55 protein-coding genes and 1 tRNA gene (1 of these 56 cut by a window edge) are annotated in these 56,530 nt (G+C 68.8%); 28 read left to right on the top strand and 28 right to left on the bottom strand.

What is annotated here, in order from left to right:
• From VMD50_RS07060 to VMD50_RS07035, 6 genes are all read left to right on the top strand, one after another.
• Positions 1-263, top strand: partial view of a 2-oxo acid dehydrogenase subunit E2 gene (locus tag VMD50_RS07060; RefSeq protein ID WP_325426210.1) — the end only. Its footprint begins 688 nt before the window's first position; only the last 263 of its 951 coding nucleotides appear in the window; its start codon lies beyond the left edge, outside the window; its stop codon occupies positions 261-263.
• 9 nt (positions 264-272) lie between these two features.
• The gene (locus VMD50_RS07055; protein ID WP_325426208.1) at positions 273-1,565 is read left to right on the top strand and encodes a lipase family protein; all 1,293 of its coding nucleotides are present in this window, start codon (positions 273-275) and stop codon (positions 1,563-1,565) included.
• Between the two features lie 60 nt (positions 1,566-1,625).
• On the top strand, positions 1,626-2,402 hold the full coding sequence (locus VMD50_RS07050; RefSeq protein ID WP_325426206.1) for a DUF3060 domain-containing protein: 777 nt from the start codon (positions 1,626-1,628) through the stop codon (positions 2,400-2,402).
• A gap of 164 nt (positions 2,403-2,566) precedes the next feature.
• Positions 2,567-3,133, top strand: a complete 567-nt coding sequence (locus VMD50_RS07045; RefSeq protein ID WP_325426204.1) for a TetR/AcrR family transcriptional regulator — start codon at positions 2,567-2,569, stop codon at positions 3,131-3,133.
• A gap of 105 nt (positions 3,134-3,238) precedes the next feature.
• Complete coding sequence (locus tag VMD50_RS07040) at positions 3,239-3,868, top strand: TetR/AcrR family transcriptional regulator (RefSeq protein ID WP_325426202.1); 630 nt, start codon at positions 3,239-3,241, stop codon at positions 3,866-3,868.
• Positions 3,869-4,525 (top strand): enoyl-CoA hydratase-related protein, encoded by a 657-nt coding sequence (locus tag VMD50_RS07035; protein WP_325426200.1) that lies wholly within the window; start codon positions 3,869-3,871, stop codon positions 4,523-4,525. It begins immediately after the preceding gene.
• A 2-nt stretch (positions 4,526-4,527) separates the two neighbouring features.
• On the opposite strand, the gene VMD50_RS29995 is transcribed toward VMD50_RS07035, so the two are convergent.
• Positions 4,528-4,896 (bottom strand): ClpX C4-type zinc finger protein, encoded by a 369-nt coding sequence (locus VMD50_RS29995; RefSeq protein WP_325426198.1) that lies wholly within the window; start codon positions 4,894-4,896, stop codon positions 4,528-4,530.
• 131 nt (positions 4,897-5,027) lie between these two features.
• Between VMD50_RS29995 and VMD50_RS07025 the strand changes: the two genes are divergently transcribed.
• Both VMD50_RS07025 and VMD50_RS07020 read left to right on the top strand, forming a co-directional pair.
• Complete coding sequence (locus tag VMD50_RS07025; protein WP_325426196.1) at positions 5,028-5,366, top strand: hypothetical protein; 339 nt, start codon at positions 5,028-5,030, stop codon at positions 5,364-5,366.
• The gene (locus VMD50_RS07020) at positions 5,363-6,139 is read left to right on the top strand and encodes an Rv3717 family N-acetylmuramoyl-L-alanine amidase (RefSeq protein ID WP_325426194.1); all 777 of its coding nucleotides are present in this window, start codon (positions 5,363-5,365) and stop codon (positions 6,137-6,139) included. Before VMD50_RS07025 ends, VMD50_RS07020 begins: the two co-directional genes overlap by 4 nt.
• Positions 6,140-6,154: 15 nt before the next feature.
• Here the strand turns inward: VMD50_RS07020 and VMD50_RS07015 are convergent, their stop codons facing one another.
• Genes VMD50_RS07015 through VMD50_RS07000 form a run of 4 tightly spaced genes read right to left on the bottom strand, consistent with a single transcriptional unit; the run spans position 6,155 to position 8,336 of the window.
• Positions 6,155-6,991 carry an alpha/beta fold hydrolase gene (locus VMD50_RS07015; RefSeq protein WP_325426192.1) on the bottom strand — a complete coding sequence of 279 codons (837 nt, stop codon included), beginning with the start codon at positions 6,989-6,991 and terminating at the stop codon, positions 6,155-6,157.
• A 50-nt stretch (positions 6,992-7,041) separates the two neighbouring features.
• On the bottom strand, positions 7,042-7,590 hold the full coding sequence (locus VMD50_RS07010) for a nitroreductase family deazaflavin-dependent oxidoreductase (RefSeq protein ID WP_325426190.1): 549 nt from the start codon (positions 7,588-7,590) through the stop codon (positions 7,042-7,044).
• A 57-nt stretch (positions 7,591-7,647) separates the two neighbouring features.
• Positions 7,648-7,971, bottom strand: a complete 324-nt coding sequence (locus tag VMD50_RS07005) for a DUF202 domain-containing protein (RefSeq protein ID WP_325426188.1) — start codon at positions 7,969-7,971, stop codon at positions 7,648-7,650.
• Positions 7,968-8,336: a YidH family protein gene (locus VMD50_RS07000; RefSeq protein WP_325426186.1), complete on the bottom strand. Its 369-nt coding sequence runs from the start codon at positions 8,334-8,336 to the stop codon at positions 7,968-7,970. Before VMD50_RS07000 ends, VMD50_RS07005 begins: the two co-directional genes overlap by 4 nt.
• Positions 8,337-8,402: 66 nt before the next feature.
• Between VMD50_RS07000 and VMD50_RS06995 the strand changes: the two genes are divergently transcribed.
• Positions 8,403-9,110, top strand: coding sequence for a haloacid dehalogenase type II (locus VMD50_RS06995; RefSeq protein ID WP_325426184.1), 708 nt, complete (start codon positions 8,403-8,405; stop codon positions 9,108-9,110).
• 61 nt (positions 9,111-9,171) lie between these two features.
• Here the strand turns inward: VMD50_RS06995 and VMD50_RS06990 are convergent, their stop codons facing one another.
• The 3 genes from VMD50_RS06990 to VMD50_RS06980 form a co-directional block, all read right to left on the bottom strand.
• Complete coding sequence (locus VMD50_RS06990) at positions 9,172-9,711, bottom strand: ester cyclase (protein ID WP_325426182.1); 540 nt, start codon at positions 9,709-9,711, stop codon at positions 9,172-9,174.
• Positions 9,712-9,853: 142 nt separating this feature from the next.
• On the bottom strand, positions 9,854-11,152 hold the full coding sequence (locus VMD50_RS06985) for a cytochrome P450 (RefSeq protein ID WP_325426180.1): 1,299 nt from the start codon (positions 11,150-11,152) through the stop codon (positions 9,854-9,856).
• Between the two features lie 9 nt (positions 11,153-11,161).
• Entirely contained in the window at positions 11,162-11,518 is a 357-nt protein-coding gene (locus VMD50_RS06980) for an MmpS family transport accessory protein (RefSeq protein WP_325426178.1), read from the bottom strand.
• Positions 11,519-11,597: 79 nt separating this feature from the next.
• On the opposite strand from VMD50_RS06980, the gene VMD50_RS06975 reads away from it, so the two are divergent.
• Both VMD50_RS06975 and VMD50_RS06970 read left to right on the top strand, forming a co-directional pair.
• Complete coding sequence (locus VMD50_RS06975) at positions 11,598-12,677, top strand: NAD(P)H-dependent amine dehydrogenase family protein (protein ID WP_325426176.1); 1,080 nt, start codon at positions 11,598-11,600, stop codon at positions 12,675-12,677.
• A gap of 126 nt (positions 12,678-12,803) precedes the next feature.
• Positions 12,804-14,594 (top strand): DUF7159 family protein, encoded by a 1,791-nt coding sequence (locus VMD50_RS06970; RefSeq protein WP_325426174.1) that lies wholly within the window; start codon positions 12,804-12,806, stop codon positions 14,592-14,594.
• Here the strand turns inward: VMD50_RS06970 and VMD50_RS06965 are convergent, their stop codons facing one another.
• The 3 genes from VMD50_RS06965 to VMD50_RS06955 all read right to left on the bottom strand — a co-directional run bounded on the left by VMD50_RS06965 (position 14,595) and on the right by VMD50_RS06955 (position 17,143).
• On the bottom strand, positions 14,595-14,990 hold the full coding sequence (locus tag VMD50_RS06965; RefSeq protein ID WP_325426172.1) for a hypothetical protein: 396 nt from the start codon (positions 14,988-14,990) through the stop codon (positions 14,595-14,597).
• Between the two features lie 75 nt (positions 14,991-15,065).
• The gene (locus VMD50_RS06960; protein WP_325426170.1) at positions 15,066-16,172 is read right to left on the bottom strand and encodes a class I SAM-dependent methyltransferase; all 1,107 of its coding nucleotides are present in this window, start codon (positions 16,170-16,172) and stop codon (positions 15,066-15,068) included.
• A 14-nt stretch (positions 16,173-16,186) separates the two neighbouring features.
• Positions 16,187-17,143 carry an SDR family oxidoreductase gene (locus VMD50_RS06955; RefSeq protein ID WP_325426168.1) on the bottom strand — a complete coding sequence of 319 codons (957 nt, stop codon included), beginning with the start codon at positions 17,141-17,143 and terminating at the stop codon, positions 16,187-16,189.
• Between the two features lie 86 nt (positions 17,144-17,229).
• Between VMD50_RS06955 and lnt the strand changes: the two genes are divergently transcribed.
• The 3 genes from lnt (at position 17,230) to VMD50_RS06940 (ending at position 20,821) form a co-directional block, all read left to right on the top strand.
• Positions 17,230-18,675 (top strand): apolipoprotein N-acyltransferase, encoded by a 1,446-nt coding sequence (lnt, locus tag VMD50_RS06950; RefSeq protein WP_325426253.1) that lies wholly within the window; start codon positions 17,230-17,232, stop codon positions 18,673-18,675.
• Positions 18,672-19,397, top strand: coding sequence for an SHOCT domain-containing protein (locus tag VMD50_RS06945; protein ID WP_325426166.1), 726 nt, complete (start codon positions 18,672-18,674; stop codon positions 19,395-19,397). The genes lnt and VMD50_RS06945 overlap by 4 nt, the downstream gene beginning before the upstream one ends.
• A gap of 239 nt (positions 19,398-19,636) precedes the next feature.
• The gene (locus tag VMD50_RS06940; protein WP_325426163.1) at positions 19,637-20,821 is read left to right on the top strand and encodes a PE family protein; all 1,185 of its coding nucleotides are present in this window, start codon (positions 19,637-19,639) and stop codon (positions 20,819-20,821) included.
• Positions 20,822-20,903: 82 nt separating this feature from the next.
• On the opposite strand, the gene VMD50_RS06935 is transcribed toward VMD50_RS06940, so the two are convergent.
• Entirely contained in the window at positions 20,904-21,527 is a 624-nt protein-coding gene (locus VMD50_RS06935; protein ID WP_325426161.1) for an MBL fold metallo-hydrolase, read from the bottom strand.
• Positions 21,527-22,612, bottom strand: a complete 1,086-nt coding sequence (locus VMD50_RS06930) for an S-(hydroxymethyl)mycothiol dehydrogenase (RefSeq protein WP_325426159.1) — start codon at positions 22,610-22,612, stop codon at positions 21,527-21,529. Before VMD50_RS06930 ends, VMD50_RS06935 begins: the two co-directional genes overlap by 1 nt.
• A 32-nt stretch (positions 22,613-22,644) precedes the next feature.
• Between VMD50_RS06930 and VMD50_RS06925 the strand changes: the two genes are divergently transcribed.
• The 3 genes from VMD50_RS06925 (at position 22,645) to VMD50_RS06915 (ending at position 25,216) form a co-directional block, all read left to right on the top strand.
• A complete protein-coding gene (locus VMD50_RS06925; protein ID WP_325426158.1) occupies positions 22,645-23,724 on the top strand; it encodes a class I SAM-dependent methyltransferase in 1,080 nt (359 codons plus the stop codon).
• Positions 23,724-24,545 carry a serine hydrolase domain-containing protein gene (locus VMD50_RS06920; protein ID WP_325426156.1) on the top strand — a complete coding sequence of 274 codons (822 nt, stop codon included), beginning with the start codon at positions 23,724-23,726 and terminating at the stop codon, positions 24,543-24,545. Before VMD50_RS06925 ends, VMD50_RS06920 begins: the two co-directional genes overlap by 1 nt.
• A 158-nt stretch (positions 24,546-24,703) precedes the next feature.
• On the top strand, positions 24,704-25,216 hold the full coding sequence (locus tag VMD50_RS06915) for a DUF3145 domain-containing protein (RefSeq protein ID WP_325426154.1): 513 nt from the start codon (positions 24,704-24,706) through the stop codon (positions 25,214-25,216).
• Between the two features lie 85 nt (positions 25,217-25,301).
• On the opposite strand, the gene VMD50_RS06910 is transcribed toward VMD50_RS06915, so the two are convergent.
• Entirely contained in the window at positions 25,302-26,225 is a 924-nt protein-coding gene (locus VMD50_RS06910) for a diacylglycerol kinase (protein WP_325426152.1), read from the bottom strand.
• A gap of 6 nt (positions 26,226-26,231) precedes the next feature.
• Complete coding sequence (locus VMD50_RS06905; protein ID WP_332844539.1) at positions 26,232-27,812, bottom strand: FAD-binding oxidoreductase; 1,581 nt, start codon at positions 27,810-27,812, stop codon at positions 26,232-26,234.
• A 47-nt stretch (positions 27,813-27,859) separates the two neighbouring features.
• Here VMD50_RS06905 and VMD50_RS06900 point away from each other — a divergent pair, with 47 nt between their 5' ends.
• Genes VMD50_RS06900 through VMD50_RS06890 form a run of 3 tightly spaced genes read left to right on the top strand, consistent with a single transcriptional unit; the run spans position 27,860 to position 31,516 of the window.
• The gene (locus tag VMD50_RS06900; protein ID WP_325426148.1) at positions 27,860-28,429 is read left to right on the top strand and encodes a TetR/AcrR family transcriptional regulator; all 570 of its coding nucleotides are present in this window, start codon (positions 27,860-27,862) and stop codon (positions 28,427-28,429) included.
• Positions 28,426-29,964 (top strand): glycerol-3-phosphate dehydrogenase/oxidase, encoded by a 1,539-nt coding sequence (locus tag VMD50_RS06895; RefSeq protein ID WP_325426146.1) that lies wholly within the window; start codon positions 28,426-28,428, stop codon positions 29,962-29,964. Before VMD50_RS06900 ends, VMD50_RS06895 begins: the two co-directional genes overlap by 4 nt.
• Before the next feature lie 25 nt (positions 29,965-29,989).
• A complete protein-coding gene (locus tag VMD50_RS06890; RefSeq protein WP_325426251.1) occupies positions 29,990-31,516 on the top strand; it encodes an FAD-dependent monooxygenase in 1,527 nt (508 codons plus the stop codon).
• 102 nt (positions 31,517-31,618) lie between these two features.
• Here VMD50_RS06890 and VMD50_RS06885 read toward each other — a convergent pair whose 3' ends face one another.
• The 7 genes from VMD50_RS06885 to aceE form a co-directional block, all read right to left on the bottom strand.
• Complete coding sequence (locus VMD50_RS06885; RefSeq protein WP_325426144.1) at positions 31,619-33,052, bottom strand: acyl-CoA carboxylase subunit beta; 1,434 nt, start codon at positions 33,050-33,052, stop codon at positions 31,619-31,621.
• Positions 33,053-33,092: 40 nt separating this feature from the next.
• On the bottom strand, positions 33,093-34,346 hold the full coding sequence (gene kasB / locus VMD50_RS06880) for a 3-oxoacyl-ACP synthase KasB (RefSeq protein ID WP_325426142.1): 1,254 nt from the start codon (positions 34,344-34,346) through the stop codon (positions 33,093-33,095).
• A 79-nt stretch (positions 34,347-34,425) separates the two neighbouring features.
• On the bottom strand, positions 34,426-35,676 hold the full coding sequence (gene kasA, locus VMD50_RS06875; protein ID WP_325426140.1) for a 3-oxoacyl-ACP synthase KasA: 1,251 nt from the start codon (positions 35,674-35,676) through the stop codon (positions 34,426-34,428).
• Complete coding sequence (gene acpM, locus VMD50_RS06870; RefSeq protein WP_325426138.1) at positions 35,673-36,020, bottom strand: meromycolate extension acyl carrier protein AcpM; 348 nt, start codon at positions 36,018-36,020, stop codon at positions 35,673-35,675. The genes kasA and acpM overlap by 4 nt, the downstream gene beginning before the upstream one ends.
• 82 nt (positions 36,021-36,102) lie before the next feature.
• The gene (locus VMD50_RS06865) at positions 36,103-37,032 is read right to left on the bottom strand and encodes an ACP S-malonyltransferase (RefSeq protein WP_325426136.1); all 930 of its coding nucleotides are present in this window, start codon (positions 37,030-37,032) and stop codon (positions 36,103-36,105) included.
• Positions 37,033-37,183: 151 nt separating this feature from the next.
• Entirely contained in the window at positions 37,184-38,500 is a 1,317-nt protein-coding gene (locus VMD50_RS06860; RefSeq protein ID WP_325426134.1) for a PucR family transcriptional regulator, read from the bottom strand.
• 118 nt (positions 38,501-38,618) lie between these two features.
• Positions 38,619-41,417: a pyruvate dehydrogenase (acetyl-transferring), homodimeric type gene (aceE, locus tag VMD50_RS06855; protein ID WP_325426132.1), complete on the bottom strand. Its 2,799-nt coding sequence runs from the start codon at positions 41,415-41,417 to the stop codon at positions 38,619-38,621.
• Positions 41,418-41,521: 104 nt separating this feature from the next.
• On the opposite strand from aceE, the gene VMD50_RS06850 reads away from it, so the two are divergent.
• The 4 genes from VMD50_RS06850 to VMD50_RS06835 all read left to right on the top strand — a co-directional run bounded on the left by VMD50_RS06850 (position 41,522) and on the right by VMD50_RS06835 (position 43,231).
• Positions 41,522-42,112, top strand: a complete 591-nt coding sequence (locus tag VMD50_RS06850) for a hypothetical protein (protein ID WP_325426130.1) — start codon at positions 41,522-41,524, stop codon at positions 42,110-42,112.
• A 105-nt stretch (positions 42,113-42,217) separates the two neighbouring features.
• On the top strand, positions 42,218-42,640 hold the full coding sequence (locus tag VMD50_RS06845; RefSeq protein WP_325426128.1) for a DUF3052 domain-containing protein: 423 nt from the start codon (positions 42,218-42,220) through the stop codon (positions 42,638-42,640).
• The gene (locus VMD50_RS06840) at positions 42,640-43,101 is read left to right on the top strand and encodes a peroxiredoxin (RefSeq protein WP_325426126.1); all 462 of its coding nucleotides are present in this window, start codon (positions 42,640-42,642) and stop codon (positions 43,099-43,101) included. Before VMD50_RS06845 ends, VMD50_RS06840 begins: the two co-directional genes overlap by 1 nt.
• Positions 43,102-43,156: 55 nt before the next feature.
• A tRNA-Val gene (locus tag VMD50_RS06835) sits at positions 43,157-43,231 on the top strand.
• Positions 43,232-43,478: 247 nt separating this feature from the next.
• Here the strand turns inward: VMD50_RS06835 and glgP are convergent.
• Both glgP and VMD50_RS06825 read right to left on the bottom strand, forming a co-directional pair.
• Complete coding sequence (gene glgP / locus VMD50_RS06830; protein ID WP_325426124.1) at positions 43,479-45,992, bottom strand: alpha-glucan family phosphorylase; 2,514 nt, start codon at positions 45,990-45,992, stop codon at positions 43,479-43,481.
• Between the two features lie 185 nt (positions 45,993-46,177).
• The gene (locus tag VMD50_RS06825) at positions 46,178-49,489 is read right to left on the bottom strand and encodes a LuxR C-terminal-related transcriptional regulator (RefSeq protein WP_414686017.1); all 3,312 of its coding nucleotides are present in this window, start codon (positions 49,487-49,489) and stop codon (positions 46,178-46,180) included.
• A gap of 127 nt (positions 49,490-49,616) precedes the next feature.
• On the opposite strand from VMD50_RS06825, the gene VMD50_RS06820 reads away from it, so the two are divergent.
• Positions 49,617-50,735 (top strand): epoxide hydrolase family protein, encoded by a 1,119-nt coding sequence (locus tag VMD50_RS06820; protein WP_325426249.1) that lies wholly within the window; start codon positions 49,617-49,619, stop codon positions 50,733-50,735.
• A gap of 100 nt (positions 50,736-50,835) precedes the next feature.
• On the opposite strand, the gene VMD50_RS06815 is transcribed toward VMD50_RS06820, so the two are convergent.
• Positions 50,836-51,648, bottom strand: coding sequence for an oxygenase MpaB family protein (locus VMD50_RS06815; protein ID WP_325426120.1), 813 nt, complete (start codon positions 51,646-51,648; stop codon positions 50,836-50,838).
• A 233-nt stretch (positions 51,649-51,881) separates the two neighbouring features.
• Here VMD50_RS06815 and VMD50_RS06810 point away from each other — a divergent pair, with 233 nt between their 5' ends.
• Positions 51,882-52,844, top strand: coding sequence for a cobalamin biosynthesis protein (locus VMD50_RS06810; RefSeq protein ID WP_325426118.1), 963 nt, complete (start codon positions 51,882-51,884; stop codon positions 52,842-52,844).
• A gap of 28 nt (positions 52,845-52,872) precedes the next feature.
• Here VMD50_RS06810 and VMD50_RS06805 read toward each other — a convergent pair whose 3' ends face one another.
• From VMD50_RS06805 to VMD50_RS06795, 3 genes are read right to left on the bottom strand one after another with little or no spacing between them, the layout of a single operon-like run.
• On the bottom strand, positions 52,873-53,682 hold the full coding sequence (locus VMD50_RS06805; protein WP_325426116.1) for an SURF1 family cytochrome oxidase biogenesis protein: 810 nt from the start codon (positions 53,680-53,682) through the stop codon (positions 52,873-52,875).
• Complete coding sequence (locus VMD50_RS06800; protein WP_325426114.1) at positions 53,682-54,173, bottom strand: low molecular weight protein-tyrosine-phosphatase; 492 nt, start codon at positions 54,171-54,173, stop codon at positions 53,682-53,684. The genes VMD50_RS06805 and VMD50_RS06800 overlap by 1 nt, the downstream gene beginning before the upstream one ends.
• Positions 54,166-54,834, bottom strand: coding sequence for an HAD-IA family hydrolase (locus tag VMD50_RS06795; protein WP_325426247.1), 669 nt, complete (start codon positions 54,832-54,834; stop codon positions 54,166-54,168). Before VMD50_RS06795 ends, VMD50_RS06800 begins: the two co-directional genes overlap by 8 nt.
• A 38-nt stretch (positions 54,835-54,872) precedes the next feature.
• Here VMD50_RS06795 and cobC point away from each other — a divergent pair, with 38 nt between their 5' ends.
• Positions 54,873-55,994, top strand: a complete 1,122-nt coding sequence (gene cobC, locus VMD50_RS06790) for an Rv2231c family histidinol phosphate aminotransferase CobC (protein ID WP_414686018.1) — start codon at positions 54,873-54,875, stop codon at positions 55,992-55,994.
• Positions 55,991-56,530, top strand: a 540-nt coding sequence (locus VMD50_RS06785; RefSeq protein ID WP_325426110.1) for a Nif3-like dinuclear metal center hexameric protein, incomplete at its 3' end; no start/stop codon positions are given. The genes cobC and VMD50_RS06785, both read left to right, overlap by 4 nt.

Genomic DNA, 56,530 nt, shown 5'->3' with positions numbered 1-56,530 from the left:
AGGTGTTGGCGCTGGGCGGTCAACCAGTCGTGTGTCCGGTGCTGCCGCTATCGATCGGCCTGGATCACCGGTTCATCGACGGCTACCAGGCGGCGACGATGGCCGGCATCTTCCGCGCGTACCTGGCCGATCCTGCCGCATTCGATCCGGTGCCCAGGACAAGCTCGCCCCGCACGGGGCAGCGTGCGTCCCTGGGGTTGAACGGCAAGAGGCCGGCGACCGTGCCGAGCCGGTCGAAGGCCAAGACGCAGCGCCACGCTTAGGGGGAGGCCATGACTGCATCACCACAACCAACGGGTTGGTTTCCCGATCCGAGTGACGCGGCAATGGCCCCGCCGCATCCGAAGGACGATCCGTTCTACTCATACACCGGCAAAAAGCCGCTGGCGGACATCTTGCCGGGAACGGTACTGAAGACTCGCAGCGTTCCCTACCACATATCGGGTTTGCCAACGTTGCTCGAGACCACGCAGCTGCTGTACCGGTCGACGAACCAGACGAAAAACCCGACCGTCAACGTCACCTCGGTCATCAAGCCGCGGGAACGGCGGGACAAGACGAAGGTGATCTCCTATCAATCCGCCTACGACTCGCTCAACCAGAACGACGAGCCGTCATACGCGATCTCGGGCGGCCAACCCACGCTTGCCGGAGTCGTCCCCAACGTCGAGCTGGGGGTCTTCGGTCCGTTCCTCGCCGACGGGTACACGGTCATCGTCCCCGACACTGAGGGCCAGCGCGCGGACTTCGCCGCGGGTCCCGGGTACGGAATGAACACGCTCTATTCGATCCAGGCCGCGTTCAACTCGTCGGCCATCGACAGCCACGCAAGGGTTGCGATGCTCGGATACTCCGGCGGTGCGCTCGCCACCGAGTGGGCCGCCGAATATGCCCGGACGTACGCGCCCGAGGTCAACAAGCGCCTGATCGGCGCGGCGATGGGCGGCGTGCTCGTCCACCCGGCGCACAACCTGCACTACGTCGAGGGCAGCACGATCTGGGCCGGTGTTATGGCGATGGCGCTCGTCGGCATCGCGCGTGCGTTCCAGATCGATTTCACGCCGTATCTCAGTGACCGCGGCATCAAGATCTGCAACGACATACAGAGCGCGTCGATCGTCGACGTCCTCGGCCGGAGGTACGCGGGCCTGAAGTGGAAGGATCTGGCGAAACCCGAGTACCCGACTCCCGAGAGCATCCCGCTCTACGTCGAGACGGTCAACAAGCTGATCATGGGCACCGGCGGTACGCCGACGATCCCGCTCTTCATCGGCCAGGGCGCCGGCGGTGCACGTGAGGGCACGCCGGGCAACAAGCCGGGCATCGGCGCCGGCGACGGCGTGATGATCGCCGGCGACGTGCGCACGCTCGCCCGCGATTACTGCGCGGCGGGCAAGACGATCCACTACGAGGAATACGGCGCGCTCAGCCACATCTTGAGCCTCGCGCTCTGGCTGCCCAACTCGATCGCCTGGATCAAGCAGCGCTTCGCCGAATCTCCTCCGCCGCAGAACTGTTCCTCGATCCGGCCGGGCAACCCGATCAAGCCCATTCCGGTTCCATAGGAGCCCCGGCGGCAAATTGAGGGCTGTCCGCCTCGCTGCGGATGTGGAACGATTCGGCAAATGAAGGACGACGATCCCGAAAAACGGATCCGCGAGCTGGAACAAGAGCTTGCCGACGTCACGCGCACCCCGCAAAGCGCGCCGCCGTATACGGGAGGCGAGACATCTACGGGTGGTTCGACCTACACCGGCGCTGCGACTTACCCGGGGGGTGCCCCATACGGCTTCGGCGCCCCGCCGCCGCGGCGCAAGAAGCCCTACCCGTGGTTCCTCGTCCTCATCCTGCTGGCGGTTGTCGTGCCGACCGTCATCAGCCTCGTGATGTTCTTCGTCAGGTCATCCACGGGCAGTTCGATCTCGCGAGGCAGCGGCGCCAGGACGACGTCCGCCGGTCCCAGCGCCGTGCCGCAAGGCGGCGAGCTCCGAGTCAGCGGCAACTCGGAGACCAGGACGATCGCCTGCAACGACGGCAATCTCGTCCTCGCCGGCTACAGCAGCAAATACACCATCACCGGCCACTGCGCGAGCCTCACGGCGGGCGGCTACGACAACAATGTCACCGTCGACAGCGCCGACACCGTCGAGTCCACCGGCTACGGCAACACGGTCATCGACAAAGCCTGCAACAACGGCAATCTGAAACTGTCGAGTTACGGCATCGATTTCACGGCCACCGGCCACTGCGCCAGCCTCGCGATCTCCAGCTACAACAACAAGGTCACCGTCGACAGCGTCGACGCCATCACCGTCTCCGGATACCGCAACAACGTCACCTACCACTCGGGCACGCCGAAGGTCACCGATTCGGGCGACGACAACAACATTCACCAAGGCTGAATCGGTGACGACGGCGACATCGTGAGCCTCGGCGGCGGTGAGTTGCCGGTTGATCAATGCGTCGGGGAGGCGGTGCCGGTGTCAGTCATGCTGGCAACGCTAACGCCCAGGCAGCGTTCCAGTAATAGCATTGCTAGATTTTCTAGCGGTGCTAAGCTCGGTGCATGCCCACCGAAGATCGCCGGACCAGGGAGCGCGCCGCGCGTCGTCGGCTGATCGTCGACACCGCCCGTCGGGTCGCCGAGGCCGAGGGCTGGGACGCCGTCACCACGCGGCGACTGTCCACCGAGATCGAGTACAGCCAACCCGTTCTCTACAAACACTTTTCGGGCATGGACGAGATCGCCGCGGCCGTCGCCATCGACGGCTTCGCCGAGCTGGGCCGCCTGCTTCACACGGCCGGCTCGGACGCTGAAACACCCAAAGATGCCCTGACCCGGATGGCGCGCGCTTATCTCGACTTCGCCCGCGACAACCCCGCCATCTACGACGCGATGTTCACCGGCCGCACCACGCTGCGCTTCGCCGAAGAAGACTCCCCGCCCGAGCTGGTGACCGCGTTCGGCGAGCTGCGCGAGGCGATCTCGGCGATCACCGACGACCCCGACACCGTGACCGAGGTGTTCTGGGCGGCGCTACATGGCCTGACGTCCCTGACCCGCGGTGGCCGGCTGCGCCCGGACTACGAGCGTGAACGCGTCGATGCGCTGATTGCCCGATTCTTGGGATGAGGTGAACCGCGAAAGCGGTAGCGAATGCGCTACCAACTTTGGGAACCACCGCACGTTCCGGAGAGCCCAACTATAACAGAGCGATCGCTCTGTTATAGTGTCGAAATGCCGCGCCCCCGCGTGTACGACCAGGATCTAATCCTGGACGCCGTGGAGCGGTTAGCCGTGCGGTCGGGGCCCAATGCCGTCACGATCCGCGCGATCAGCGACGCGACCGGCGTGTCCAACGGCGCTGTCTATCACACGTTCGGTTCCCGCGCCGGCCTGGTCGGCCGCGCGTGGCTGCGAGCCGGGCACCGATTCCTCAGCGCGCAAGGCGAATTGATCGACGCCGCACCCGAGGGCGATGGCGTTGCCGCGGTGGTGGCCGCGGCCGAGGCGCCCGCGGTGTTCGCCGAGGAGCATCCGCATTCCTCGCAGCTGCTGTGGACGGTACGCCGCGAGCAACTGCTCGGCGCCGAGACGCCGAGCGATATCGCCACCCAACTCAGCGACCTGGACCGGCTGCTGGTGGCGACCATGATCCGACTGGCGCGCGCCCTGTGGGACCGCAAGGACGCCGCGGCCGTCGACGTCATCACCACGTGCATCGTCGACCTGCCGACCGCCATCCTGTTGCAACGCAACCGGATCCACGATCACGACGCACGCGAACGCCTGAGAGCCGCCGTCCGCGCAGTCCTGGCCATCGGGGCGCCGCCGCCACGACGCAGAACCAGAGAAGGGAACACATAGATGACACCGACACTGACCTGGGACGACAAGATCGCCATCGTCGACCTCGGCGACGACGAAAACCGTTTCTCGCCAGGCTTTCTCGACGCGACCAACGCGCAACTCGACGACGTCGAAAAGGCCGGCGCGCAGGGCCTGGTCACCACCGCGGGCGGCAAGTTCTATACCAACGGACTGGACCTGGACTGGCTCGCCGCCCACGCCGAGCAGGCACAGTCCTACGTCGCCCGGGTGCAGGCGTTGTTGGCTCGCGTCCTGACGTTCCCGGCGCCGACCGCCGCCGCCGTCACCGGGCACGCCTTCGGCGCCGGGGCCATGCTGGCCATGGCCCACGACGTGCGGGTGATGCGCGCCGACCGCGGGTACTTCTGTTTCCCCGAGGTCGACATCCGCATTCCGTTCACCGACGGCATGGCCGCATTGATCCAGGCCAAACTCACCCCCCGCGCCGCGGTGGCCTCGATGACGACCGGGCGGCGATTCGGCGGCGTCGAGGCGGCCGAGTTCGGGATCGTCGATGCGACGGCGGGCGAGGGGGCGGTGACCGCCGCGGCCACCGACCTGTTGCGCCCGTTGGCCGGCAAGGACCCCGGCACGCTCGGCGCGATCAAGCAGACCATGTTCCGTGCCGCGACGCAGGCGTTGACCAACGCCTGAAATCATTCGCCGGAGAATCGCTCCCATGCGGACTGGCGCGTGATGCCCAGGGTCTGACCGATTTTCGCCCACGTGATCCCGCGGCGGCGCAGCTCGCGCACCCACGAACGCAGGTCGGTCTCGACCTGCTGGGCCACCACGGCCATGCGGGGGATGTGGTCGAGCATCTGCTCGTCGCTCCACGACTCCCAGATCGGCATCCGAAGCTCGCTCGCCTTGTCCCGGTAATCGTCGATGATGGCCTGCGACAGGTCGATGCATTCGTTGCAGATCTGCACCCCCGGGCCGGCGACCAGCTTGTCGACGTCGCCGTTGGACTTGCCGCAGAACGAACACCACACTTGCGCGGTCTGTTTGGTGGTTGGGCTCATCGCGACTTCCTCGGTGTCAGGGTTCGCCTGACAACGGTACGACGTCAGGTTCGCCCTGACAAGAGGTTTCGGCGAGCAGCGTGCAGGTTCGCCCACCGGTTTTGTCAGTGGTCCTGCGTACCTTCTCGGGCATGAGTAAGTCCAACGCGAGCTCGGCTGGGGGGCTCGGGGGGTTGTTGGGGCTGGCGCTGATCATCTGGATCATCGTCAAGCTCATCTGGTGGATTGCCGGAGCGGCGGCGCTCGTCGGCCTCTTCTTCCTGGTGCGGGCGATCGCGCGCGACAGCCGCCGACGCGCCGATCTTCGCGCGGCCCATCGGGCGGCCCTCCGCTTCCGCGCCGATCAACAGCACAACTGGGTACTGCGCGGCGACGACCGCGGCATCTACGGCGTCGAAGGCGCCGAACTGATGCACTACCTGTATCCGGAGAGGAGGCATGTGAAGCGATTGTTACCATCGCGCGAGTGAGTGAACCCGGTTGGCTGCGATCCCTTTCACGGCGCGACGTCTTGAGATGCGCCGCCGCCGCGCCGGCACTGCTGGGGATCAATGCGCTGATCGACGCCCCCCGCGCGGGCGCCGACATCGCCGGGATGGGCATCTTCCTTGATCCGGGCCACAACGCGGTCGCCGACGCCTCCATAACCCGGCAGGTGCCCAATGGCCGGGGCGGCACCAAGGAGTGTCAGACGTCGGGCACCGCCGCCGACGACGGCTACCCGGAGCACGCGTTCACCTGGGCGGTGGTCGGGCTGATCAGCGGTTCGCTCAACCAGATGGGCGTTCGCACCCAGCTGTCCCGCGCTGATGACGCCTCCGTCGGCCCCTGCGTCGATCAGCGCGCGGCGCTGGCCAACGCGATGCACCCCGACGCGATCGTGAGCATCCACGCCGACGGCGGACCGCCGTCCGGCTCGGGATTCCACGTCAACTACTCCGCCCCGCCTTTGAACGAGTCCCAGTCCGGGCCGTCCGTCCAGTTGGCACACGCGATGCGGGATGCGTTGGTGCAGGCGGGTTTTCACCCGGCCACCTACATCGGGTCGGACGGCCTGTACGGGCGCGACGACCTCGCCGGGCTGAACCTGGCCGAGTACCCGGCCGTCCTCGTCGAGTTGGGCAACATGAAGAACGCCGACGACGCCGCGCGGATGGAAAGCCCCGACGGCCGGGCGAAGTACGCTGCCGCCGTCACGCAGGGGATCGTCGCGTTCCTGAACGCCAAGGCCCCGACCGGCTAGCAGCTAGCCGAATCATCAAGCGGTGTCGAGGAATTGATTCACTGCGTGAACGAACTCGGCTGGGCACTCGCGCACGAGCCAGTGCCCACAGGGCTCCAGAACCAGCACGTCGCCGTCTGAGACGAGCTGCGAGGCTCGAATCGAATCCGCGACGGGCACCAGCGTGTCATCACGCCCGGCGAGGATCAGCGTCTTGGCGCTGATCCTCGGCAGCCTGGACACGAGCGACAAGCCCTCGGATCCAGCGCTGAACGCCCATCGTTGCGTGGCCGCGAACGCCTCGCCCGCATGCGGGCGCTTGCCACTGATGATGACCGCGTCGATCAGCTCGTCGGTCAACGCCGAGGCATTCTTCATGCCGAGGCCGGCGCGCAGTTGCATGCGAACGAGCCTGGGACCCATGCTCACCGAGAACCTATCGATTCGGTTCGCCAGCCGCGGATGGTAGGCGACCCACCTGGCGGTACGCATGAACGTGAACTTCTCGGTGATGCCGCCGGGATTGACCGCGACAATGCGGCGCACCACTTCGGGGTGGCTGATGGCCACTTCGAGCGTGATCCATCCCCCGAGTGAAAGCCCCGCGAGATCTACCCGGTCGAAGCCGTAGCCACGAATGAGATCATCGACCCAGCCGCAGTACCAGGGGATGGAGAAATCTGACTCCGGGAACTCGGTTTCACCGTAGCCGGGAAGGTCGGGAGCGATGACCCGCCGGTGTTGCCCGAGGGTGACCAGCGCCGAACCAAAAGACACCAGCGCCGAGTCGACTCCGCCGCCGTGCAGCAGTATCAGTGGGGTGGCGTTGTTGCGAGGGTCAACTTCGAACACCCGGGTGCGGATGCCTTGCACCGCGACGTCACGGCCCTCGACCCCGGCGGGGACACACAGTGTCGTTGCCTTCACTGTGTTGCGCGTTGCGCTGGCGGCGCGAGCCGCTCCGCGGCCTCTTCCGGGCTTCGATGCAGCCACACAAATTCGTGCATTCCCGCCAGCCGCAACAGCATCCGGGACATGAGCGGCCACGCCCGCATCGCCTCCGGCCCGGAAATCAGCTCCGGCCGGTCGAGCTGGTAGGTGTGCCCCTTCCACGTCAGCGTGCCCGTTCCCGAGGCCATCACGTTCCGGTACCAGTCGGTGTGCGGCCCATAACCCAACGGCAGCAGGAAACCGTCACCGTAATCAACGGTGCCGAGCGACGTCTGGTAGACGTGCCCGCTGCGGCGACCCACATGGGTCAGCAGACCCCACGACGAACGCTCGGTTCCGGAGATCTTGCGGGTCACGCCGTTGTAGGTCGTCAGGAACTTCTTGAACGCCCTCCGGTTGAACAGCACGTCCCGGTGACGCCTGCCGATCCTTGGCAGCAACACGAGCCAGCCCAAGGCCATGCCGCCGACAGCGAGCACAACGACGGCGGACCGTCGTCGAATTCGTTTATCAATAGCCATGAATACCAAGCTCACACCAGCGCGTGGCGGCACGCCAGGGACCAAAGTCGCCGACCGCTAAATCAGCTGGGCAACGGTGGTCACGACGATGAGCACCAGCACGGCCGTACCGATGACGTATACCGAGCGGCGGGGGTTTATGCGCGCCGGGAGGGGACGCTGCTGCAGCGTGCGCTGGCGGTGCACCGCGATGAGGTAGGTGCCCAACGCCACCGCGGCGGCCAGATAGGCCGGCAGCAACTGCAGCGGCCCGGCCGGGCCGTGCAGGTTCCTGATCATCAGCAGCGCGCCGTTGGCCAGGAACGCGAACGACGTTCGCGTCCAGGCCAGGATCGTCCTGTCCTCGGTCTGGCCGGGAGGCGGCTGATAGTCGCCGCTCAATGGATGACCGCCTTGGCGATCACCAACCCGAGCGCAACCAGCCCCACCACGGTGAGCCCCACCGCCAGGTAGGCCGGCGTGGGATGGCGGGGCAAGGGATCGCCGCGCCGCATGGCGCGATCCGCCTGTTGCCAGCGCACCAGCCCCATCACGCTGGTGAGGGTCGCCAGCACCGCCAGCGCGATGCCCAGCGCGCGGCGCGCGCCGGGGACGGCCAGCTCCGGAACCAGCTGCACCACCGCGACCGCCGCGGCCAGCAGCCCCAGCGCGGTGCGCTGCCAGGCCAGGAACGTGCGCTCGTTGGCGAGGGTGAAGCGATAGTCGGGCTCGCGCTCGTCATGCCCGGTATCGGTGTCGTCGGCCACGGCCTACCTCGCAGGGCGGATGGGGTCAAGCGTTTTGACGCCGCAGATTCTAATCGCACGGGGGGCATGATGAGGCGTGTGGTCAAGGCGCTGTTGTTCGACGTGCAGGGCACGGCGACGGACTTTCATTCGACCGTGTGCGACGAGGCGGCGCGGATCAGCGCGGGGCGGCACCCGGGCGCCGACTGGCCCGAGCTGGTGCGCCGTTGGCGCGCAAGCTACTTCGCGGCGTTGGAGGGTGCGCAGGGGAGCGGATGGGTTTCGGTGCACTCGGTGTATCGCCGAGCGCTCGACCCCGTCCTGGACGACTGCGGCATCGCGGGATTTACCGACGCCGACCGCGACGAGCTCACGCGGGCCTGGCAGCGGCTGAGGCCGTGGCCCGACACGGTGCCCGGGCTGACGCGGCTGAAGGGCAGGTACACGCTGGCCACGCTGTCGAACGCCGACGTTTCAACGGTGGTCAACATCTCCAAGCGCGCGGGCCTGCCCTGGGACGCGATCTTCGCCGCCGAGATGGCCGGGGTGTTCAAGCCCGATCCGGCGATCTACCGCGTGGCCGCGACCTACCTCGGCCTGGGCCCCGGCGAGATCATGATGGTGGCCAGCCACAAGTACGACATCCGCGCGGCGGGCGGGCTCGGCTTTGCGACCGCCTTCGTCGCGCGCCCGCTGGAATTCGGGGCCGGCGGCGACGCCGACGTGGCCTACTCTGACGAGTTCGACGTCAACGCGTCCGACTTCGTGGACCTTGCAGAGCAACTCGGCTGCTAGCGGCGCGCCGACCCGGTCAGCTGTTGACCGTTGGCGGACTGCAGTGCCCGCGTCGCCGCAATCACGCGGAAGTCAGTGCGGGGTCGGGTTTTTCCGACGACATCGACAGGAACCCGCGCACGCAGCGGGCGGCCAGCGGCCAGTTCGCCGGCTTCTTCATGTCCAGCCCGCCGAGCAGCTGCTTGATCATGGTCAGTGTGTCGAAGTAAATGCGTTCGCAGACAAGGGTTTCGGTTTCGTCGAAGACGAAGTAGGCGGTCATGCGGACCCGGAACCGGCTGCCCGTGGGCGGGACCTTGCCGAGATACCCGCGGTGGGTGCCCATCAGCCAGAACTCGACGATCACCGCGTCGGCGCTGTGCCGCAGCGCGATGATCTCGTGATCCTGGTCGGGGAACGCGGTCCGGGTGTAGACGTAGTAGCCGCGCACCGCCTCGTCGCCGTCGTGGACGACCATCTGCGGGATCAGCTCGTAGCGCGGATGCGGGAAGGTCGCCAGCACGTCGTCCCAGTCTTGGCGGACCTCGTCGTGGAAGTGGTCGAGCACGAGTTTCTCGCGGGCGGCGAGCACCTCGGGAGCGGGGAACGCGGGAATGGTCACCCGGTCACGATAAGCCCTTAGGCGCACTATCCCCTCCGGCAGCGGCTACTCGTCGACAGCGCCTTTGAAAGGACATGGCTCGCGCCGGATTTGGTGGCGCATGCGCTACCACATTTGAAAGGGCGATACCCACGGACCGAGGCTAACCCCGCGGGGGCGTCCAGGCGACGGGCAGCCTCTTGATGCCGTGGATGAACTGCGACAGCAGCATCGAGGGTTCCTCGACCGCGACGACGTCGGGGATCTCGCGCCGCAATTCGTCGAACACCACCCTGATCTCCCGGCGGGCCAGGTTGGCACCGAGGCAGAAATGGGCGCCCCCGCCGCCGAAGCCGAGATGCGGATTGGGATCGCGGGCCACGTCGAAGAGCCAGGGATTGGCGAACTTTGACTCGTCGCGGTTGGCGGAGTTGTACCACAGCGCGGCCTTGTCGCCGGCCGCCATCTTGACGCCGCTCAGCTCGACGTCCCGGGTCAGGGTGCGCCGCATGTAGACCACCGGGGAGGCCCACCGCACGATCTCCTCGACCGCGGTGGGGGCCAGCCCGTCGTAGTCAGACCACCACTTCTCCCGCTCGTCGGGGTAGCGCGACAGCGCCAGCACGCCGTGGCTGATGGCGTTGCGCGTGGTCTCGTTGCCGGCCACCACCAGCAGGATGAAGAACGACGCGATCTCCTGCGACGTCAGCCGCTCGCCATCGACCTCGGCCTCCACCAGGCTCGTCGTCAGGTCGTCGTGGTGGTTGACGCGGCGGTCCTCGGCCAGCGCGCTCGCGTAGGCGCCGATGTCCATCGATACCCGGATGAACTCCTCGAAATCTGTTGCCAGGTCGGGGTCGCCGAACCCGAGAATCACGTTGGTCCAATGGAATACCCGCTGATGGTCCTCCTCGGGAATCCCCATCATGTCGCAGATGATCTGCAACGGCAGCGGCCCGGCGAGCTCGCTGACCAGATCGGCCCCTCCGTCGGGATGATTGACGATCAGCGAGGCGACGAGCCGGTGGGCCCGCTCGCGCACGGACGCCTCGATGCGCGCCACCACCTTCGGGGTGAACGCCCGGCTGACGATCGAGCGCAGCCGTTGGTGGCGCGGGTCGTCGAGCACGATCATCGAACCGAAGTACTCGGCCAACTCCGGCATCTGGTCACCGATCGTGATGCCCCCGGCGGAGCTGAAGACGTCCGGATGGCGGCTGGCGTAGTGCACGTCGTCGAGCTTGGTCAGCGCCCAATACCCGCTGCCGGCATCGAAGCCCTCATACTCGATGGCGGGCCAGAACGAGAGCGGGGCCTCGCGGCGCAGGGTGGCGAACGCGCCGTCGCGGTAGTCGTCGCCGAGCCCCCAGAACTCCAGCGACTCGAGATGAATGTCGGCAAGCGGGACGTCGGGCGGTGGCGTCCCGTTGACTCGGGTTGCGACACCTGTCGTGAGTGGCACCGGGAACGCCTAGTGGGTGCAGACGGTTCGGGCGGGCGTTCCCACCGTGGCGGTCGCGTCGCTGACGACGTTGCCGTCCATCAGGATCTTGCAGTTGATGGGTCCCGGTCCTTGGGCGCTGAGGACGAACACCTCGCCGCCGAAGCCGGTGAACTGCGTCGACCACGGCAGCTTCGCGTTCACCGCGCGCTGCTGGCCGCTGTCGGTTTGATAGGAGATGTACTCCGCGACGCCGGGGCCGCTCACCTCGTAGCGGACTTGAGGGTTGTCGCTCGCGCCGGCGACGGCGACCGTCCCACCGCAGATGTTCGCGAACCCGATGCCGAGAGCGAACAGGATCGAGGGCCCGCGGAGATGACTCGTCATGGTTTCACATGGTGTCACCACGGACATCGCCCGGTCTATAGGGTGAAGCGGGGGCTGACGATCGGAAGGTGGGTCGGGAATGGGCAAGCCGGAACACGGATCAAAGCGCGTTGTGGTCTGGGGCACCGGCTTCGTCGGCAAGATGGTGATCGCCGAGATCGTCAAGCATCCGCTGTTCGAGTTGGTCGGCGTCGGCGTCAGCAACCCCGACAAGGTCGGCCGCGACGTCGCCGACATCTGCGGGCTGCCCGAACCGGTGGGCATCGTCGCGACCGACGACGTCGACGCCCTGATCGCGCTCAAGCCCGACGCCCTGGTGCACTACGGCCCGACGGCGATGCACGCCAAGGACAACATCGCGCTGATCACCCGCTTCCTGCGGGCCGGCATCGACGTGTGCTCGACGGCGATGTGGCCGACGATGCACCTCAACCCGCCGAACTGGATCCAGCCCATCACCGAGGCCTGCGAGCTGGGGGAGTCGTCCTGCTTCACCACCGGCATCGATCCCGGATTCGCGAACGACCTGTTTCCCATGACGCTGATGGGCCTGTGCTCGGAGGTGCGCCGGGTCCGGGCCTCGGAGCTGCTGGATTACACCAACTACGAGGGCGACTACGAAGTCGAGATGGGCATCGGGCGCGAGCCCGAATACAGCCCGTTGCTTGAAGACTCCAACATGTTGATCTTCGCGTGGGGCGCCACCGTCCCGATGATCGCCCACGCCGCCGGCATCATGCTCGACGAGATCACCACCACCTGGGACAAGTGGGTGACCCCGACGGAGCGCACCACGGCCAAGGGCGTCATCAAACCCGGGCACGTCGCCGCCGTCCGCTTCACCATCAACGGGATCTACCAGGGGGAGACGCGCATTCAGCTCGAACACGTCAACCGCATCGGGCTCGACGCCGCCCCCGACTGGCCGTCGGGCCACGACAACGACGTCTACCGGGTGGACATCGAGGGCACGCCGAGCATCTTTCAGGAAACCGCGTTCCGGTTCACTGACGGCTCGGGCCGCGACGCCGCCACCGCGGGGTGCCTGGCGACGGGGATGCGGGCCCTGAACGCCGTGCCGGCCGTCAACGACCTGCGGCCGGGCTGGGTCACCCCGCTTGACCTTCCGCTGATCGCCGGGGCGGGCGCCATTCGCTGAGCGGGCCGCACAGCCGCGGCCCCGGAGTCGCACAGCTCACGCATAGCGGACGCTTTGAACGGCTATAGGAATCAGCGGCACAATTACGCACAGGCGGATACGTGCCGCTGAAACGGGGATGGGTAGATGGCCGACAGGGCTCGACCGGCGCTGGGTTTGTCGATAGGTTCCACCAACCTGGCGGCCGTGACCGCAGATCTCGCGATCATCCGCAAGCCTGTCCTCACGCTGTATCGCCAACGGCCGCCCGAGGTCGGCGTGCCCTCCGAGAATCCCAGGCTCGACGAGACGGGCCTGGTCATCACCGACTTCGTGGACCGGGTCGGAGATCCGGTGGGCATCGTGGCCGCCGACGGCTCGGTGCACCGCAGCGGCGCCTTGGTCGCCGACGGGCTGCGCGCCCTGGCCTACGCCGCCACCGGCGGGCGCCCGTTGCCCGAAAGGGTTGCCGTGACCTATCCGGCCCACTGGTCCGCCAAGTCGGTCGACACCCTGACCGGCGCGCTGGGCGGGGTGGCCGAATGGTCGGATCGTGCCCGGCTGCCGGTGCTGATTCCCGACGCCGCGGCGACGCTGACGACGGTGCGGACCAACCCGGGCATCCCCGCGCGCGGGACCGTGGCCGTGTGCGATTTCGGCGGCAGCGGCACCAGCATCACGTTGATGGACGCCGCCGGCGACGAGCCGGTCGCCCCGACCGTGCGGCATCATGACTTCTGCGGCGACATGATCGACCAGGCATTGCTGACCGCCGTCATGGCCAACGCGCCGAGCACCGGCGGGTTCGACCCGTCGGGCACCTCGGCGATCGCCCCGCTGAGCCGGCTGCGCACCGGGTGCCGCAGGGCCAAGGAGCAGCTCTCGTCGAACACGGTCACCACCCTTTCCGACGAGGGGATGCGCGGCGACGTCCGGCTCACCCGCAACGAGCTCGACGACGCGATCCGCGACCCGCTGAACAACTTCGTCGCGACGCTGGAGGAGGCATTGCAGCGCAACGGTATTCGCGATCTCGTCGCGGTGGTCTCGGTGGGCGGTGGGGCGAACATCCCGGCGGTCACCACGAGGCTGTCCGGACACCTTCGGGTCCCGGTCGTCACGACGCCGCGCCCGCAACTGGCGGCGGCCATCGGCGCCGCCCTGCGCGCGGCGCGGGGTCCGGGCGACAACATTCCGACCGCGCAGGCCCCGGCCGCGCCGGTGACGGCCGCGGCCGCCCCGGTGGCACCGCCGGCGCGCGCGGCGCAGGCCGACCCGGCGTCGACCGCGACGAGCGAGGCGCCGGCGTCGAGCATGATGCCCGCGCTGGCGTGGTCGGTGGCCGGTGACGGGTCGCGCGCCGCCGGAACCGGCGCGTGGCCGAAGGCCACCAGCTCGTTTCGCACGTCCGCGCGTCCGGCCGTGAAGTTCGAGCAACCCGAACCCCCGCCTTCGGAACCCGAGAAGTCGGCGATTCCCTGGCGCCGGCTGCCGATGGGCATGATCGTCGGTGCCCTGCTCGCCGTCCTGCTGGTGGGCATCGCCCTGGCGATCGGGTTGGGCTCGGACACCAACGACAGGCCGGCCACGAATCCCGGCGGCAACACGACGCCGGCGTCCCCGCCGCCGCCCGCGTCGCCGCAGGCGCCCCCGCCGTCGAGCGCCGAGACCAACCCGCCGGCCACCAGCGACACGCCGACCCCGTCCGCGCCGCCGCCGGCGGCTCCCCAGGCGACCGACGCCCCGGCCGCGCCGGCGCCGGTCGCGCCGGCGGCCCCACCGGCCCCCGCCGCACCGGCCGCGCCCGCGATCCCGCCGATCCCGCGAATCCCCGCGATTCCGCCCATCCCGCGAATCCCCGGGATCAACGCGCCGATTCCCGGCCTCCCCGAGATACCGACCCTAGTCAGCCAGATCGCTCCGCGCAGTGGCCACTGATCAGCTTTTAGCTGATTGCTTTTCGCCTTTGTTCTCCGCGGCCGAGGCCGCCCTCAGTTCCTCGTTGAGGGCCTTGTCCTTCTCGATCTGCTCTTTCCGGGACTCGTCGTCCGCGGCTTCGTCGGCCTTGGCCTGCTCGTCCGAGCCGCCTTCCGAGCCCTCCCTCTCGGGTTCCTGGTGTATAGGGTTGCCGTCCTCGTCCAGCCAGTCGTTGACCGCCGTGCCGGAAACCATCCCGCCGGAACCCGGCAACACCACGGTGGGCAAGTCCTCGTAGGCCTTCATCATTTCGGCGGCCTTCTGCTTGTCCTCTTCGTCGGGCTCGGGCTTTTCGGTTACCTGCTGGTCCTCTTCCCGGCCAGCCTCTTTGTCGTCTTTGTCGTCCTGGACGCTCATGCACCTACCCCCTTGGAGTCGCAGTTCCGACCATCCCCGGGGGTTACCCGCTGCAGCGCTGTGTCGAAACTCTCGTCAGCCAGATCGCCGGTGTTTGACCAGCACCACCGAGGCGAGCGGTATCCGCATCGGCTCTGGCGTGCTTGACAAATGTGCGCCGACCGCGGTCTGCAACCGGTCGGCGAACTCGCCCGCCCGCGGGTCGCAGGCGCCGCCGTCCAGGCCGCAGGCCAGCGCCGGGAAGAGCGCGGCCCGCGCGAATGCCGCCCACTGCGCGCCGAAAGCGTTTGCGTCGTCGTCAATTTGGTATCGCGCCCAGAATCGGTCCTCAGCGTTGTACATCTCGAGGTGCTCGATCGTCAAGCCTTCGAAGCGCCCGCTCGGCGCGAACGGGGCGCGAAAGTCCTTCTCGCTGCGGCCAAATATGGGAATGACCATGCGCCGAAGCTCGTCCTTGCCGAGCAGCCCGTCGAGCGCCTGATCGGCCAGCGCCGCGACGATCGCGTCGAGCAACGTTTCGAAGCCTGGCCTGCCGTCCTCGTCGCCACCCAGCGTCAGCACCACCAGCCGCCCCTCGGGGGCCAACTCGCGCCCGCGGAACGCCACGAAGTCGTGCCAGTCCGCGGCGGCCTGGTGGGAATAGGCGGCGCGGGCCGCGTCGTCAGCGCTGTAGGCGGCGTGCACATGATCGTGGAGCTCGTAGGGGATCCGGCTCACCCACTGGGTCGCCCACGACGTCCAGCCGAGGTTCACCGTCTTGGACGGCACGATCTGGCCGTAGAACGACCGGCCGATCGCCGAGGCGAAACTCGTTGTGTCCGTGTGCAAATAGCTATCCGGGTCGTCGGCCAGGGTGTGGAACAGCGCCGTGAAATCGTTGTGCGGGACGTCGGTGTGGGCGACCAGGATCGCGTGGTCCTGACGGGTGCGCCGGCGCAGCACCGCGATGGCCGCCGACAACGGCTTCAGCGAGTTGTGCCCGTTGGCGGCGCCGTAGTCGGCGATGACGATCGGCTGTGGGGGCGCCGGGAGCGGCACCTGTTCCGCGGCCCGCTCGAACAACGCGATGGCTCGCGCCAGGCCGGCGGCCTGCAGCCGCGACGACTGCGTGTAGTTGGCGCTTTCGGTCGGCTCGGGCCGGACGACGATGCTCGACTCGGGCAGACGAGGTTCCGGCCGCATGCACCCAACGATAGTCAGTCAGCCGTCGGGTACCTCACGCCGGTGAGCTGCTCGGACAGCTCCCACAGCCGCCGGCAGTCGTCCTCGTTGCGCGCATTTGCGGGCACCTTGGCCGGTCGCACGCCGCCGCCGGCCAGCTCTTGGAACCCGCGGGGCCCGTAGAACGCGCCGCCCTCGGCGTGCGGCGCGGCGGCCGCGTACAGCGCCGGCAGGATGCCCTCGTCGATCTCCTGCCACAGGAACGGCGTGAAACGCCAGGACGCCTTGTACAACCGTTCCATCAGCGCGGGCTTTTCGCGGCCGTGCGAGGGCCCGGCGATCTGCAGGTTGGTCTTGGTCAGGCCGGGGTGCGCGGCGTTGGACACGATGCCCCAGCCGCCCGCGCGGCTGCGCCGGTCCAGCTCGAGGGCGAACATCAACACCGCCAGCTTCGACTGCCCGTAGGCCGACATCGCCGCGTAGGACTTCTCGAACTGCGGGTCGTCGAAGTGGATCTTGCCGCTTTGGCGCGCCGCGATGCTGCTCAGCGAGACGACGCGCGCCTTGTCGGCGGCGCGCAGCAGTGGCAGCACGTGCCCGGTGAGGGCGAAGTGCCCGAGATGGTTGCTGCCGAACTGCAACTCGAAACCGTCGGCGGTGGTGTCGCGTTCCGGTGGGGTCATGACGCCGGCGTTGTTGATCAGGATGTCGATCGGGCGCCCCTCGGCGTTGAGCTGTTCGCCCAGCGCGGCGACCGAGGCCAGCGACGACAGGTCGAGCGCCTTGATGGTCAGCTTCGCGTCGGGGACCGTGGCGCGGATCTCCTCGATCGCCTTTTCCCCTTTCGCCCGGTTGCGGATCGCCATCACGACGTCGGCTCCGGCGGCCGACAGGCGCCGGGCGAGCCCGAACCCCAGGCCGCTGTTGGCGCCGGTGACGATCGCCAGCTTCCCCGACAGGTCGGGCACCGTGGCGACGAGATCGTTGGCCATGCGTACAACTCCTTTCGTGTGCGCCCCGTCATAGTGTGCTCTTTGTGTCGGCTCGTCGACAGCGCCTCCGTGGCTGGGCCGCGGCGTTGGTCGTCGGCGCGCTGCCCGCCCTCGCCTTTCCCGCGCCGTCGTGGTGGTGGCTGGCCTGGTTCGGCCTGATCCCGCTGCTGCTGATGGTGCGGGCGGCGCCATCCGCATGGGAGGGGTCCGTGCGCGCCGGGTTGGGCGTCGCAGGGTTCGTGCTGGCCACCCAGTACTGGCTGGCGCCCTTCGTCGGCCCGTTGCTGGTGGTGTTGGCCGCCGGCTTCGGGTTGCTGTGGCTGCCGTGGGGCTGGCTGGCGCATCGGTTGTTGTCCCCGCCCGCCGGCCAGGGGCGAACGGCCGCCGCCGTGGTGGTGTTGCCCAGCGCGTGGGTCGCGGCCGAGGTCGTGCGGTCCTGGCCGCCGCTGGGTGGTCCGTGGGCGTCGCTGGGTGCGTCGCAATCGGGCCAGCCCGTCACGCTGGCGTCCGCGTCCCTGGGCGGGGTGTGGCTGACGAGTTTCCTTGTGGTGGCGGTCAATACGGCTCTGGCGGCTGTGATCGTGCACCGCGGCGCGTCGGGCCGGCTGGTCGCGCTGGCCTGCGCGACGGCCTGCGCGGCTTTAGGTCCGGCTTGGTACGGGCTGGGACCCGCGCCGGCCGGTGGCCCGGTGGTGCGGGTGGCGCTGGTGCAGCCCGGCGACATCGCCGACTCCGGCGCGCGCCGGGCCGCCGGCGAGGAGCTCACCGCTTCGGTCGCAGGTCAGCGTCCGGACCTGGTGGTCTGGGGGGAAAGCAGCGTGGGATCCGATCTGACCGGCCACCCGGAGGTTTTGGCGCGCCTCGCCGAGCTGTCCCGGCGGGTGGGCGCGGACCTGCTGGTCAACGTCGACGCGCCCGCGCCCGGCGGCGGGATCTACAAGTCGGCGGTGCTGGTCGGGCCCGGCGGATGGTTGGGCAGCTACCAGAAGACCCGGCTGGTGCCGTTCGGCGAATACGTCCCGCTGCGAACGCTTTTCGGCTGGATCACCCGCCACAGCCGGGCGGCCGCCGAGGACCGGCAGCGCGGGACGGGGCCCGTCGTGTTGCGCGCCGGCGCCCTGCCGGTCGGGCCGTTGGTGAGCTACGAGACCCTGTTCTCCGACCTCGCCCGGCGGGAGGCGCAGCTCGGTGCCGCGTTGTTGGTGTATCAGAGCTCCACCTCGTCCTTCCAGGGGAGTTGGGCGCAGCCGCAGCTGGCCGCCCAGCCCGCGGTGCGCGCCGTCGAGGTCGGCCGCCCGGCCGTGCACGCCGGATTGTCCGGCGACAGTTCGGCTTTCGATGCGCGGGGCCATCGGTTGGCCTGGTGCCCGTCGGGCTTCCGGGGCGTGACCGTGGTGAGCGTGCCGTTGGGATCGAGTGTCACGCCGTATCAGCGGCTGGGGGACTGGGTGCCGGTGCTGGCGTTCGTCGTCCTCGGATTCGCGCTGTTGCGCTGGCATCGCCCGGCCCGCGGTGACACACTGCCTGGATGAACGGCAGACGGCTCGCCAAGGTTTCGCTGGCCGCCGCCGTCGTGCTGATGGTCGTGTCGGTGGGCGGCTTCATCGTCGCGCAGGTGCTCAGCGCGTTCGTCCTGGACAAGTACAACGCCTACGGCGAGGTGCCGGTCCCGGGAACCGGCAGCGTGTACCTGCCCGCCGGCGAGGTCACCGTCAGCCTGCACACCGTCGTCGTCGGCAGTCCCAACGCCGGCCTGCCGGTGCCGCCGCTGGGCATCACGATCGCGCCGCCCGACGGCGTGGCGCAGCCCGCGCTGAACGAAAGCATCGGCAGCACAACGACCGTCAACAACGACGCGCACGTGCGGGTGTGGGTGGCCGAGATCCCCGCGGGCGGCAACTACAACGTCACCACCGACGGCCAGGTCAACGGATACATCAACCCGCGACTGGCCTTCGGCCACGAGAGTTCCCACGGCTTTTTGGTGTGGTGGTTCGTCGGCCCGTTCGTGGTCGGACTGGTCGGTTCGATCCTGTCCGGCTTGTGGCTGAGCCGCACCCGGCGCCGGGCGGTGGTGGCGGCCAACCCGTACTACCAGCCTGCGGTGCCCGTATCGCGGGCGGCCCCATTCGAACCCAGCGACGAGGGGGTCCGCCTCGAGCGGCTCAAAACCCTTGCGGCGCTGCGGGATTCCGGGGCGCTGACCCCCGGGGAGTTCGAGGCCGAGAAGCGCCGGATCCTGTCGGGGAACTAGGCGGGCTTTGTTCGGCGAGCGTGCGCCCCGCCGGCGACGCAACCCGTCGGCATTGAACTGGTGGATAAGAAGCAGGCAGCGGTGGTCTGTGACCATGAGTCGCAGGTGCAGATGAGTGTCCGGCAGCAGTCGACTCGCGCGGACCCTAGGATGTCGATCCCGACCGCGATACGATCTGCCCTGACAGCGTGGACCGATGACGGTCCGACCACCACCTGGTTGACAGCGGGAGCTGGCTCATGTCGCACGTGACCGCGACGCCGCACATGTTGGCGGCTGCGGCCGGGGATTTGGCCTCGGTCGGTTTGACGATTAACGAGGCCAATGCGAACGCAGCAGCCGGGACCGCGGGAATGCACGCTCCGGGCGCCGATGCGGTGTCGGCGTTCGTAGTGGCGCTGTTTGCCGCGCACGCCCAGGCCTATCAGGCCGCCGGCGCCCGCGCGGTTTTCTATCACAACCAGTTTGTGCAGGCATTGCGCGAGAGTGCGGGAACGTATGCCAATGCCGAGGCCGCCAACGCATCGCCCCTGCAGAAGGTGGCGGACATGGTCACTGCATCCAGCCGGGCTTCCGCCGGGCACCTGATCGGCAACGGAGCGAATGGGGCGATGGGTACCGCGCAACATGGCAGCGTTGGCGGGCCGTTGCCCACCAGCGGCGGCGCCAGCGGGCCCAGCAGCGGCAACCCGGTGGGCGGCGGGCTCGGCGCATCCGGCGGGGACGGCCGCCCGGCCGCGCCCGGTGGCCCACAAGGCGCCAATGCCGGCGGCGGCGCTAACGGTGTCCCTACCGGGGATGGCGGTGCACCGGGGGGCGCGACCAACGGGGGCGGGGTCGCTGACCCGGGTGGCGCTGGTGGCGGAGCCGTCAGCGCCAGCGGAGCCGGAGCCGCGGCCGCCAGCGTCCCGGCTGCCTGGGGGCCTGCGGTGCCGGCGGCGCCGACTGGCCCAGTGGTGCCGCACGTAGCGACAGCGCCGGGGGTGCCCGCCGTCATGGCGGGCGGCTACCCAGCTGCGGCGGGGTTGGCGGGGCCCGGCGCAGGCGGCCTCAGCGGCGATTCCGCCGCCATCGGCGGCTTGGGTGAACCGGCGGCACCGGCGGCCTCCGCCGTGGCGGCATCCCCGGCGGCGGCGCCTGCGATACCAACGGCACCCAAGGGGCAACCGCTGCACCAGAGCAACCCGGCGCACCCGGGCGATGCGGCGCACCCGGCTGATACCGATCGCGACAAACCGGCAGTGCCCCTTCCCCTGCTAAGGCTTCGCGTACCAAGCTTGCGGGCGTTTCGCCGAAATATGCGGTCGGGGCTTCGAGATAAAGACGAATGGCGGGAGGAACTTCGCGAGGCTGCCAGGAGCAAGCCGTGGGGACGCGAGGAACTTCTGGGCGCTCTGGGCCTTCGACCGCCCGGGAATGCATGACGGATCGCGTCGTCATCCTGCGCGGGGCCGCATAGCTGGTCGCCGGCAACACGCCCGATGCCGAGGCCAACGGCCAGTGGTTTCAGTGCCCCCGGGCCACCCATTCCTCGTAGTGCACGATCTCGTCGCCGACGGTGGTGCTGTCGCCGTGACCGGTGTGGACGACGGTGTCGCCGGGCAGCTTGCCCAGCCGCTCCGAGATGGACTGCAGGATGGTCGGGAAGTCGGAGTAGGAGCGTCCCGTCGCGCCCGGGCCGCCGGAGAACAGGGTGTCGCCACTGAACACGACGCCCAGGTCATGCACGTACCAGCACACCGATCCGGGTGAGTGGCCCGGGGTGTGCAGCGCCGTCAGCTCGGTGCCGGCGATGCTCAACGTCTCACCGTCGGACACGCTGCGAAAATCTTTGTCCGGGTGAGTCATTCGCCACAGCACCTCGTCGCCGGGGTGCAGCAGCACCGGTGCGTCGAGTGCCTTACCCAGTTCGGGAGCAACCGTGACGTGGTCGTTGTGGCCGTGCGTGCACACCACGGCAACCACGTGGCGGCCTCCGACAGCCTCGACAATCGGCGCTGCGTCATGAGCGGCGTCGAAGATCACGACATTCGAATTGTCGCCAATAAGCCAGACGTTGTTGTCGACTTCCCAACTGCCGCCGTCCAGTTCGAAGGTGCCGTGCGTGACTACCCGATCGATGGCCACCATTACAGGATCACCACCGAACGCAGCACCCTGCCGCCGTGCATCTTGTGGAAGGCCTCCTCGACGTCGTCGAGCCCGATGCGCTCGGAGACGAACTTGTCCAGCGGGAGCCGGCCCTGCAGGTACAGGTCGATCAGGGTGGGGAAGTCGCGTTCGGGCAGGCAGTCGCCGTACCACGACGACTTCAGCGACCCGCCGTGGCTGAAGAAGTCCAGCAGCGGCATGTCCAGGCGCATGTCGGGCGTCGGAACCCCAACCAGCACAACGGTTCCCGCGAGGTCGCGGGCGTAGAACGCCTGCTTCCACGTCTCGGGTCGGCCCACGGCGTCGATCGCCACGTTGACGCCGAAGCCCTCCGTGAGGTCCTGGATGGTCTTGACGACGTCGAATTCGCGGGCGTTGACCGTGTGGGTGGCGCCGAACTTGCGCGCCCAGTCCAGTTTCGTGTTGTCGGTGTCGACGGCGATGATCTGCCTGGCCCCGACCAGCGCGGCCCCCGCGATCGCGGCATCACCCACACCGCCGCACCCGATCACGGCGACGGTGTCGTCGCGGGTGACCGCCCCGGTGTTGATCGCGGCGCCCAGCCCGGCCATCAGGCCGCAGCCCAGCAGGCCGGCGACCGCCGGGTCGGCCCGGCGGTCGACCTTGGTGCACTGGCCCGAGTGCACCAGCGTCTTGTCGCCGAACGCCCCGATGCCCAGCGCCGGGGTGAGCTCGGTGCCGTCGGTCAGCGTCATCTTCTGCCCGGCGTTGAAGCTGCTGAAGCAGTATTGCGGCCGGCCGCGCTTGCAGGCCCGGCACTGACCGCACACCGCGCGCCAGTTGAGGATCACGAAGTCGCCCGGCTCGACCGCCGTCACGCCGGGCCCGACCGCCTCGACCGTGCCGGCGGCCTCGTGGCCGAGCAGGAACGGGTAGTCGTCGTTGATGCCGCCCTCGCGGTAGGTCAGGTCGGTGTGGCACACCCCGCAGGCGATGACGTCGACCAGCGCCTCACCGGGCCCGGGGTCGGGGACGACGATGTCCACCAGCTCGACGGGTTCGCCCTTCTTGCGTGAAATCACTCCGCGCACTGTCTGACTCATGCGCTACAAACTACGGTGTACCGTCGCTGACCATGACGGCACCCGAGACCGCCCCCGAGACCGCGGAGGAATTCGCCGGACGCATGGTCGCGGCCATCGACGGCGCGAGCCTCACGATCCTGGTGAGCATCGGGCATCAGACCGGTCTGCTGGACACCATGGCCGGGCTCCCGCCCGCCACCAGCGCGCAGATCGCCGAGGCCGCCGGCCTCAACGAGCGCTACGTCCGGGAGTGGCTGGCCGGCATGACCACCGGGCACGTCGTCGACTATGACGCCGGCACCGCCACCTACTCGTTGCCCGCGCACCGGGCCGGCCTGTTGACCCGCGCCGCCGGCCCGGACAACCTGGCCCTGGTGGCCCTGTTCGTACCGCACCTCGGCGAGGTCGAGCAGAAGGTCATCGGCTGCTTCCGGGAGGGCGGCGGGGTGCCGTACAGCGAATTCCCCCGCTTCCACACGCTGATGGCCGAACAGAGCGGTGTGGTGTACGACAAGGCGCTCGTCGACGTCGTGCTGCCGTTGGTCGACGGCCTGCCCGAGCGGCTGCACGCCGGCGCCGACGTGGCCGACTTCGGGTGCGGCAGCGGTCACGCGATCAACGTGATGGCCCGGGCGTTCCCGGCGAGCCGGTTCACCGGCATCGACTTCTCCGAGGAGGCCATCGCGGTCGGCGTCGAGGAGGCGGCCCGCCTCGGGCTCGCGAACGCCACCTTCGAGAGCCACAACCTGGCCGAGCTCGACGCGGCGTCGAAAACAGACGCCTACGACGTCATCACCGTGTTCGACGCCATCCACGATCAGGCGCAGCCGGCGCGGGTGCTGGAGAACATCCATCGCGCGCTGCGCCCCGGCGGCGTCTTCCTGATGGCCGACATCAAGGCGTCGAGCCGGCTGGAGGAGAACGTCGGCGTCCCGATGAGCACCTACCTGTACACCGTCTCGCTGATGCACTGCATGACGGTGTCGCTGGCGCTGGACGGCGCCGGGCTGGGCGCGGCCTGGGGCACGCAGCTGGCCAGGTCGATGCTCGCCGACGCCGGGTTCGGCGACGTGCGGGTTGCCGAGATCGAGTCGGACCCGATCAACACCTACTACATCGCCAGGAAGTGATGGCAGCTCTCACTGCTCTGGAGGCCATCTCCGACTGGCCGGTGACGGCCGCCGCCGCCGCGGTCGTCGGGCCCGCCGGGCTGCTGGACACCCACGGCGACACCGAGCGGGTCTTCGAGCTGGCGTCGGTCACCAAGCCGCTGGTGGCGCGGGCCGCGCACGTCGCGATCGAGGAGGGCGTCGTCGAGCTGGACACCCCGGCGGGCCCGGCCGGCTCCACGATCCGCCACCTGTTGGCGCACGCGTCGGGCCTGGCGATGCACTCCGACCGCGTGCTGGCCAAGCCCGGCACCCGGCGGATGTACTCCAATTACGGCTTCGCGGTGCTGGCCTGGACCGTGCAGGCCGAGTCGGGGATCGAGTTCGGCCGCTATCTCGCCGAGGCGGTGTGCGAGCCGCTGGGCATGGCGAGCACCCGGCTGGACGGCGGCGCCGAGGCTGCCGGGTTCGGGGCGACGTCGACGGTCGACGACCTGGCGGCCTTCGCCGGCGACCTGCTGCGCCCGTCGACGGTGTCGGCGCAGCTGCACGCCGAGGCCACCTCGGTGCAATTTCCCGGCCTGGACGGGGTGCTGCCCGGTTACGGCGTGCAACGGCCCAACGACTGGGGCCTGGGTTTTGAGATCAGGGACGCCAAGTCGCCGCACTGGACCGGGGCGCGCAACTCGGCGCGAACGTACGGCCACTTCGGCCAGGCGGGCGGCTTCATCTGGGCGGATCCCGGGGCGGACCTGGCGCTGGTCGTCCTCACGGATCGCGATTTCGGCGACTGGGCGCTGCAGCGGTGGCCTGCGCTTTCGGACCGAGTTCTGGCCAAGTGATATTTGGCCACTCCGCACACTAGCGCAACAGGGGTATCACAGGGCACAATAGACACGCAGGACACAAAAATATCAGCATTTCCGCAAGCTATCTCCGCCTCGAGCGGTCCACCAGGTCGTTGGGGAAGACGTCCCTCGTGGAACCGAAGGAGCAGGAGATGCGTGCGTCGAACCAATTTGCCGACGTGACGACAGGCGTGGTGTACGTCCATGCCTCGCCCGCGGCGGTATGCCCGCATGTCGAGTGGGCGTTGTCATCGACCCTGCAGTCCAAGGCCAACCTGGTCTGGACACCGCAGCCGGCGATGCCCGGGCAACTGCGCGCGGTCACCAACTGGGTCGGGCCGGTCGGCACCGGCGCCCGGTTGGCCAACGCCCTGCGGTCCTGGTCCGTCCTGCGATTCGAGGTCACCGAGGACCCCAGCCCCGGAGTCGACGGCCACCGGTTCAGCCACACCCCGCAACTGGGCCTGTGGAGCGGGTCGATGAGCGCCAACGGCGACATCATGGTCGGCGAGATGCGGCTGCGCGCGATGATGGCCCAGGGCGCCGACACACTGGCCGCCGAGCTGGATTCGGTGCTGGGAACCGCGTGGGACGAGGCGCTCGAGGTCTATCGCGACGGCGGCGACGCCGGCGAGGTGACCTGGCTCAGCCGCGGCGTGGGCTAACGTCTCCGGACGTCTCCGGACGTCTCCGGATCAATAGGCGACTTTCAAACCCGGTAGCGCATGCGCTACCGCAATCGAAGATCCACTAATGGTCTGCAGAGGTCCGCGGCCGCAGAATCTGGAGCGCGGCGGGCACCGCCGAGATTTCTGCGGACAGCGCGCACGCGAAGTCGCCGTCGGCGTAGACGTTGATGCCGGGGCACTCCACGTGGATCGATGCGGCGCGCGCCGTGGTCACCTCGTCGAGGTCCACGTGCGTGCCTTTCATGACGGTGGGGAACAGCCGGACCAGCTTCGTCCGGGACGCCGAATGGGCCATGGTGATGTCGAGCAGGCCATCGGTGGGATCGGCGTGGGGACAGATCAGCAGCCCGCCGCCGTAGCTGCGGGTATTGCCGAAGGCCGTGAGCGTGATGTCGGCGTCGATCTCCCTGGTGCCGTCGAGCACCATCCGGAACGGCAACAGCCGCAGCTGTGACAGCTCGGCCAGCATCGCGACGTAATAGCGCAGCCGCCCGTGCGGCCAGCTCATCCGGTTGGCACGATCGGTCACCAGGGAGTCGAAACCGGTGGCCGCGACGGTGCCGAACCACTTCTCGGCACCACCGGCGTCCCGAATCAGGCCCAGGTCGATGGTGTCCGTCCAGCCGTCGGCGACGATGTCCGCGGCGGCCCCGGGATCCTTTGTGGGAATGCCGAATTCGCGGGCGTGGTCGTTTCCGGTGCCGGCCGGGACGATGCCCAGCGGAACGTCGGTGCCCGCCAACACCTGCAGGGCGTTGGAGACGACCCCGTCACCGCCGGTGACCATGACCGCGTCGGTTCCCCTCTCCAGCTCGGCGCCGACGAGATAGCGCGCGTCTTCGGCGTCGTCGCCGATGATTTCGGTGACCTCCACACCCCGCTCGTGCAGCCGCGCGATCGCGACCTGCGCCGCGCGGATGGCGGCGCCGTGTCCCGAGACGGGATTGGTCAGCGCCGTCACCTTGCCGATTTCGCGCTTAGGCATGGCGGGTCACGGAATCAGCTTGCCGGGGTTCAGGATTCCCGCCGGATCGAGCGTCGCCTTGACGGCGCGCAGCACTTGGACGCCCAGTTCGCCGACCTCGTCGCGCATCCAGGGCCGGTGGTCGGCGCCCACGGCATGGTGGTGGGTGATGGTCCCCCCGCCGGCGACGATCGCATCCGAAGCCGCCGCCTTGGCGGCCCGCCATTGCTCGACCGGATTTCCCCGCTGCCCGGCGACGATGGTGAAGTACAGCGAGGCGCCGGTGGGGTAGACGTGCGAGATGTGGCACATCACCAGTGCCGGGGTGCCGGTCTGCCCCAGTGCGTCCGTAAGCGCTTGGGTGACAGCGGCTTTGAGCGTGGGGACGTTGGACCAGTCGGTGGCCGTCTCGAGCGTCTCGCAGAGCGCGCCCGCGGACAGCAGCGAGTCGCGCAGGTACGGCGCCCCGAACCGGCCCCGCTCCCAGGCCTGGGCCGGTCCCTCGCCCAGCGACGTGCCGCCCCGTGCCGCCAGCAGGGCGCTGGTCTCGGCATGCCGGCTCTCGACGTGCTCCTTGGTGCCCTCGAACACCGTGATCCCCAGGCAACCGCCGGTGATCTGGCTTTCGCCGATCGCCTCGGTGGTGGCCAGGTTGACCCCCGTCTCGACCTCGTCGGAGAGCCGGATGACCGTGGGGCCGGTGCTGGTTTGGGTGACGGCGCGCAGGGCGGCGGAGCCGGTCTCGAAGTCGGGGAACGACCAGGCCTCGTAGCGCACGGCCTCCGGGATGCGATGGACCCGCAGCCGGACCTGGGTGATGACGCCGAAGGTGCCCTCCGAGCCGAGCACCAGCTGGCGCAGGTCGGGGCCGGCGGCGGATTCCGGTGCGCGGCCGAGCTCCAGCGTGCCGACCGGGGTGACCATCCGCACGCCGCGCACCATGTCGTTGAAGCGGCCGTAGCCCGCCGAGTCCTGACCGGACGATCGCGTCGCCGCGAAGCCGCCGATGGTGGCGTACTCGAAGCTCTGCGGGAAATGCCCGAGCGAAAAGCCTTGGGCGCCAAGCAAGCGTTCGGCGTCCGGTCCGGTGACGCCCGCGCCGAAGACGGCCTGGCCGGAGGCTTCGTCGAACTCGAGGAGCTCGTTCAACCGGCGCAGGTCGAGTGACACCACGGCGCCGAACTCGGCGCGGGTGGGGTCGAGCCCGCCGACCACGTTGGTGCCGCCGCCGAATGGGATCACGGCGATGCGGTGCTCGGAGCAGTAGCGCAGGATCGCGGCGACGGCCTCGTCATCCCCGGGCAGCAGCACGGCGTCGGGCGCATCCTGGATGCCGGAATCCTTGCGCCGCAGCAGGTCGAGCGTGGACTTGCCGCCGGCGTGCAGCAACCGGTCGCGGTCATCGGTGCGGCAGTACTCGGCTCCGACGATGCGGGCCAGCGCGTCTTTATCGGCCGGCGACAAGTCCGACGGGCGCAGCCGCACCTGGCCGGCGTCGAGTTCGGCTTCGCCCGAATCCTGCAGCCCTACAGCCTGTTTCAGCAGCGAGCGGATCCCCTGGGACAGGGGCTTCGCCGCGGCGGGATCTCCCCACGCGTTCCATTTCATCGGCGGGAGGAGGTCCTCGGGGTACGTCATGCGTTACAGTATTACACATGCTGTCAATCAGTAACGCGCCATCGGACACCGGGGACCGGATCCTGGCGGCGGCAGCCAGCTGCGTGGTCGATTTCGGCGTGGACCGGGTGACCCTGGCCGAGATCGCCCGGCGGGCGGGCGTCAGCAGGCCGACGGTCTACCGCCGCTGGCCGGACACCAAGTCGGTCGTGGCGGCGCTGTTGACCCGGCACATCACCGGTGTGATGCGCGACGCGCCGCTGCTCGGCGAGGACCGCCAATCCCTTGTGCGACAGATCGTTACGGTGGCCGACCTGCTGCGCCGCGACCAGCTGGTGATGTCGGTGCTGCACTCCGAACTCGCGCCCATCTACATCACGGAACGCCTCGGGGCCAGCCAGCAGATGCTGATCGACGCGCTGGCCGAGCGGCTGCGGGCGGCCCAGCGCCACGGCAGCGTGCGTGCCGGCGATCCGCTGCAGATGGCCACCATGGTGCTGCTCATCGCGCAGTCGACCATCCAGTCCGAACGGATCGTCCGGCCGATCCTTGACGCCGACGCGCTGGCCGCCGAACTCGCCCACTCGCTGAACGGGTACCTGTCGTGAAGTCCACCGCGTTGAACGCCGCGCGCCGCGCCGCCGACTTGAATGCCCTCGCCGACGGCGCCCCGGTGGACGTCGTGGTGATCGGCGGCGGCATCACCGGCGCCGGCATCGCCCTGGATGCAGCCTCGCGGGGCCTGCGGGTGGCGCTGGCCGAAAAGCACGACCTGGCGTTCGGCACCAGCCGCTGGAGTTCCAAGCTGGTCCACGGCGGTCTGCGCTACCTGGCGAGCGGCAACGTGGGCATCGCCCGGCGCAGCGCCGTCGAACGCGGAATCCTGATGACGCGCAACGCCCCTCATCTCGTTCACGCCATGCCGCAGGTGGTGCCGCTGCTGCCGTCGATGAGCCGCGCCAAGCGCGCGTTGGTGCGCGCCGGGTTCCTGGCCGGCGACGCGTTGCGGGCGCTGGCGGGCACGCCGGCCTCGACCCTGCCCCGATCGCGGCGGGTTCCGGCGCACCGCGTCGTGGAGATGGCGCCCACGGTTCGACGCGACGGCCTCGACGGTGGATTTTTGTCCTACGACGGGCAATTGATCGACGACGCCCGGCTGGTCACCGCGGTCGCGCGCACGGCGGCACAGCACGGCGCCCGCATCCTGACCTACGTCGCGGCGTCCGAGGCCACCGGCACCTCGGTGCGCTTGACCGACCGGCGCACGGGTCAGTCGTTCGACGTGTCGGCCCGCGCGGTGATCAACGCGGCCGGGGTGTGGGCGGCCGAGATCGACGGTTCGTTGCGGTTGCGGCCCAGCCGCGGTACACACCTGGTCTTGGATGCCCGAATGCTCGGGAATCCGACTGCGGCCCTGACCATTCCGATTCCCGGTGAGCTCAACCGCTTCGTGTTCGCCATGCCCGAGCAGCTGGGCCGGGTCTACTTGGGCCTGACCGACGAAGACGCGCCCGGCCCGATCCCCGACGTGCCGCAACCGTCCGGGGAGGAAGTCGCGTTCCTGCTGGACACGGTGAACACCGCGTTGGAAACCGCGCTCGGCACGGCCGACGTGATCGGTGCCTACGCCGGCCTGCGGCCGCTCATCGACACCGGTGAAGGCCGCACGGCCGACGTGTCGCGCGAGCACGCCGTCATGGAGGCGCCGTCCGGCGTCATCAGCATCGTCGGCGGCAAGCTGACCGAATACCGCTACATGGCCGAGGATGTCCTGGACTACGCCGTCGGCCGGCGGGGCTTGCGCGCGGCCGACTGCCGGACCCGCAACCTGCCGCTGATCGGGGCGCCGGCCAACCCGGGGGGTGCCGTGGGGCCAAGCGTCGGGCTGCCGGCGTCGCTGATGGCGCGGTACGGCGCCGAGGCGGCCAAGGTCATCGCAAGCGCGACGTGCGACCGTCCGGCGGCGCCTGTCGCCGAGGGCATCGACGTGACCCGGGCGGAGTTCGAGTACGCGGTGACCCACGAGGGCGCGCTGGATGTCGGCGACATCGTCGACCGGCGGACCCGCATCGGCTTGGTGGCCGGGGACCGCGAGCGGGCGGTTGCCGTGGCGGGGGAGTTCCTTGCTGGAGGCATGAAGTGATAGACGCTATCATTTTACCGTGACTATCACTTCGCGGGTTCCCGTGCTCGTCGTCGGGGCCGGTGCCGGCGGGCTGGCCACGTCGGCGCTGCTCGCCAAGCACGGCATTCGTTCGCTCGTCGTCGAAAAGCGCCGCGAGGTGTTCATCTATCCGAAGGCCCGCAACCTGAGCTTCCGCAGCCTGGAGGTCCTGCGCGGCCTTGGCCTCAGGGACCAGGTGCACGCGGTCGCCGACCACGTGTCGGCCATGACGGTGAAGCCGACGCTGAACAGCCCCGAGGAACGGCTGGCCCTCGACGTCGATGCCATCTTCGCGGGCATGGACAAGCTCAGTCCCGAACCCGCCGCCCAGTACTGCCCCCAGAGCCGGCTCGAGCCGATCCTGCTCGCCGAAACCCGGCGGCGCGGTAGCGAGGTTCGGTATGGGACCGAGCTTTCCTCGCTGGACCTGGATGACGACGGCGTCACCGCGGTGCTGCGTGGGTCCGAAACGGTCCGCGCCGACTACCTCGTCGCCGCCGACGGAGTGCACAGCCCGATCCGAAAGTTGCTGGGCATCAACACCTCTGGTTACGGCGCGCTGCCGATCTATGTCGTCTTCGTCTACTTCCGCGCGCCCTGGACGAAGTTCGTCGAGCACCTGGCCGACGGCGATGGCGTGCAAATCAAGAACGCCGACGTGGACGGCATCTTTTTGGTGGTGGATGGCGACCTGGGGATGTTCATCACCACGTATTTTCCCGGCAGGGGAGAGACCGCGGACCAGTTCACGCCGCAGCGCTGCCGGGAGCGGCTTACCAAGGCGTTCGGCGAGCCGATGGACACCGAGATCATCGAGGTCGCGGCGTGGCAGCCCTATGAGCAGGTGGCCGACCAATTCCGTTGTGGGCGAGCGTTTCTCGTCGGGGACTCGGCGCACACCATGCCGCCGTTCAAGGCCGGGGGCGCCAACACCGCCATCCAGAGCGCGCACAACCTGGCCTGGAAGCTGGCCGCCGTGTTGGACGGCACCGCCGGTCCGGGATTGCTCGACACCTACCACGCCGAGCGTCACCCGGTGGGCCGCTTCGCGGCCCGACAGTCGCTGACCGGCCCGACGCTGGCGGTGCTGCCCTTGAGCGAAGACCGGCCACAACTGCCGGCCGACGAGGAGTGCCCGATGTTCAACCTGCTCATGGGTTACCGCTACCGTTCGGCGGCCGTGTTGAGCGACGAGCCGTCGGGGCTCCTGGTGGACGAGTTGCGCGGTCAACCCGGGACCCGGGTTCCGCACGCGTGGGTGCGCGACGGCGTCTCGACGCTCGACTTGCTGGGGCCCGGGTTCACCTTGTTGACTGACGACGAACGATGGTGTGCAGCTGCGGGTTCAGCGTCGATTGCTGCGCATCGCGTCTGCAGCGACGAGTGGGCAACGATCAGCGGGCTCTCACCTTCGGGGGCGCTCTTGGTGCGCCCCGACGATTTCGTCGGCTGGCGGGTGGAAGAGCTGCCACCCGACCCGGAGGGCGAACTGCGCCAAGCGCTTTCGGCGATCCTGTGCCGCGAGGTGTAGGCGACTCCACAAAGCGGTATCACATGCGCTACCGCATTCGCGATTCACCACATGGGAGGCCGACGGTGCGGCTGTGACAGGAGTGGCGAGCGCGCCCAGAAATTACAGCGGGATGTTCTTGTGACGGCCGCGGCGCGCCGGCGCCTGGGCCAGCGCCTCGGTGAGCTTGCCGCGGGTGTGCGCCGGGTCGATCTTCTCGTCGACCACGCCGATCTCGATGGCGCTGTCCACGCCACCGGCGATCCGCTCGTGCTCGGCCGCCAATTCCTCGTGCAGCGCCTCGCGCTCGTGGTCGGGCGCGGCGGCCAGCTTCTTCTTGTGCAGGATGCCGACGGCGGCCTTGGCGCCCATCACCGCGACCTCGGCGTCGGGCCAGGCGAACACCTTGGTGGCGTTCAGCGAACGGGAGTTCATCGCGATGTAGGCCCCGCCGTAGGTCTTTCGGGTGACCAGCGTGACGCGCGGCACGGTGCACTCGCCGAACGCGTGCAGCAGTTTGGCGCCGCGGCGCACCACGCCGCCCCACTCCTGGTCGACACCCGGCAGGTAGCCCGGAACATCGACCACCACGATCAGCGGGATCCCGAACGCGTCGCACAGCCGCACGAAACGCGCGGCCTTCTCGGCGCTTTCGGAGTTCAGGCACCCGCCGAGGCGCAGCGGGTTGTTGGCCAGCACGCCGACCGTGCGGCCGGACAGCCTGCCCAGCCCGACCACCATCGACGGCGCCCAGTTGGCCTGGAACTCGTCAAAGGACGGCGTGCCGTCATCATTCGAGTCCAGGATCGCCGTCACGATCGGGTGCACGTCGTAGGCCCGCCGCGCCGACTCGGGCAGCAGCGCGTGGATGTCGGTCTCACCGGCCTCGGCCTTGCTGCGGTCGAAATGGCCCTGCTGGCAGAACAATCCGACCAACCGGCGGCCGCGCTCGTAGGCGTCGAGCTCGTCGTCGGCGACGATGTGGCACACCCCGGACTTCTTGTGGTGGGTTTCCGGGCCGCCGAGCGAGGCCATGTCGACGTCCTCGCCGGTGACGCTGCGCACCACGTCGGGACCGGTGACGAACACCCGGCTCTCTGGCGCCATCACGATGACGTCGGTCAGCGCGGGTCCGTAGGCGGCGCCGCCGGCGGCGAAGCCGACGACGACCGAGATCTGCGGAATGTAGCCGGAGGCGCGAATCATGGCCTCGAACACGGTCCCAACCGCGTGCAGGGCGCGGACGCCCTCGGCCAGCCGCGCCCCACCGGAGTGCCAGATGCCCACGATCGGGCTCTGCTCCTCGATCGCGGTGTCGTAGGCGTTGACGATGTGCCTGCAGCCCTCGGTGCCCATGGCACCGCCCATCACGGTCCCGTCCGTGCAGAACGCGATGGTGCGCACGCCGTTCACGGTCCCCGCGGCGGACAGCACGCCCGAGCGGTCGCGCTCGTGCAGGAGCTCCACGCTGCCGTCGTCAAAGAAGTTGCTCAGACGCAGCAACGGGTCCCGGGGGTCGAGCGACTCGCCGACCGACGCGGGGGCCATGATTGTCATCACAGGTCTCCTGTTCCGAGTGTGCTCGCGTGGAGCGGGGTCAGTACCGCCCGAAGGCGAGTGCGACGTTGTGGCCGCCGAATCCGAACGAGTTGTTGATCGCGTAGTTGTATTCGCCCGGCCGCGGTTTGCCCGCCACCACGTCCAGATCGATCTCCGGATCGAGGTTTTCCAGGTTCAGTGTCGGCGGAACCACCTGGTCGCGCAACGCGAGCACGGTCAGGATCGACTCCACCGCGCCGACCGCACCCACCGAGTGGCCCAGCGCAGCCTTGGGCGCATACACCGCCGGCTTGTGGCCGCCCAGCGCGTTGTTGATGGCCCGGCTCTCGGCCACGTCGCCCACCGAGGTGCCGGTGGCGTGGGCGTTGATGTGGTCGATGTCGCCCGGCGTCAGGCCCGCCAGCTGAATCGCGCGGGACATCGCGTGCCCGGCGCGCTCGCCGTTGGGATCCGGGGCCACCATGTGGTAGCCGTCGGAGGTGATGCTGGCCCCCATCAACCGCGCCAGGATGTTGGCGCCGCGGGCCTTCGCGTGCTCCTCGGTCTCGATCACCATGAGGGCGCCGGCCTCGCCGAACACGAAGCCGGTCCGGTCCCGGTCGAAGGGGCGGCACGCGCCCACCGGGTCGTCGTTCTTGGTGGACATCACGATGCGCATCTGGGCGAACGCGGCGATCGGCACGGCCTCGATCCTGGTCTCGACACCACCGCAGATCGCGATGTCGGCCTCACCGAACACGATGTTGCGCCACGCCTGGGCGATGCCCTCCGAACCCGACGCGCACGCCGACACCGGCGTGATCACACCGGCTTTGGCGTGCCGTTCCAGACCCACCGCAGCGGCGGCGCCGTTGGGCATGTACTTCTGCACACCGAGCGGCGAGACGGCCTTCAGCCCGCGAGCCCGCATGTCGTCGTAGCTGAAGACCATTTCCTCCGACGAGCCCATCCCCGTGCCGATGGAGACCATCAGCCGGTTGGTGTCGACCTCGGGCGAGCCGGCGTTCTCCCACACCCGCCGCCCGAGAATGGTCGACATCCGCTGCAGGTAGCCCGTCCGGCGCAGCTCGATGCGCGTCAACTGGCTGTCGAACTCTTCCAGCAGGTGCCCGCCGATGCGAACCGGCAGGTCGAACTCCTCGACGAACGGGTCGTCGAGGACACGGATGCCACTTTGGCCGTCCTGCAACAACTTCCAGGTGTTCTCGGCGTCGGTCGCCAAGGCTGTCGTCATGGCGATGCCGGTGACGACGACATTCGGGAGGGTCTTCCCGGTAACCAGCTCGGTCATGGGTCTTGCGAAGGTTCCTTCCGTAGTTGTCCGGCTCCTCCTCGGGCCGTTTGCGGCCCGCATCGTCGCCGGACGCCCGTTAGTAACGCCCGAACGCGAGCGCCACGTTGTGGCCGCCGAACCCGAACGAGTTGTTGATCGCGTAACGGAATTCGCCGTAGCGGGGTTCGCCCGCGACCACATCGAGGTCTATCTCGGGATCCGGTGTCTCGTAGTTGAGCGTGGGCGGTATGACGCCGTCCCGCAGGCTCAATACCGTCAGTACAGATTCGAGCGCGCCGACCGCGCCGATCGAGTGGCCCAGCGCCGACTTCGGCGCGTAGACCGCGGCCTGCTCGCAACCGGCCACCCGGATGGCGTTGGCCTCCGCGGTGTCGCCGATGGGCGTGGCCGTCCCGTGCGCGTTGACGTGGTCGATGTCCTTGGGGGACAAGCCCGCCAGCTCCAGCGACCGCGTCATCGCCCGGCCGGCGCGCACGCCGTCCGCCGCGGGCGCCACCATGTGGAAGGCGTCCGATGTGATGCCGGCACCCATCAGCCGGGCCAACGGCCTGGCGCCGCGGGCCTTGGCGTGCTCCTCGGTCTCGATGAGCATCAGCGCCCCGGCCTCGCCGAACACGAAGCCGTCGCGGTCCTTGTCGAACGGACGTGAGGCACGTTCGGGCTCGTCGTTGCGGGTCGACATGGCCCGCATCATCGAGAATGCCGCGATGGGCAGCGCCTCGATGGGACCCTCGACGCCGCCGCACACGGCGACATCAGCGTCACCCATGACTATTTGACGCCACGCGTGCGCGATTGCTTCCGAGCCCGACGAACAGGCCGACACCGGGGTCATGACCCCCGCGCGGGCCCCGAGCTGCAGACCGACCACGGCGGCCGCACCGTTGGGCATGATCATCTGAACGGCGAGCGGCGACACCTTGCGGGGACCGCCCTCGTTCATCAGGTCATAGCTCTCGATGACGCGTTCGGCGCCACCCAGACCGGTGCCGACCACGACCGCGAAACGGTCGGGATCGACCTCCGGGCTGCCCGCGGTCTCCCAGAGCTGACCGGACAGCAACTTGCCCATCCGCTGGACGTAGGACATGCGGCGCAGGTCGAGCCTGCCCATGTGATTATCGACGGGCTCCTTGAGGTGCCCACCGATCTTGACGGGCAGGTCCCACTTGGAGACGAACTCGTCCTCGAGTACGCGGATGCCGCTCTCGCCGGCCAACAAACCCTTCCACGTGCTCTCGATGTCCGGCGCGAGCGATGTCGTCGCCGTGACGGCGGTTACCACAACGCTGGGGTAACCGCCATTGGCAGTGGAAGGCTTGGTCACTTGCTGTCCGCTTCCAGCCTTGCCTTGACGTTGGCAACGGCTTCGGGGTTCTCGGTCTCCAGCTTGGCGCGCAGAGCCTCGGCGGCCTCGGGGTTCTCTTCCTCGAGCTTCTGGATGTAGGTGACGACGTCACCCACGGTGCGCAGACCGGCGAGGTCCTCGTCGGGGATCTTGACGCCGTACTTGTCCTCGGTCTGCACCGCGATCTCGACCATCGACAGCGAGTCGATGTCCAGGTCGTCGACGAACGACTTCTCCGGGGTGACCTCCGACGGCTCGATACCGGTCACCTCTTCGATGATCTCGGCGATACCGGCAATGATTTCTTCCTGACTGACGGCCACGGCCTATTCCCTTCGTAATATGTTGTGTGCAAATCGGATTGACGTTTGCAGTTGTTATTTGTACTGGCAGAAGCCGGCGGTTTCAGAGGTTTGCCAACTCGTCCAGATCTGCGGGTGACTTGACGGCACGGGCCGTAACCCCCCGAAGTTCGCGCTTGGCGATACCGGTGAGCGTCCCCGCCGGGGGGAACTCCACGATCGCCGTGACAGTGTTCTCGGTGCCTTCACGCAGATACTCGGTGCACAGGTCCCAGCGCACCGGCCGGGTCAGCTGGGCGACGAGGGCGTCCATCGCGGCCGCCGCCGAGGCGACGGGCTTTCCGTCGCGGTTGGACAGCAGGGTGGCGGTGGGCTCGGCGGTCACGACGGCGGCCGCCGCCGCGGCGTAGCCGTCGAGGGCCGGAGCCATGAACTTCGTGTGGAACGCCCCGGCCACGCCGAGGGCACGCACCCGCGCCTTGGCCGGCGGGTCCTCGGCGAGCTTCTCCAGCGACGACAGCGGGCCGGCGGCCACGATCTGTCCGGGCGCGTTGCGGTTGGCGGGGAACAGGTCGAGCTCCTCGAGGCGGCTCAGCACCTCGGCCTCGTCACCGCCGAGCACCGCGGACATGCCGGTCGGCTCGAGGGCACACGCCTTGGCCATTTCGGCGCCACGGGTGGCGGCCAGCGCGACGGCGTCATCGGCGGGCAGCACCCCGGCGATCGCGTAGGCCGCGATCTCGCCGACGGAGTGGCCCGCGACCACTGTTTCTCCGAGCTCGCCGCCGGAACCGAGCAGGCCGCGCCTGGTCAGCTCCTGGTGGGCGAGCAGCGTGTTCGCGACGACCAGCGGCTGCGTGACCGCGGTGTCGGTGATTTCCTCGGTCGACGCGGTGGTGCCCAGCCGTACCAGGTCCAGGCCACTGGCCTTCGACCACAGGGCGAGCTGGTCGGCGGCGCCTGGCAGCTCCAGCCACGGCGACAGCATCCCCTCCGTCTGCGACCCCTGTCCGGGCGCAAGCAATGCAATCACGTGTCTAAGAGAACACTGTGGAAACGGTTTTGGCGGGTGTAACAGATTATGAACCTCGTCTTAGGTTTTTGTATACACCTTACAAAACCGCTCCGTAAGCTACCTTTTTGACACCGGACCGCGATCTGTTGCCTAAATCACTGCCGCTCGGTTAACCCGTGGTACCGCTCCTGACCGGCAGGGAAACCGGCGCGACGGCGTTGGCAGCAACACCGGACGGCGCCGCCGGATAGTTCAGCTGGCCGACCGTCGAGGCCACACGCAGCACATATGCATCGCGCGGCTGGGTGGGATCGCGCCCGGTGAAATCGGTGATGCGCTTGAGCCGGTACCTGACGGTGTTTGGATGAACGAACAACTTTCTGGCACAAGCTTCAATCGCGCCGCCACAATCTAAGTAAGCGTCAAGAGTCTCGATCAGCGTCGGCCCGGCGTCGGCCAGCGGCCCCATCACGTCGGTGTGCAGCGCCACGATCGCCGAGGCGTCGCCCATCAGGGCGCGCTCGGGCAGCAGTTCCCGGGCCAGCACGGGCCGCGGCGCGCCGCGCCAGCCGGCGACCGCGTTCATCCCGGATATCGCCTCGCTGGCGCTGTGATAGGCCGCGGTCAGCATGGGCGCCGTCGGTCCGATGACCACCGGGCCGTCGGAGAACGCGTTCAGCAAGTCGCCCAGGAATTTATCGGTCGCCGACAATTGGCCGGACACGATGGCCACCAGCCAGGTGCCGTGCACGTCGGTGAGCGCGGCCCGGCCGTGGCGCGCGGCGACGTCGCGGACGTCCTGACTGGCCCGCTGGCTGCCGATCTCGCCGTCCGACTCGTCCCGGCCCGGCGCCGGTATCCCGACCACGACCGTCGCCGGCGCGGTGGTGTCCCAGTTCAGCGCGGCCGCCCGGGACAGCAGTTCCGGGCCGGTGTCGCCGCGGACCACCGCGTCGACGACGCTGGCCTCCATCCGGCTGTCCCAGGTGCCGCGCGCCTCGGCGGCCCCCGCGTAGGACGAGGCGGCGGTGAACGCCAGGTCGCGGCTGTACTTCAAGACGCCCACCGTCAGCGCGGTCAACTGCTCCTCGGAGCGGGCCACCAGCGGCAGCACCTCCTCGAAGAACTCCATGGTGACCCGCACCATGTCCACGCTGTGCCGCAGCGCGATCCGGCGGGCCAGGTCCTGGGGCACCAGCTCGAAGGCCTGCGCGGTGTAGCTGACGTTGCTGTGCGGGTCCTGCATCCACTCGACGAAGTTGTTGATCGCCGTCTGCACCACCAACGCCACGCTGGCCCGCTGGGAGGCCTCCAGGTCGGCGAAGAACGGTAACCGGTCCTGCATGACCGAGACCGCCTCGGTGGCCAGCCGGCCCGAGTACTGCTTCAACCGACGCAGCACCGAATCCGGGACGTGGTCCAGCAGTTCCAGCGGCGACCTGGGCCGCGCAGCCGCGAACGGACCGGCGAAGGCGTTGTCGTTCATCCCTAAAACCTACGTCAGATTTCTGGAACTTTCCGCCAAGGTGGCGGGGTGTTTGCGGCGGCGAAGCCGCGAGCGTGAAGCTGGCTTCACGTTCGGCGCACGGCGAGTGCCGCTCGACCTATGCCACGCCGGGGTCGGAGGTCTGCTCGGGCGCGGCCAGCACGTCGTCGATCCGGTACTGACGCGCGGCCGCCATCGGCACCGACGGGTCGATCTCGCCATCGCGCGCCAGCGCCTCGAGCACCGCGACCACCTGCGACTCGGCATCGGTGTTGAAGAAGCGCCGCGCGGCGGGCCGGGTGTCGGAAAAGCCGAACCCGTCGGTGCCCAGCGTGACGAAGGTGCCGGGCACCCAGGGGCGGATCTGCTCGGGCACGGCCCGCATCCAGTCCGAGACGGCGACCACGGGGCCCGCGGCACCCGCGAGGGCCCGGGTCACGTACGGGGTGGCGGCCGGCTGGTCGGGGTGGCGCAGCCGGGCCCGCTCGACGCAGACGCCGTCGCGGTTCAGCTCGCCCCAGCTGGTCACCGACCACACGTCGGCGGCGACGTCCCACTCGGCGGCCAGCATGTCGGCGGCCTGCAGCGCCGACGGCATGGCCACCCCGGACGCCAGGATCTGCGCCTTGTTGGTGCGCTGTTCCGTGGCGCTGCTGTAGCGGTAGATGCCGCGCAGCACGCCCTCGGGATCGAAGTTGTCCGGCTCCGGCGGCTGCGGGTACGGCTCGTTGTAGACGGTGATGTAGAAGAACACGTTCTCCGGGTTCTCCCCGAACATGCGGGCCAGCCCGCTCTCCACGATGTAGGCGATCTCGAAGGCGAAGGCCGGGTCGTAGGACACCACCGCGGGGTTGGTGGCTGCCAGCAGCAACGAGTGGCCGTCGGCGTGCTGCAGGCCCTCGCCGGTCAGCGTGGTGCGCCCGGCCGTCGCCCCGAGCAGGAAGCCGCGCGCCATCTGGTCGGCCGCGGCCCACATGCCATCGCCGGTGCGCTGGAACCCGAACATGGAATAGAAGATGTAGATCGGGATCATCGGCTCGTTGTGCGTCGCGTACGACGTGCCGGCCGCGACGAAGGAGCCCACCGAGCCCGCCTCGTTGATGCCCTCGTGCAGGATCTGGCCGACCTCGCTTTCCTTGTAGGCCAGCATCAGGTCGGCGTCGACGGCGGTGTACAGCTGGCCGAGGCGGTTGTAGATCTTCAGCGACGGGAACCACGAGTCCATCCCGAACGTGCGCGCCTCGTCGGGAATGATCGGGACTATGCGGTCGCCAACCGCATCTTTTCCCCTGTGCCGCAAGACTTCCTTGAAGGTCCGCACGACCGCCATGGTGGTGGCGACCTCCTGGTGGCCCGATCCCTTCCGCAGCGCGGCGTAGGTGTCGCGGCCGGGAAGCGTCAGCGCCTTGGCCTTCGTCCGCCGCTCCGGCAGGAAGCCCCCCAGCGTGCGGCGCCGGTCGAGCAGGTAGCGGATCTCCGGGGCGTCGGGGCCGGGGTGGTAGTAGGGCGGCAGGTAGGGGTTCTCGTCCAGCTGAGCGTCGCTGATCGGAATGCGCATCGAGTCCCGGAACCACTTGAGGTCTTCCAGCGCAAGCTTTTTCATCTGGTGGGTGGCGTTGCGGCCCTGGAAGTGCGCGCCGAGCGAGTAGCCCTTGATGGTCTTCGCCAGAATCACCGTCGGCTGCCCCTTGTGGTCGACGGCGGCGCGGTAGGCCGCGTAGACCTTGCGGTAGTCGTGGCCGCCGCGCTTGAGGTTCCAGATCTCGGAGTCGGTCATGTGCTCGACGAGCGCCTTGGTGCGCGGATCGCGACCGAAGAAGTGCTCGCGGACGTAGCCGCCGTCCCTGGACTTGTAGGTCTGGTAGTCGCCGTCGGGGGTGACGTTCATCAGGTTGACCAGCGCGCCGTCCTTGTCGGCGTGCAGCAGGGCGTCCCACTCGCGGCCCCAGACCACCTTGATGACGTTCCAGCCGGCGCCGCGGAAGAACGACTCCAGCTCCTGGATGATCTTGCCGTTGCCGCGCACCGGGCCGTCGAGGCGTTGCAGGTTGCAGTTGATCACGAAGGTCAGGTTGTCCAGGCCCTCGAGCGCCCCCACGTGCGCGAGCCCGCGGCTCTCCGGCTCGTCCATCTCGCCGTCGCCCAGGAAGCACCACACGTGCTGGTCGGAGGTGTCCTTGATGCCGCGGTCGTGCAGGTAGTGGTTGAACCGGGCCTGATAGATGGCGTTGAGCGGGCCCAGGCCCATCGACACGGTCGGGAACTCCCAGAAGTCGGGCATCAGCCGCGGGTGCGGGTAGGACGGCAACCCGCCGCCGGCATGGCTGTGCTCCTGGCGGAACCCGTCGAGCCGATCCGCGCTGAGCCGGCCCTCGAGGAAGGCGCGGGCGTAGATGCCCGGGGAGGCGTGGCCCTGGATGAAAATCTGGTCGCCGCCACCGGGATGCGCCTTGCCGCGGAAGAAGTGGTTGAAGCCGACCTCGTAGAGCGCCGCGGACGAGGCGTAGGTCGAAATGTGGCCGCCCACACCGATTCCCGGGCGTTGGGCGCGGTGAACCATGATCGCGGCGTTCCACCTGATCCATGCCCGGAAGCGGCGTTCGACGTCCTCGTCACCGGGGAACCAGGGTTCCAGTTCGGTCGGGATGGTGTTGACGTAGTCCGTCGACGTCAGTGACGGGATGGCCACCCGCTGCTCGCCCGCCCGCTCCAGCAGCCGCAGCATCAGGTAGCGCGCCCGCGCCGGCCCCGAGCGCTCCAGCAGTTCGTCGAAGGACTCGAGCCACTCCGACGTCTCGTCGGGGTCGATGTCCGGCAGATAGGAAGCCACACCCTCGCGGATCACCCGAACGCGGTCGGGTTCGCTTGCGCTGCTGGGGGATTTGGCCAGGTCGTGGCGCGCGAACTCGGTGGTCAACTTCCGCTCCTGTAGTCGGTTGCGTCTTGTCCTCCTATCGTGCCGCACCGGCGTTTCAGGCGGGTAGCCGCGGCTCGAATCGGCACCCGGTAACGTCAGCAATCGTGCTCATCGGATGGCGTGCTGTCCCTCGCGCGCAGGTGGGGGACCTCCCGAGGCGAGGCGCGCTGGCGCTCGGTTGTGTCGCGGCGCTGGTCATGGGGATCGTCGGGTGTACCACCGTCACCAACGGCACGGCCACGCCCGATACCAAGGTCGCCCCGGCCTACCGGCAATCGGTGTCCGCGTCGGTGTCGGCCTCCTCGGCCACGTCGCGCGTGCGGGAGTCGCAGCGGCAGCAATCGCTGACGACCAGGGCGGTGCGCACCTCGTGCGACACGCTGGCCACCTCCAGCAAGGACGCGATCGACAAGGTGAACAACTACGTCTCGGCGTTCAACGCCGGCCACGACACCGGTCCTGCCGAGGGCCCGGCGATCGGCGCGCTGAACGACAGCGCCACCACGGTGTCCAACAGCTTCAACGATGCGCTGTCGCAGCAGCTGAAGGACGCATTCAACGCCTATGTGGACGCGGCGCGCGGGGTGGCCAATGCCATCGGCACGCACGCGTCGATTGCGGAGTTCAACAGGCGCGTCGACCAGCTCAACGACTCCAAGACCAAGGCGCTGAAACTCTGCCTGGCATCCTTCTGAGGCACCTGATGAGGCACGGGTATGGACCGGGTTAGGGCTGTGCGACGATAATCCCCATCGCACGGCGCGCAGAGAGCTTGCGGACAGATGTAAGGAGGGTCCACGGTGGTCGCGGCGGATGACGCCTCGAGCTTCGCTCGCAAACTGGGCATCCAACGGGACCAAGTCGTCCAGGAATGGGGCTGGGACGAGGACTCCAACGACGACATCCGGGCCGCGGTCGAGGACGCGTGCGGCAGTGAGTTGCTCGACGAAGATAGCGACGAGGTCATCGACGTCGTGCTGCTGTGGTGGCGCGAGGGCGACGGCGATCTGGTGGACACCCTGATGGATGCGATCGGCCCGCTGGCCGAGGACGGCGTGATCTGGGTGCTGACGCCCAAGACCGGCAAGCCCGGCCACGTGCTGCCCGCGGAGATCGCCGAGGCGGCCCCCACCGCCGGCCTGATGCCGACCTCGTCGGTCAACCTCGGCGACTGGAGCGCCAGCCGCCTGGTACAGCCCAAGTCGCGGACCGGGAAGCGTTGATGCTGCCCGTCGGCACCACCGCCCCCGACTTCACCTTGCGCGACCAAAACCAGCAGCCCGTCACCCTGAGCTCCTTTCGCGGCGCCAAGAACGTCCTGCTGGTGTTCTTCCCGCTGGCGTTCACCGGCATCTGCCAGGGCGAGCTGGATCAGCTGCGCGACCACCTGCCGGAGTTCGAGAACGACGACAGCGTGGCGATGGCGATCTCGGTGGGTCCGCCGCCCACGCACAAGATCTGGTCGCTGGAGAGCGGGTTCATGTTTCCGGTGCTGTCGGATTTCTGGCCGCACGGCGAGGTCAGCCAGGCCTACGACGTGTTCAACCCCGACGCCGGCTACCCGAATCGCGGTACCTATGTCATCGACCGGTCCGGGATAATTCGTTTCGCTGAGATGAAGCAGCCCGGCGAGTCCCGCGACCAGCGGCTGTGGACCCAAGCGCTGACGGCTCTGAAGAGCTGATGTTTGGGTGCTCGGCCCGGCGGCGTGTAGCCTGCGGCGGACCCCCGGGTTTCAAGGGCGCGTAGCTCAGTGGTAGAGCTCTGGTTTTACACACCAGCGGTCGGCGGTTCGATACCGTCCGCGCCCACCAACGTTTGTGCAGGTCGGCGTCAGATCGCGATCCAGCCTGGCCTGACCGGGCGAACCCCCGCTGTGTCAAGGGTGTGCCAGCTGGCTTTCCGCGCTGAATTGATGCCGTTGTTGTCCGTCGGCAAACCTGGATTCGCTCTGCAAGACTGCTTCGAGCCAGCTCAAACCTCTTCCGGCGCAGTCGATCCACCGAAACCCGACCGCTGGCCCATCCATGGATTGCGAAGTTCGCAGCGTTGCCGGTGAAGCTAGCGAACGTACCAGCAGATCTTTTCGGCTTCGAGCGGAAAGGACGCGTCGAGGTGATACGGCACGACCCGAGGGGTGTACGTCTCGGGCGGTCGCGGCCCTTCGACATGAACGTGGTAGCTGAAGGTGCCGCGAATGACTTCGTCGCCGCGTTGCATCGGTATCCGTTCGGTCGGACCATGCTCCCAGGCGTCCCCGTATAGCTGCACCTGCACCGCGTCGGGCCCGACCGCGCCGAGCGAAACGAGAACTCGGAAGTCGTGCCCGTCTCCGGCCGGCTCGACATGGAGGGAGCCGAACGACACGTCGCTCCAGTAGTTTGCGATCAGTTCGCGCCAGCTTTGTACGTCGGTGCCGACACGGCAATGGTCGGCCAGGCGCGTGCGGTAAGCCGCCGCGGCGGGCGCGTACAGCTCCTCGACGTACTGCCGAACCGTGCGTTCGGACGAAAACTGGGGCGTCAGCGTCGCCATGCTCCCGCGCACGCGTTGCATCCAGTCGTCTGGGACCCCGTTGTCGTCGCGCGTGTAGAACATCGGAACGAGCTCGTTTTCCAGCAGTGAGTAAAGGCCGTTTGCCTCCTCGGCGTCCCACTGGGGATCGTCGTGCTCCTGCCCGTCGCCAATCGCCCAACCGGCCTGCGGCGTGTACGCCTCGGCCCACCAGCCGTCGAGCTCCGACAGGTTCAGTCCGCCGTTGACGAGCACCTTCATCCCGCTCGTCCCGCTGGCTTCCCACGGCCGGCGCGGTGTGTTGACCCAGACATCGACGCCGTTGACAAGTTGTTCGGCGAGGACCAGGTCGTAGTCGGCGATGAACGCGACACGGGAGCGAAGTTCCGGCCGCTGGGAGAACTCATACCAGCGTTGGATCATCGCCTTCCCGAACGAATCTGCCGGATGCGCCTTTCCGGCAATGGCAATCTGCACGGGCCGTTCGGGATCGGTGAGAATGCGCGCGAAGCGCTCGGGGTCGTGGAGCAGCAGTGCGGTGCGTTTGTACTCGGTGAAGCGCCGGGCGAAGCCGAGCGTCAAGGCTTTCGGGTCGAAAATGCGCTGGGCTTCATCGACGCGATCCGCGCCGGCGCCGGCGATGGTGAATTGGAGTGCCAGCCGTTGGCGCGCCCAGAGCACAAAGCGCTCGCGGTTGCGATTGCGCATTCTCCACAACTCGGCCGTTGGGACCTTCTCCATCCGCTCCGCGACCGGCGTCGGAATGCCCAGCCACTGCTGGCGCATCTCGGCGTCCGTCCACACCTCGTCGGCGGCCGGAGAGTCCCAGGATGGAACGTGGACACCGTTGGTGACGTGCCCGACCGGAACCTCATCGATCGGACACCGCGGAAAGAGGTCTGCGAACAGCTCACGGCTCACCTCGCCGTGCAGCCGACTCACGCCATTGATGCGGGAAGCCCCGCGAATGGCGAGGTAGGCCATGTTGAACGGTTCGGAGTCGTCGTTCGGTTGCAGGCGGCCCAGGCTGAGGATCTTGCCAATGCTGACGCGCATCTCGGCCGCGTACGACGACAGGTACGCGATGACATAGCTGGGATCGAAGCGGTCGAAGGCCGCGGCGACCGGCGTGTGGGTGGTGAAAACCGTGCCCGCGCGTGCGACGGTCAGTGCGACGTCGAACGGTACGTTCTGTTCCCGCACAATCAAACGGGCGCGTTCCAACACGGCGAAAGCCGCGTGCCCTTCGTTGAGGTGACATACGTCCGGCTCGAGTCCCAGTTCGCGTAGCAGCCGCCAGCCGCCAAACCCAAGCGCCATTTCTTGCTGCCACCGAACCTCGGGATCGGCTTCGTAGAGCTGCGCGGTGATACCGCGGTCTGATGGGTCGTTGGCCGGATCGTTGCTGTCGAGCAAGTACAACCAGAGTCGGCCGACGTTGACGGCCCAGGCGCGCAAATACACGGTCCGGCCCGGAAAGTACAGCGGGATCCGAATCCACGAACCATCCTTGCCGCGCAGACGCTGCACCGGAATCTCGCTGGGATCGCTGAACGGGTACAACTCGCGCTGGTTTCCCTGCGAGTCGAGGGCCTGACGAAAATACCCCTGCTGATACAGCAGACCGACTCCGACCACCGGCGCGCCAAGATCGGTTGACGCCTTCATGTGGTCGCCTGCGAGGACGCCGAGGCCGCCCGCGTAAATCGGCAACGCTTCCGAAAGACCGAACTCCATGCTGAAGTACGCAGCCAACGTCAGGGTATTCGCCGCCGGCGACTGAGGAAACCAGAACGGGTCGCTATTGCGCCTGTTGCGATCATCGATCAGGGCGCGCACCGCGGCGCAGAATGCCTCGTCGCGGCCCAGCTCCTCGAGCTCAGACTGACCGACCGATTTGAGTACCGCCCAGGGATTGCGCGACGCAACCCACAGCTCAGGGTTGACGCGATGCCAGACGCGGTCGGCGCGATGCGATGAGATGAGCCGCATGTCGAGTGCGAGGTCGTCCATGCCATACAGCGAGTCCGGTAGATCGATTTCCGAGCGATGATCGGCCATGAACCCGCCTACTTTCGGTTGGGAGAGCCCCTGCGAACAATATCTTGGACGCATTAATCCGAGACGAAGCTTCAGTGACGCTTAGGGCTGCACGAATGCGCGGCAATGGTGTGCGGCTGCGTCCTCGCTTTCCAAGGAAGGCAAATCAGCACCACGACCGCTAGCGCTCGCCGGTAAATCCGCGGTCACGCGCGCGGGTTGACGCCGCCCGCGGGGGCGGCACGGCGCGCTGCTTCCTGGGCGAGCTGCACGCGCGAGGTTAACCCGAGCTTGGTGTAGATGTGCGTCAGATGCGCCTGCACGGTGCGCGGTGAGACGAACAGCCGCACGGCGACGTCCTTGTTGCCCAGGCCCTCGCTGACGAGCTTCACGACGTCGAGCTCCGCCCGAGTCAGCGACGACCAACCGCTGCTGGCGCGCCTGCGTTCGCCACGCCCGCGCAGCGCGTAGGCGATGGCGTCCTCGATCGACAGCGCCCCGCCCTCGGCCCGTGCGACGTCGAAGTCGTTGTCGCTCAATGATTCTCGAACCGTGGCAATCGTGGCCTCGTCGTCAGCCGCGAGGACCTGGAAGCGCACCATGCCCATCTGCCGTCGGGCTGCGTCCGCGGCACCGAAAAGCCTTGTCGCCAAAAGGTGGTTGTCGGCTTGGGCCGCGATTGCGGCGAGACAGTCAAGTGTGAAGGGAAGGAGGAGGTAGCCCTGCAGCCGGGCCACCAAGTCGAGCGCGTCGAACGCATCGCGTTCGGCGGCGTCGAATTCGGCCTGGGCGATCTCGACGCGCGCACGCGCAGTCAGTGAACATGCCAAGCTCCAACCCTTGGTCAGGGACACGACTTCGTCGGCCCAACGACGGGCCGCGGGGAGATCACCACATGCCAGCGGGGCCAACGCCGCAAAGTTGTGCATCGCGGCCAGCTGGGGATCCAGCGCAGTGCGCTCGCGCGCCGTCTCATACGCGTCCCAAGCTGCAGCCGCGTCGCCCGCGGCCAGGTGCACGTGAGCGGCGCCCCCGTAGACGATTCCGGTGAAGGTATCGAAGAGGTCGGTGACGCGCTGGAAGGCGATTTCGGATGCCGTTCGAGCGGCGTCTATGCGCCCCTGGTAGGCAAGCACCATCGCTTGGAGTTGCGATGTCTGCATGGAGAAGAAGGCGTCGCGGGCTGCGGTGGCCTCCTCGTCGACCTCCCGAAGCCCATCGAGGGCCTGGGTTAGCTCGCCGCGCAGGACTTGCGCCCAGCACAAGACGTAGCGGCTCTGGCGGGATACGAACTTGTCGCCGATCCTGTCGGCAATGCGAAGGGCTTCTTCGGCGGCAACCGGCACCGCGACAGGTTCGCCAAACAAGAGTGCGAACGTCGCTTCCAACGCAAGCGTCTGCCCCAGCCACCAGGAATCGTCCGTGTGTCGCGCAAGGTCGGCCGCCTCGGCGAAGTAAGCGACGGACGATTCGCGGTCGTCGGGGGCGCGACACGCGCAGGCGGTCAGCGCCCTCGCGACAAGTGCCGGGTCGCCGAGTTCGCGCGCCGCTGCCAAAGTTCGCTCGGCCTCGTCGAGATCGATGCTCCTGCCCCGAAAGGACTTCAAGACGCTTCTTGCCACCGCAGCGCGCACCCGTGCCGCGGGCATGTCGACGCCGTTGCAATCCGCATCGGCAAGCGCCGCGTTGAGCCAGCCCAGCCCTTCCTCCATCAGGCCGCGGGACCGCCACAGCGGAAGCAGCGAAGACGCTAGGGTGAGCGCCAGCTCGGTGTCCGAGCTCTCCCGGCTCCATGCGAAAGCGGCTCGCAGATTGTCGATTTCGGTTGCGGCCTGTTCGAGGCGCCGTTGGTGCTCGCCGCTTATCGGTGCGCCGAGCAGGGCGGCCATCGCGGTGTAGTGGTCGCGATGACGGGTGCGGACATCGTTGCCTTCGCGGGACTCGTGAAGTTTCTCTTGCGCGTACTGCCGGACGGTCTCCAGCAGCCGGTAGCGCGTGCCGTGCGGGCTGTCGTCGGCGATCACGAGCGACTTGTCGACGAGCAGCGTGAGTTGGTCGAGAACTTGATAGCGCTCCGTCTCACCGGCCACTGCCTGTGCGGCGTCGAGGTCGAACCCGCCGTAGAACACCGCGAGCCGGCGGAACAGCACCTGCTCGGGCTCGGACAGTAGTGCGTGGGACCAGTCCACCGACGCGCGCAGCGTTTGTTGGCGGCGCACCGCGGTGCGCGCTCCGCCGGTGAGCAGCCGGAACGTGTCGTGCAGGCTGGTGAGGAGCTCGGTCGGGGACAGCGCGCGGACCCGCGCGGCGGCCAGCTCGATGGCCAGCGGAAGGCCGTCGAGCCTGCGGCAGATTTCGGTCACGGTGTCGGCGTTGGCCGCCGTGACGCGGAAGTCGGGTTTGGTTCGGCGGGCGCGGTCCGCGAACAGCTCGATCGCCTCGTCGGCCAGCGACAACGAGGGCACCCGCCAGCTCACCTCACCCGCCACGCCGATCGGCTCGCGGCTGGTGGTCAGCAAGGTCAACGCCGGGCAACCGCCCAGTAGGCCAGTGATCAGCTCGGCGCTGGCGTCGAGCAGGTGCTCGCAATTGTCCAGCAGCATCAGCATCCGGCGATCGCGAATGGACCGCCGCAGCAATTCCATGGTCGGTTGATTGGGTTGGTCGGGAAGACCGAGCGCGCGCGCCACCGTCACGGGCACCACGTCGGGATCGGTGATCGGCGCCAGGTCGACGTACCACACGCCGTCGGCGAACTCGGTGGCTACTTCGGCGGCGACGCGCACGGCCAGGCGCGTCTTGCCCGCGCCGCCCGCGCCGGTCAGCGTGACGAGGCGGTTGTCGGCGAGCGCCTCGCGGATGCCCTTCATCTCTGCTTGGCGCCCGACAAAACTCGTCAGTTGCGCCGGAAGTCGCTCGGCGGGAACGACATTGACGCTGCGCAGTGGCGAGAAGTTGTTGTGCAGGTCCGGGTGGCAGAGTTGCACGACGCGTTCGGGGCGGGGGAGATCGCGCAGCGGGTGGGAGCCGAGGTCGGTGAGCGAGACGTCCGGCGGGAGTTGGTCGACGACAAGCGGTTCGGTCGCACCCGAGAGGACGGTCTGGCCGCCGTGCGCGAGGTCCCGCAGCCGGGCGGTGCGGTTGATCGTCGGGCCGATGTAGTTTCCCTCGTCGCGGAGCTGCACATCGCCGGTGTGCACGCCGATGCGCAGCTTGATCGGCGCCAGCGGTGCCCGTTGCAATTCCAGCGCGCAGGCCACCGCGTCGGCGGCGCGGGCGAACGCGATGACGAAGCTGTCGCCCTCGCCCTGCTCGACGGGCCGCACACCGCGGTGGGCGGCCACCGCGTCGGACAGCGTCTCGTCGAGCCTCGCGACGGCGGCTTTCATCACCTCGGCTTCGGTAACCCACAACCGCGTCGAACCCTCGACGTCGGCCAGCAGCAACGTGACCGTTCCGGTCGGAAGCTCGCCCATGTCTACGCTGCTCCAGCTCGTTTCGCTCATGCTAGCCAGCATGCGGTGACCTGCGACAGCGAACATCAGCGAAATCGCCAATATTTGCGGCGCCGGCATGCGTATGTCGCCGCTCCGTTGTCGGCGTTAAGCGGGGTGTGGCAACCTCAGGGGCGTGAACGAGCAACCCGTGGAGCCGTTTCGCATCGACGTCTTCGACGACGTCCTGGAGGATCTGCGATCGCGCCTGGAGCGCACCCGCTGGCCGGAAGCCGAATGTGTCGACGACTGGAGCCAGGGCATCCCGTTGGGCTACACCCGCGAGCTGGCCGACTACTGGGTGACCGAGTACGACTGGCGTTCCCGCGAGGCCGCGCTCAACCGCTTCGATCAGTTCGTCACCGACATCGACGGGCTGGACATCCATTTCATCCACCAGCGCTCGCCGCACGACGACGCCTTCCCGCTGGTGATCACCCACGGCTGGCCGGGCTCAATCGTGGAGTTCCACAAGGTGATTGAGCCGCTGACCAAGCCGGCGTCCGGACGCGCCGAGGACGCCTTCCACGTCGTGTGCCCCTCACTTCCGGGGTACGGGTTCTCCGGCAAGCCCGCCCGCACCGGGTGGGGCGTCGAAAAGATCGCCGAGGCCTGGGAGACGCTCATGCTGCGCCTCGGCTACGACCGCTACGGGGCGCAGGGCGGCGACTGGGGCGCCGCGGTCACCACGCAGATGGGCCGAAACCGGGGGCACTGCGCGGGCATTCACCTGAACATGCCGATCGGGCGGCCCAGCAAGGAATCCCTGGCCAACCCGACGCCGGAGGAGCAACGCGCGCTGGCCGCGATGGCCGAGCACCGCAAGTGGGGCACCGGCTACTCCAAGCAGCAGTCCACGCGGCCGCAAACTCTGGGCTACGGGCTGGTCGATTCGCCGGTGGGGCAATTGGCGTGGATCGTCGAGAAGTTCTGGGCGTGGGCCGATTGCGACGGGCATCCCGAGAACGTGTTCAGCCGGGACGAGCTCCTGGACAACGTGATGGTGTACTGGGCGACCGCCACCGGCGCTTCGTCGGCGCGGTTGTACTGGGAAAGCTTCCGGGTCTGGGGCCAGATGGACCGCGTCGAACTGCCCACCGGCGTCAGCGCTTTCCCGGGCGAGCTGCTCAAGGCGCCGCGAAGCTGGTGCGAGCCGGTCTACAACATCACCCACTGGACCGACATGCCGCGCGGCGGGCACTTCGCCGCTTTCGAGCAACCGGAGCTGTTCGTCGATGACGTGCGCGCGTTCTTCGCGACGGTGCGCTGAAGAGCCCTTCGCCGAGTGTGAAATTCACGACGCGACACACCGTTGAAGCGTCGCCTTTTTCACGCTCGGCGGCTGGGGGCGGCGGCAGAGGAGACTAGCGCTAGACGATGCGCCAGCCCCTGCGGGCCCGAAAGCGCAAGTCCCACAGGTAAAGCTGATAACTGAAGACCCACGCCCGGTGCGGGACCAACCGGTCGGCCAGCCGCAGGGCGGCCAGCAGCCACTCGAACCGGCGCTGCTGGCGCTGCGACCACTCCAGCCGCATCATCGCCCGGAACTCGGGGGCCAGGAATCCCGTCGTCGCGAACAGGTTGAACGGCCCCAGGACCCGCAGCGGCCACGGCAGAAACGCCACGGAGGCCACCCCGCGCAGGTGCTCGCGCACCGGTGGATCGATGCGCAGCTCGTCGAGGGAGCGCTTCCAGTACTCGTCGAACGCGGCGCGGTCCGGCGGCCACATGCGCTCGGGCACCTGCAGGGTGGTCCCCAACGGCTTGGCATCGCGGTAGACGGCATCGGCGGTGGAGTCGTCCAGGGGGCCGTGCAAGAACTCGTGCTGGTCCACGAAGTAACGGTACAGGCAGGACGCCACCCACAGCTGCAGCTTGGGGTCGAAAGCGTTGTAGGACACCGGACTCGACGACGTGGAGCGAACCTGTCGGTGCGCGACGTCCACGGCGCCGCGCATCAACGCCCGATCGGACTCGGTCCCGATGGCCGCCACCGCCAGGTAGGTCCCGGTGGTGCGGGCCCGCTTGAACGGATGCTTGTAGACGTTGCCGCTGTCCACCGGGCTTTCCAGCACGCCGTAACCGACGCCGGGCAGGGACAGCTGCATGATCACGTTCGCGGCGGGCAACAACACCGCCGCCGGGTTCAGCAAATCGGCGATCCGCGTCGCGGGCCGCCTCACCACCGTTTACCCCTCATGCAGTCGAGTACACCACGGCGGACGTTATTTCCGCCCGAAAGTGGGCACACGAGCACGATGAGCGCTCCACCTGGTAAGGCCAACCTGTCACCGACGGCCGACCCCGACGCATTGCTGTGGTGGGTGGTGGGCCTGCTGATCGTCGTGGTGATCGTGGCGGCCATTCTGGCCATCTGAAGAGACCGTTCCCGCGGCGCGTGTGAGACGCTGCCGGGGTGTTTGCGACGCGGACCCGCATCGTGGGGGTCTTGGCCGGGTACCTGGCAGACCTCGCCCTGAGCGACCCGCAACGGGGCCATCCCGTCGCGCTGTTCGGCCGGGCGGCCGCGGCGCTGGAGCGCGTCACCTACCGCGACACCAAAGCCGCCGGCGCGCTGCACGCCGGGCTGCTGGTCGGTGCGGCAACGGTGTTGGGCGGGGCTGTCGCGCGCCGGCCCGTCGCGGCCGCCGCCGCCACCTGGATATGCCTGGGCGGAACGTCATTGGCGCGTACCGGGTCGGAGATGTCGCGGCTGCTCGACCGGGGCGACGTCGGGGCGGCCCGACGGCTGCTGCCGTCACTGTGCGGGCGCGACCCGGCCCGGCTGGACGCCGCCGGCCTGACGCGCGCGGCGCTGGAGTCGGTCGCGGAGAACACCTCAGACGCCCAGGTGGCGCCGCTGCTGTGGGCGACGGCCGGCGGGGCGCCCGCGGTGCTGGCATACCGGGCCATCAACACGCTGGATTCGATGATCGGCCACCGCTCGCCACGCTACCTCCGATTCGGTTGGGCCGCTGCGAGATTGGACGACGGGGCCAACTACATCGCCGCGCGGCTGACCGCCGCGCTCGTGGTGATGTGCGCACCCGTCGTCGGGGGATCCCCGGCGGGCGCGGTGCGCGCCTGGCGCCGCGACGCGGCCGGGCATCCCAGCCCGAACGCCGGTGTGGTCGAGGCGGCCTTCGCCGGGGCGCTGGGTGTGCGGCTCGGCGGTCCCACCCAGTATCACCACGAGCTGCAGATCCGGCCCACGCTCGGCGACGGCCGCCCGCCCGCGGTGGCCGACCTGCGGCGCGCCGTGGCGTTGTCGCGGGTGGTGCAGGCCGCGGCCGCGCTATCCATCGGGTGTGCATCGGTGGCGATGAGAGTGAGCGTAGGGCGGGGAAATCGCCGTTTTTGCGCCCTCAGTGCACGCTGAAAACCCAGGGCGCACAGTGAAAGTCGGCCTACCGCCGTCGCCCGTAGCGGTCGGCGAGTTTCTCCTCGACGGTGACCGGTGATGTGCGGGCTTCCTGCTTCTCCCGGCGCCGTACGCGGATTTCGGAGTAGATGAAGTAGCCCAGCCCGATCGGCGCCAGGATGCCGAACGAAATCCACTGGATGCCATACGACAGGAACGGCCCGGCGTCCAGGTGCGGGATGCCGATCACGCCCAGCCCGCCCGGCTGGTTCTCGACCAACTGCAGATACGACCCGGCCAGCGGCACCTTGGTCAGGGCCGCGATTTGCCCGGCGTTGATCGAATACACCTGCTGCACACCGTCCATGGCGAAGGGATCCTTGCCCGGCGCGGTCGGCTCGGGGTCACGCAGCCGGGCCGTGAGGGTCACCGGCTCCGCCGGCGGGCGGGGGATCGGGGGGACGTGCGAGCCCTGCTGGGGCCGGACGTAGCCGCGGTCCACCAGCACGGTGGGCCCGTCGTCGACGACGAACGGCGCCAGCACCTCGAACGCCGGGTCGCCGTCCACCACCCGCAGCCGGGCCAGCACCTGAACGTCGGCCAGGTAGTGGCCGGTCGCCGTGACCCGGCGCCACTGCGCGCCCGGCGCCGACGAATCCTGCTGTGGCAGAAGGGTTTTCACGGGAACCGGCGGGGTGTTGAGCGAGTACTCGATCTGGTGGTTCTCCCGGGAGGTCCTGGTGTTCTTTCCCAGCTGCCAGGGCGCGAGCACCATGAAACACAGGTAGGTGAAGGCGATGACCACCAGGGCCAGCGCTATCCAGCCCGGCCGCAGCAGAAATGCCAAGCGGCGCATCAGCCGTGTCCGTTCTCCGCGAGCCGTTGGTCGACCCAGTCGTGCAGGCCGGGCAGGGCGGCCTCGATGACGGCCAGCATGTCCTCGAAGTCCTCGGGATCGCCGTAGTAGGGGTCCTCGACGTCGGGGGCATGGGTGCCCGAGCGCGGGTCGAACGAGCGCAGCATCCGGATCCGGCCGTCCTCGACGCCGAGCTGGCGCAGCATCCGAACGTGGTTGCGGCCCAAGGCCACCACCAGGTCGGCGGCGAGGTGGTCGTCGTTCAGTTGGGCCGCGCAGTGGGTGGTGGAATAGCCGTGGGCGCGCAGCACCCGGGCGGCCCTGTCGTCGGCGCAGCTGCCGACGTGCCAGTTGCCGGTGCCGGCGCTGGTCACCCGCACCGCGTCGGCCAGGCCGCGCCGCTGCAGCTGGTCGGCGAACATCTTCTCGGCCATCGGGGAACGGCAGATGTTGCCGGTGCAGACGAAGGTGACGTGCAGAGTTTCAGACACCCAGGGCCCTCCGCAGCTCGTCGATCGTCGCGGCGTGGGTGACCCCGGCGCTGTTCCCGTCGCCGAAGTCGTCGCGCCCGTAGCCCCAGCCGACCACCACGGTGTCGATGCCGTGCGCGGCCGCGCCGTGCACGTCGTGGCTGCGGTCGCCGACCATGAGCACCCGCCCGGGCAGCGGCCGCAGCCGTTCCAGCGCGCGGGCCAGCACCTCCTCCTTGCTCTTGCGCGAGCCGTCGGGGGCCGCGCCGGCGATGACCTCGAAATACTCGTCCAGCCCGAAATGGGCGAGGATGCGCCGGGCGGTCGGTTCCAGCTTGGAGGTGGCCACGGCCAGCCGCACGCCGGCCGCGCGCAGGTCGGCCAGCAGCTGCTCGATCCCGTCGAACAGCGTGTTCATCGCCCAGCCGCGGGCGCCGTATTCGGCCCGGAAGGCCGCGATCGCCTCCTCGGCCGAGTCGCCCAGCAGGGAACGGAAGGTGTCGTCCATCGGCGGGCCGACGATTTGGGCGGCCAAATCGCCCTCGGGCACCGCCGCACCGATGTGGCCCAGGGCGTGCAGGAAGCTGGCCACGATCCCTTCCGCCGAGTCGGTCAGCGTGCCGTCGAGATCGAAGATCACCAGGTCCGCCACCTGGGCGCCCGGCGACGATGCGGGACGCATTGCGTCGCCGGGTGGGGGCGGGCAATGGGGGGCTGTGCCTGTCACCTCACCATTGTCCTCGATGGCCGGTTTCCTGGTGCGACGGCGTTCCCGTCACGCGTCTGCGGCGGCCCACTAGTGTTTCACGGATGGCGACTCTGAACCCGAGCCCGCCTGCGGCGGCCCGCTATCACGGCGACCAGGCCGTCGCGCCGGGGATGCTCGACTTCGCCGTCAACGTCCGGCACGCGCAACCGCCGGAGTGGCTGACGCGGCGGCTGGCCGAGCGGCTGCCGGACCTGGCGCGCTACCCGAGCCTGCGGGACGCACACCGGGCACAGGACGCGGCCGCCGCGCGGCACGGCCGTGCCCGCGACGAGGTGCTGCCGCTGGCCGGCGCGGCGGAGGGGTTCGCGCTGTTGCCCAATCTGCGCCCGGGGCGGGCGGCTCTGGTCGCGCCCTCGTTCACCGAGCCGGCCGTGGCGCTGGACGCGGCCGGGGTGCCCGTCGAGCATGTCGTCCTCGCGCCGCCGTTCCGCCTCGGCGACGCGCACGTGCCCTACGACGCCGACCTGGTCGTGGTCGGCAACCCGACCAACCCCACCTCGGTGTTGCACACCCGGGAGCAGCTGCTCGCCCTGCGCCGGCCCGGCCGGATCCTGGTGGTCGACGAGGCGTTCGCGGATTCGGTCGCCGGCGAGCCGGAATCGCTGGCCGGCGACCGGCTGCCCGACGTGCTGGTGCTGCGCAGCCTGACCAAGACGTGGGCGCTGGCCGGCCTGCGGGTGGGTTACGCCCTGGGCGCTCCGGAGGTGTTGGCGCGGTTGACGGCGCGGCGCGCGCACTGGCCGGTGGGGACGCTGCAGCTGACGGCCATCGCGGCCTGCTGCGAGCCGTGGGCCGTCGCCGAGGCGGCGGCCGGTGTGCTGCGGTTGACGCAGTTGCGCGCCGAGATGGTGGCCGGCCTGGCGTCGGTGGGCGCCGACGTGGTCGACGGCCGGGCGCCATTCGTCCTGTTCCGGCCCCCGGACGCCGCCTCGCTGCGAAATGCCTTGGAGCACAAAGGGATCGCCGTGCGCCGGTGCGACACCTTCGTCGGCCTGGACGGGACGTACCTGCGAGCCGCGGTGCGCCCCGAGTGGCCGCTGCTGGTCGACGCGATCGCCGGGGTGTCGCGGTGAGCGTGCGGCTGGCCGACGTGATCGAGGTGCTCGACGAGGCGTACCCGCCGCGCCTGGCCCAGCCGTGGGATTCGGTCGGGCTGGTGTGCGGCGACCCCGACGACGCGGTGGACTCGGTGACCGTCGCGGTCGACGCGACGCCGGCCGTCGTCGACCAGGTTCCCGAGGCCGGCCTGCTGCTGGCCCATCACCCGCTGCTGCTGCGCGGCGTAGACACCGTGGCCGCCAGCACCCCGAAGGGCGCGCTGGTGCACCGCCTGATCCGCACCGGCCGTTCGTTGTTCACCGCGCACACCAACGCCGACTCCGCGTCGCCGGGCGTGTCCGACGCGCTCGCCGAAGCGCTCGACCTCACCGTCGAGGCCCCGCTCGAGCCCGCTTCGGGCGCAACGGATCTCGACAAGTGGGTCGTCTACGTTCCCCGGGAGAACGCCGCGGCGGTGCAGGACGCCGTGTTCGAGGCCGGCGCGGGCCACATCGGGGACTACTCGCACTGCAGCTGGAGCGTCAGCGGCATCGGGCAATTCCTGCCGCAC

It is taken from the genome of Mycobacterium sp., assembly GCF_035506235.1.
GTDB lineage: Bacteria > Actinomycetota > Actinomycetes > Mycobacteriales > Mycobacteriaceae > Mycobacterium.
The sequence above is the reverse complement of the archived record's forward strand: the minus strand, read 5'-3'. Positions and strand labels throughout refer to the sequence as shown.

Coding starts and splice junctions, on each gene's coding strand:
- VMD50_RS07045 (WP_325426204.1), top strand. CDS start 2,567: ATGCCCACCGAAGATCGCCGGACCAGGGAGCGCGCCGCGCGTCGTCGG.
- VMD50_RS06825 (WP_414686017.1), bottom strand. CDS start 49,489: ATGCTGGCTAGCATGAGCGAAACGAGCTGGAGCAGCGTAGACATGGGC.
- VMD50_RS06905 (WP_332844539.1), bottom strand. CDS start 27,812: ATGAAATGGAACGCGTGGGGAGATCCCGCCGCGGCGAAGCCCCTGTCC.
- VMD50_RS06910 (WP_325426152.1), bottom strand. CDS start 26,225: ATGCCTAAGCGCGAAATCGGCAAGGTGACGGCGCTGACCAATCCCGTC.
- VMD50_RS07040 (WP_325426202.1), top strand. CDS start 3,239: ATGCCGCGCCCCCGCGTGTACGACCAGGATCTAATCCTGGACGCCGTG.
- VMD50_RS06920 (WP_325426156.1), top strand. CDS start 23,724: ATGGCAGCTCTCACTGCTCTGGAGGCCATCTCCGACTGGCCGGTGACG.
- glgP (WP_325426124.1), bottom strand. CDS start 45,992: ATGGCCGATCATCGCTCGGAAATCGATCTACCGGACTCGCTGTATGGC.
- VMD50_RS06805 (WP_325426116.1), bottom strand. CDS start 53,682: ATGCGCCGCTTGGCATTTCTGCTGCGGCCGGGCTGGATAGCGCTGGCC.
- VMD50_RS06915 (WP_325426154.1), top strand. CDS start 24,704: ATGCGTGCGTCGAACCAATTTGCCGACGTGACGACAGGCGTGGTGTAC.
- VMD50_RS07010 (WP_325426190.1), bottom strand. CDS start 7,590: ATGGCTATTGATAAACGAATTCGACGACGGTCCGCCGTCGTTGTGCTC.
- VMD50_RS06980 (WP_325426178.1), bottom strand. CDS start 11,518: ATGACGAGTCATCTCCGCGGGCCCTCGATCCTGTTCGCTCTCGGCATC.
- VMD50_RS06945 (WP_325426166.1), top strand. CDS start 18,672: ATGAACGGCAGACGGCTCGCCAAGGTTTCGCTGGCCGCCGCCGTCGTG.
- VMD50_RS06940 (WP_325426163.1), top strand. CDS start 19,637: ATGTCGCACGTGACCGCGACGCCGCACATGTTGGCGGCTGCGGCCGGG.
- VMD50_RS06965 (WP_325426172.1), bottom strand. CDS start 14,990: ATGAGCGTCCAGGACGACAAAGACGACAAAGAGGCTGGCCGGGAAGAG.
- VMD50_RS06885 (WP_325426144.1), bottom strand. CDS start 33,052: ATGACAATCATGGCCCCCGCGTCGGTCGGCGAGTCGCTCGACCCCCGG.
- VMD50_RS06960 (WP_325426170.1), bottom strand. CDS start 16,172: ATGCGGCCGGAACCTCGTCTGCCCGAGTCGAGCATCGTCGTCCGGCCC.
- VMD50_RS06900 (WP_325426148.1), top strand. CDS start 27,860: ATGCTGTCAATCAGTAACGCGCCATCGGACACCGGGGACCGGATCCTG.
- VMD50_RS06795 (WP_325426247.1), bottom strand. CDS start 54,834: ATGCGTCCCGCATCGTCGCCGGGCGCCCAGGTGGCGGACCTGGTGATC.
- VMD50_RS06930 (WP_325426159.1), bottom strand. CDS start 22,612: ATGAGTCAGACAGTGCGCGGAGTGATTTCACGCAAGAAGGGCGAACCC.
- VMD50_RS07055 (WP_325426208.1), top strand. CDS start 273: ATGACTGCATCACCACAACCAACGGGTTGGTTTCCCGATCCGAGTGAC.
- VMD50_RS07035 (WP_325426200.1), top strand. CDS start 3,869: ATGACACCGACACTGACCTGGGACGACAAGATCGCCATCGTCGACCTC.
- VMD50_RS06925 (WP_325426158.1), top strand. CDS start 22,645: ATGACGGCACCCGAGACCGCCCCCGAGACCGCGGAGGAATTCGCCGGA.
- VMD50_RS06970 (WP_325426174.1), top strand. CDS start 12,804: ATGGCCGACAGGGCTCGACCGGCGCTGGGTTTGTCGATAGGTTCCACC.
- VMD50_RS06860 (WP_325426134.1), bottom strand. CDS start 38,500: ATGAACGACAACGCCTTCGCCGGTCCGTTCGCGGCTGCGCGGCCCAGG.
- VMD50_RS06935 (WP_325426161.1), bottom strand. CDS start 21,527: ATGGTGGCCATCGATCGGGTAGTCACGCACGGCACCTTCGAACTGGAC.
- VMD50_RS29995 (WP_325426198.1), bottom strand. CDS start 4,896: ATGAGCCCAACCACCAAACAGACCGCGCAAGTGTGGTGTTCGTTCTGC.
- VMD50_RS06955 (WP_325426168.1), bottom strand. CDS start 17,143: ATGGCCAACGATCTCGTCGCCACGGTGCCCGACCTGTCGGGGAAGCTG.
- VMD50_RS06995 (WP_325426184.1), top strand. CDS start 8,403: ATGATGAGGCGTGTGGTCAAGGCGCTGTTGTTCGACGTGCAGGGCACG.
- VMD50_RS06975 (WP_325426176.1), top strand. CDS start 11,598: ATGGGCAAGCCGGAACACGGATCAAAGCGCGTTGTGGTCTGGGGCACC.
- VMD50_RS06840 (WP_325426126.1), top strand. CDS start 42,640: ATGCTGCCCGTCGGCACCACCGCCCCCGACTTCACCTTGCGCGACCAA.
- kasB (WP_325426142.1), bottom strand. CDS start 34,346: ATGACCGAGCTGGTTACCGGGAAGACCCTCCCGAATGTCGTCGTCACC.
- VMD50_RS07050 (WP_325426206.1), top strand. CDS start 1,626: ATGAAGGACGACGATCCCGAAAAACGGATCCGCGAGCTGGAACAAGAG.
- VMD50_RS07025 (WP_325426196.1), top strand. CDS start 5,028: ATGAGTAAGTCCAACGCGAGCTCGGCTGGGGGGCTCGGGGGGTTGTTG.